Genomic DNA, 57,671 nt, shown 5'->3' on the forward strand with positions numbered 1-57,671 from the left:
CATCCGAAATACTCGGAAAAACAATTGAATGTCTTTCTTTTCTCTTCGCTGCAGTGTTTCTTTATTCTATTTCATCCGGACTGTTTTAGCAATTCCGCGATATTCGCGAAATTCGGCTGAAACAATCGGATGAGCCCGCCACAAAGCATCGGATGAAATCCGCTGCTGTGTTTTTGGGCTGTTGCCGGATCCGGGAGTCTTGCCTGCAGACCATGTCCGCCATGCACTCACCGGAGCAACTCACTAAACTTTACACAGAGTTCCCGGTCCTTGCAAACCGCGGGAGTGTGACCTCCTGCACCCTGCCGGGCCGGCTCCTGTGCAAAGCCTGTGCGCCGTCAAAACCAGCGATTAATAGTCTGCGCCAGGAGCTTCTCAGCCGGCAAGTTCGGCGGCGGTTGTCCTGCTCACAGCGGCGAATTCCCCCGCAGATACTGCAGCTGCGCGGCCACCGACAGTTCCGCCGCGCCCCGAACATTTGCCGGCACGTCCGAGTACACCAGGTCCGCCACGGTGGAAACAGCAGCGTCAGCGCCGGCTTCGGCCAGTGCGGAGCGAATCTGCTCCAAACGCTCCTGCCGGTGGTCCCGGTAGGTCAGAACCACGGTGCTGAGGTCCGAAAGCACCGGGCCGTGTGCCGGAAGCACGGTGGCGTGCCCCAGCTGGGACAGCCGTTCCAGACTGGCCAGGTAGTCCCCCAGCGTTCCGTCTGGAAAGTCCAGCACAGTGGTGCCGCGCCCCAGGATGGTGTCTCCGGTCAGCACCGATCCGCCCGGGCCGTCGGCCGGAAGATGGAAGCAGACCGAATCAGAGGTGTGGCCCGGCGTGGCCACCACCGTGATGTCCACTCCCCCGGCCCGCAGCTGCTCGCCGTCGGCCAGAGGTTTTCCGTCCACACAGTAGGCCGGATCCAAGGCTCGGACCGGCGCACCGGTCATTTCGGCAAACCGCACGCTGGCTTCGGTGTGGTCGGAATGCCGGTGCGTGATGAGGATCAGCTCAACGCTGCCGGCAGACGCCAGCAATGCCAGATGCCCCTCATCCAGCGGCCCCGGGTCCACCACCACCACGTGATCGGATCCTTCAGCGGCAATGACATAGCTGTTGGTCCCCTCCAAGCTCATGGGGCCGGGGTTCGGCGCCAGGGCAAAGCGGGTCAGCGGACTGCTGCGGATCAGGGTGGTGGCGGACATCGGGTTCCTTTGTTAAGCCAGTGTTAGGCCAGGCGGGTCAGCCAGCCGTGGGTATCTTCCACGGTGCCGGTCTGGACGCCCAGAAGCTGTTCGCGGATGGACATGGTGACCGGTCCGGCAACGGCGTCGGCCGATCCGATGGTCTCGGTTTCGGTCTTGAGCTCGCCCACCGGGGTGATGACGGCTGCTGTACCGCAGGCGAAGACCTCGGTGATGTCGCCGGAGGCCACACCGTCGCGCCATTCGTCCAGGGTGATCTTGCGTTCCTGAACATTCAGGCCGCGGTCACGGCCCAGCTGCAGCACGGACGAGCGGGTGATGCCGTGCAGGATGGTTCCGGACAGGGAAGGAGTGACCAGCGTGCCGTCCTTGAAGACGAAGAAGACGTTCATGCCGCCGAGTTCTTCCACGGCATTGTCATTGAACTCGTCCAGGAAGAGCACCTGCTTGCAGCCGTGCGCCTCGCCTTCCATCTGGGCGATCAGGGACGCGGCATAGTTGCCGCCGCACTTGGCTTCACCGGTGCCGCCGCGGCCTGCGCGGGCGTACTTGGTGGACAGCCAGATGGAAACGGGCTTCAGTTCGCCGCCAAAGTAGTTACCGGCCGGCGATGCGATGACGCGGTAGGAGACCTCACGGGCCGGGCGCACCCCCAGGAACGCTTCGGTGGCGATCATGAACGGGCGCAGGTACAGGGCTGCGCCGTCGCCCTCGGGGATCCAGTCCGCATCCACGGAAACCAGCCGGCGCAGCGATTCCAGGAACAGCTCCGGGGGCAGTTCCGGCAGGGCGAGCCGGCGGGCGGAGAGGTTCAGGCGGGCCGCATTGGCTTCCGGCCGGAAGCTCCAGACGGAGCCGTCCGCATGCCGGTAGGCCTTGAGGCCCTCGAAGATTTCCTGGCCGTAGTGCAGCACCGAGGCGGCGGGGTCCATGGCGATGGGGCCGTACGGTTCAATCCGGGCGTTCTGCCACACGCCGGTGCCGGTTTCATCCACCTTGTAGTCAATGACGGCGGTGTGATCCGTGAAGTAGTCGCCGAATCCGGGGTTGGCCAAGATGGCCGCACGCTCCTCGGCCGGCAACGGGCGGGTAGAGAGCTGCTGGGAGAATTCCAGAGCGCTGACAGACATTTTTCCTCCACGGTGGGCGACGCGGGCCGCCCGACGAAACGGTTATTGGTACTTCCCGAGCTTATGACACCGCTGCGGCAATCGCATTGCCAACATCCGCCGTCGTCCGCGGTTCTCCGGAACGTGCGACGACGTCGTCCTCCACTGCGCGTTCCACGCGCCCCGCTTCCGCTTCCAGGCCAAGGTGGCGCAGCAGCAGGGCCGCGGAGAGAATCGCGGCCGTGGGGTCGGCTTTCTGCTGGCCGGCAATGTCGGGGGCGGAACCGTGCACCGGCTCAAACATGGAGGGGAAGGTGCCGTCCATGTTGATGTTGCCGGACGCCGCCAACCCAATCCCGCCGGTCACCGCAGCGGCCAGATCCGTAATGATGTCGCCAAAGAGGTTGTCCGTGACAATCACGTCAAAGCGTGACGGATCCGTCACCAGGAAAATGGTGGCCGCGTCCACGTGCAGGTAGTCGTGGCTGACCTCGGGGAACTCGACGGCGACGCGCTCCACCGTCCGCTTCCACAGCCGGCCGGCGTAAACCAGCACGTTGTGCTTGTGCACCAGGGTGAGCTTTTTGCGCGGCCGGTCATTGGCGCGGCGGAAGGCATCCCGGACCACGCGCTCCACCCCGAAGGCCGTGTTCAGGGAAACCTCGGTGGCCACCTCCTGCGGGGTGCCCTCGCGGAGCACTCCCCCGTTGCCGGTGTACGGACCTTCGGTGCCCTCCCGGACCACAATAAAGTCAATGTTTCCCGGGTTGGCCAGCGGGCTGCCGACGCCGGGATAAAGCCGGGACGGGCGAAGGTTCACAAAGTGGTCCAGGCTAAACCGCAGCTTTAACAGCATTTCCCGTTCGATCAGGCCGGAGGGAATGCTCGTGTCCCCCGGAGCTGCCCCGACGGCGCCGAACAGGATGGCGTCGTGGCCCTTGAGTGCCTCCAGTGTGTGATCCGGCAGGGTTTCGCCGGTGCCCAGCCAGTGCTCGGCGCCGAGTGGATATTCCGTCAGCTCGAACTTCACGGGACTTTCCGAGCTCACCGCCAGGAGCACCTTGACGGCTTCGGCGGTGACTTCGGGGCCAATGCCGTCACCGGGGATGACGGCCAGGGACACGGTGGAGGACTGTTCGCTCATTCGGCCATTCTAGGAAGGCAGTCCACATCCCGGGCAAACTGTCCCACATGCTGGACTAGACTTCTTCGGCTCCGCCCGGATACACGAGCGTGAGGTGGCTTGGCGCCCCGGCGTCCGGTTCGCGGCCGTCTACCCGGAACAGCTGCCCCATGTGCGGCTGCCCCTTTGAGCACTCCGCCTCCACCAGCGCCAGCGGACTCCATCCGCTGCCGGTGTCGCGGATAATCCGGATACTCTTCCACCGCCCATACGCAGCACCGGTCAGCAAATCCTCCAACAGGGTGCGCGGCTGCACCGAGCGCCAGGAACCGGTCCAATCGATCCCCAGTTTGTTCAGCTCCTCTGGACCGGCCTCATTTGGCCCGCGCAGCAGGATCCCGGCCTGCGCCAGCACCGCAGCCGCTGCTTCGTCAGCTGCTTCCGCAACCACCAGTGCCGGACGCACCGACTGATTCCTCAGCTCCCGGGCCACTTCCGGGGTGAGTCGCTCCAGATGGAGGGCTGCACGGGCAGGCTGTGGAGCAGCTACGGGAAGACCCACGGTCCGGAAAAGCACCGCCAGCGAGTGTCCGGACAGATGGGCACGGTAGACGGTTCGCATCTGGTCCCAGGCGGCAGTTTTACGAGAAACCTCGTCAGACATCCAGCGGGCAAGATGATCCCGGTAGGACAACTCGTCAGCGGAAACGGGAAAAACACCTCCGAGCGAGCTGCCAATCCCCGCCCCGTCCGCGCTGTACACCACGGTTCCGCTGGCCGCGATTTCCACCACCCGGCGCGAAAACATGGTTTCGGACCATGGGGCGGAGTTGAAGTTCAGGTGCACCGGAAATGCTTTGTAAGCGTCAAGGGTTTGCGTATAGGTCAAGCCGCCGCGGATCCGTTCCCGGAGTTCCTCCGGGTAAGCCTTGCGGGCCTCGGGATCGTTGTTGTGCCGGTCGAAGATCACCGGCCCATAGGGCTGGCTCGCCGCGAACAGCCGAAGCATCTGCCGGGACCGTTCAGGAAACCGGCTGCCGTAGTAGGTGCCGGCGTAGGCCACAGCCTTTTCCGGCGTGCCTGCTCCCGGCAGCGGGTTATGCAGGACGGGGTCCGCAAAAAATGCCAGCGAAGAATGTGTGAGGCCCTTTGCCCGCGGATTCTGCTGATAGTGCGGCAGAGATCCGTTATCCGTGGTCAGCACATGGTCAAACAGTCCGGCAACCCGGCGGAACCGGCGGTAATGGATGGGGTCTTCCTTGTTCCAAAAGACGGTGGGAATGCCGCGCGAACGGCAGGCCGCCACCAGCGCAGCAAGGTTTTCGTATCCTTTTTGGTCCGTGTAGTAGTCGGAGACTTCCCAGGCTCCGTTGTTTCCCAGCCACGCCGACTCCACGATGAGGGCATCCCACCGCTCGGTTTCCAGCTCCTGCTGCCAGCCCCCGGGTGTGACGGCGGTGGTCCGCAGAGAGTTTTCCAGCAGCCGGCCGGTGAACTCATCACTAACGACGCCGATCTGCAGTTCCTGCAGTGAACGCAACGGCGCAGTGCTGCGGCCGGGCAGAAGTTCCAACGTCACAGGATTCGCCTCGGCACCCTCATCCCCCACGGCGGAATCGGCAAGCTCCGGGACCGGTTCAAACGCAACGGGGATACCCAGTCTCCGCCCGGCCACCAGGACCGCCAAGCGGGTGGCTTTCCCGCCGTCGGCCAGCAGCACCGATGGACGGCGTAGCCGCGCCTCGCGCACAATCGCATCAGCGGCACGGTCCAGGAAATGATGCGGATTAGGCGCACGGATATCGGCGTCGGGACTGTAGACGTGGACTAGCCCGGCGGGATCGTGGGTGCGGATCCTCCGGGGATAACCAAAGGGACGGCCGGTGTCCCAGGGATAACCCGGGCGGAAAAGCACGACGACGTCTCGGCCAAGGTCCGCTGTCCTCCTGGCCGCGGTGAGACGGTCCTCCGAGTCTGCAACCACCAGGACCCGGTTGAGTTCGCGGGTGTAGGCCGGCGAAAGGGTGCGGGGCGGAACGGGGTAGCTGGCGGCAGACGCACCGTCGGGTTCCGGCATGGGCGGCGGAACCGTCGTGGACAACGGAGCAGGCGTCGAGTCCTGCCGGCCGGCAGGATTGGACCCGGCGGCTGCGACGCCAAGTTTCCGGGCCAGCGCACGGGCAACCCGGGTCACAGATGCCGGGCCGCCCGCAACAGTTTTCCGCCTAAGAGCGGCGTTTTCTTCGCGAAAAGCCTTCAGGGAACCACGGGCCTGCGCCAGTTCACGGTGTAGGTCATTTTTGGCCGTGAGCATTTCCTCGTAGTCGCGCTGATATGCGGCGGCCTGCTGCTCAGCCCAAGTGAGGCGTGAGGCCAGATAGGAGATTTCATTCTGAGCGTCGTCGGGCGCGGGGAGCGAAGGATCGGCTTGTTCGTCGCGGTGTGGCATCTATTCCTCCTCCAGTTCCAGCACGGACTCGAAGATGCGTGCGCAGTTCTCTGCGTCGCGGTGTGCAAATGTTCCCGCAGCCCGCTCGGCATACACGGAACTTGTGTGGAATCCATTCCGTTCCAGGGCCTCGAGGTTTTTCAGGAGCTCATCGACGCTGCCCGCCACGGGGCCAAAGCCGTCGCGGTGATAATCAAAGTAGCCGGGGCGGGCCGGGTGGTCGCCGCGCAGGAAGGTTGCTGCATCGAACTGGAAGTAGAGCACGTTGCGGTCGATGTACGCGGCGTCAAAGGCGGTGGAGGAATAGTCCGTGACAAACGCGGCCGATTCCAAAACCAGGTCATGCAGGCTGACACCGGGCCGGGGATACAGCTCCACGTGCTCGGGCAGGGCGTCGCCGGTGAGTTCCGCCGCCAGCGATGGATGGACAAAGAAGGCCAGCCGGAAGCCGGTGCGGCGCAGGAGGGCGAGTAGCCGGGGATCGGAGATGAAGGCCATCCACTGCCGATAGAACGCGCTCTCGCGCAGAATGGCGCGCCGCTCCGCCGCAGTGGCTGCCCGGTCCATGTCCTCGGCCACGTTCATGCGCCAAGTGGGCATGACCGTGATGGTGGTGGGGGCCGATCCCTGCCGCGCCAGCTGTTCCGCCCGCTGGTGCAGGGCGTCGAAGCGGGCCAGTCCGGTCAGCCGCACTTCGCGTTCGGTCACGGTGTAGACGCTGCCGTCCGCGGTCAGTGACGCATATTCGGCCGGAGTGCTGGTGATGAAACGGTCAAGGCGTTTGTCATTGAGCCACCGGGAGAGGTCATTCCAGATCACTCCGTGCTGCAGGAACACAAACCGGCCGGAGCCGCCGCCAAACCGCTTGCGGTCAATCGGAAAGTAGGACGGTAATGCCGTGTCGGAGGAGATCCGGTACTTTGCGTTCAGCGCCAGGAGCACCAGTTCGTCGCTGCCCCAGGGCACGAGCCGGAAGCCCTCGTCCTGCAGCCGGGACCAGTCCGGTGAATCGCTCTTGAGCACAAACCAGGCGTTGATGTCCGGCTGGTGGCAGGCGAGGTACCGGTAGAAGTGCTCGCCGTTGTCGAAACCGTGGTCCGGGCGGTCCATCACCAGCCAGGCGTCCTGATACCGGGCGCGGACTTCGGGAGTTGCGGCGCGCAGCTTCAGTTGTTCGTCCGCGGCAGCCTGCCCTTCCTCCGGGGGCGCGACGGGCGTGATGCCGAAGCGGCCGAGCTCCGGCGTCGAACCCGCCGCCGTTCCTGCGCCCGGATGGAAGGCTCGGCGCACCCGGGACTGAACCCGACGGCGGAGCCCTGCGGCGGGAATGAGGCGGGCCGCCCGCAGTGCGGTACGTTCCGGCAGCGCACTGTCCAGGCGCAGATCCGCTGACGTGTCCTTGGGCAGGTAGCGTGCCTGCGGAGGTCCCGGCCGGGACCGGATTTCGAGCGTGCTGCCGCCCAGGTCGCAGCTGGGCTCTTCGGCAGCGAGAAGATGGACCAGCCGCTGCCAGGCGAACACTTCGCCAAAGAATTCATGGGCAATCCGCTTGGAGGTGGCCGGAGTCAGCGGGGATCCGGCCGGGTCGAGGTACTGCTCGGCGGGCGCATCTCCGCGGTAGAAGTACGCATACCGGCGCACGCTGCTCTGCGGGGAGGGCGAGTCGACGTACCAGACGGCGGGGGCGTTCCCCTTGAAGCGCAGGGCCACCGCGGTGCGGATGTCGATGCTGACCGGCACCAGCGCAAAGTCCAGGATCGCCTCAACATCAATGAAGGCCAGGATGCGCTGCAGCTGCGCCAGGAAGTCCCGCCGCTGGGTTGCAGTAAGTGCGGCAATGGGGTGCCGCATGGCCCGGTCGGCCAGAAAATACCACATGATGTCGTACAGCACCGTGTTCTGAGCCCACCGCGGGACGGCGCCATGCTCGTCTGCGAGCGCGTGCAGCAGGGCCAGATAGCCGAAAGTAAGCACGGAAGTGTAGCGGTGGTCCGAGGCCCAGCCCGACTGGGCCAGCGACGTGCCCGCGGCGCGCTGCCGGTAGTAGTACCGGGCGTCGGGAACCAGTCCGATGGTCGGCCGGGGGCAGCTGTTCAGGTAGCGGACCACCAGATGGGCGTCCTCAAAGGTGGGACGGATCCGCTCGTCGAACCGCAGCCCGGCCGTGTCCAGCACTGCCTTGCGCAGGAACACGGTACCCGCGCTCAGGTGCACGTAGTGGGGTTCGCGATTCAGGTCCACTATGCGCTCGCCGGAGGAGAACTTCCAGGCCAGAGCGTGAGTATCCTGCACCTCGCCCGTGTCTTCAAAAAACTGGATCAGCCGCCCGGTTACCGCTGCCGCCCGGTCATGGCGGTCCCGGCGGATAAACTGCGCGACCCGTTCCAGATACCCGGGGTCCAGCACATCGTCGGGGTCGCAGAACGTGATCCAGGGGTTGTGGGCAAGGTCCAGTCCGCGGTTCCGGGCTGCACCGGGGCCGCCGTTGGCGCCGGTCAGGATCCGGATCTGCTGCGGATATTTGCGCTGCCAGGCTTCCATCCGCGCCAGGGAAGCGTCGGTGGAGCCGTCATCGACGAGGATGATGTCCAGCCGGGCAAACGGATAGCGCTGCTGCTCCAGGGATTCCAGAAAGGCATCCAGGTACGCCTCGGCGTTGTACACGGCGGACACGATGGAGAACAGCGTCTGCCCCTTTCCTCCCGGTCCGCTCATGCCCGGCCCGCTTCCAGCAGGTTCGTCCAGCGCGGGAGCACTGCTGCCGCGTCGTAGGTTTTGGCCAGGACCAGCGCCGCGGCACTTTCCCGTGCCAGGGCCTGCGGATTCGTTGCGGTGGCATGGATGAAGCCGGCTGCGGCGGCGGGGTCTTGGAACACCCAGCGGGCATCGAAGATGTCTGCCGCTCCAGGCCGGTCCAGCAGCACCGGCACAGCGCCCGACGCCGCACCCTCCAGGGGTGCCACATGGAACGTTTCGCGGTGGCTGGGTGAAAGACAGAACCCGATGCGCCGGAACCAGGACGCCATGTCCGGTCCGAACTGTTCGAAGGCCACGCGGGAGCGCAGCCTCGGAGCGGCCTGCAGGCGGGCGAAGAACTCCCGGTAGGCTTCCTGCTCGCCCACGCGGCCGTTCCAGAACCAGTCGTATTCCCAGGGGTAGCGGCTGCGGATGTGCAGCGAGTACCGGTCATCGTGTTCCAGCAGGGCTTCCAGAATGTCCAGTGCACGGTCCGGGCGCTTGAACCAGGGAACCATTCCTGCCAGGCCGAGCCGGAATTCGGCGCCGCTTTCCTTGGGCCGGAGGAAATCCTTGGCGTCCACCATGTTGGGAATGACGAGCGTCTTCTCGCGGGGCCATCCGGTGACGGCCAGGACCTGTTCGCGGAAGAACTCCGAGACCAGGACCACCGTGTCCACGGCGTCCATCTTGATGTCCTGCAGCCAGTCCCCCCGGATTTCAAAGCCGTGCAGGCGGATGATCAGCTGCTGATCCGGACGCACCTGCTGCGAGTACCAGACGGCGTTGCCGCCGGCCCATTCGCAGATGACAGTGTCCGCGTCCGCGAGCGCCCGCTGGGACGCAGCCTCGTCGTGGGCGTGCAGGGAAGTCCACTGGTCAATGCTGAGCGCGTACCCCGGATGTCCCTGCAGATGGTTCGCCAGCTCACCGGTGAATTTCAGGTCATGACCGGCAAGCAGTACCCGGCGGGCACCAGCACCCGGCGTAACCGGCGTAACCGAAGCTGTTGCCGGGCCGGCGTCGTCGAACACGGCAGCCCCGGCTATGCGCACCTTCCCGGCGCTGGCGGGCACAAAGGCTTCCAGCAGGCTTCGCTCATCTTCATCTGCGGCGAGCAGGAAGCGCGACCCCTGTGCAATCTCCCCCAGCTTGGTGCGCACCCCCGGGAAGGGCAGCTTGTCCTCACCGGGAGCATCGTCAACAAACGGCACAAGCCTGCCGGCAAACGCCTCATCCGAAGCCAGCGCATAGGCGAGCGAAAAGCCGTGGCAGATGACGGCGTCGTACTCCTGGGCGGAGTGCTTGGCGCGGGCCGCCGCGATCAGGGCAGCGCGCGTGCCACCGGGAACGTCTGCGGCGCGTAGTACCTCCGCCGCGGGAAAGGACGTGAGAATCCGGGCGAGGACCGGCGGCGTTTCGGAGTGCGCGGGAAGCAGTTGTTCGGAAAGGACGAGGATCCGTTCACCGGACATGTGAAGCCTCCGCCGTGGACCAGTGCTGGAGTTCAGCGAGCAAGCCGGAGCCGGCCGTCCCTTCCGGGTTCAGGTCTTCGCCCGCCAGCGGCAGAACATTGCGGCAGAGCTTTCGAAGTGTGGAAGTGTAGAACCGGTCCGGCTCGCCGGAATCCAGGAGAACGGTGGCGATGTGCAGGCCCTGGCATTGGCGAATCAGCTCGGCAAGCTCGCGGAAAAGAATGCTGCCGGCTCCCGTTTCCGCGTGCGCCCACAACCCGGTGTCCAGTGACCGGCGGTCGATGACCAGCATCCGCGGAGCACCCCGGCGGACCTGCACGGTTGCGGCCCCCGGCAGCAGCTGCGCCACCGGCCCATGGGCCTGCAACAGCTGGCTGAGTTTCGGTCCGACGATGGTGAGGATGGCCGGTCGGGAATCGGAGGACTCTGCCGGCCGTTCCAGGATCAACTCGCCCAAATAATCCCGGGGGTCTTCGGCACCGCCGCCGTTCACTGCCGCCGCGCGTCCTACGGCGGGCGCGGGCGCCGGTGGCGCCGCAGAGACAGGCATGGAGATGGGAACCTTGTTTCCGCGGAGCTTTGCCGCCAGTCCCGAGAGCTGACCCCGCAAACCAACTCTGCCGTGCTGCACCAATACCGTCCTTGCCTGCGCTGATAGTCCGTGCTCATCCTAGCCGACCCCCTCTGCCTCCCTAAGATCACCCTCTGGCATGAGGACCCGGCAGCCGCGCAGGCCCTAGAGTTGTTGTCCATGCTCGTGCACCGCCGAATCCAAGCCTGGCTGCAGGCAAATCCCTTCAAGGTAGACGCCACCCTCATGCTCTTCGGTGTCCTGATCTTTGTGCTTTCAGCGGCGGCTCTCGGCGGCCCTCATCCGGTCTTTGACGTTGTGCTCTCCCTGGGCATTGTGGTGCCGCTGGCCTGGCGCCGGACCCGGCCGGTGCTGTCCGGGTCCATCACCGCCTTCTTTTACCTGGTGCAGGTGGTCTTCAGCGGTTTCCCCCTGCCCGCGGACCTGCTGGCGCTGGCCACCGTTTTTGCACTGGCCGCCTATGCCCCGCGCTGGGCAAGCCTGGGCGGACTGGCTCTGGCCCTGGGCGGCGGGGTGCTGTTCGTCATCCGCTACTTCGGTTTCCCGTACGCAGGCTCCTCCTCCGTTGAACTGGCCATGTACGCCTTCAGCCTCATTGCCTTTGAAGCCGTGATCCTGGTGGCCTGGACCTTCGGCGATCTGGCCCGCACCCGCAGATTGGCCATCCAGGCGCTGGAGGACAGGGCCCGGCGGCTGGAAACCGAGCGCCAGCAGGAGCGCGATCTGGCCGCCGCTGACGAGCGGACCCACATCGCCCGGGAAATGCACGATATTGTGGCCCATTCCCTCTCCGTCATCATCACCCAGGCCGACGGCGCCCGGTACGCGAGCGCCCAGGATCCCCAGATCGCGGCCAAGACCCTGGCCACCATCGCGGAAACCGGCCGCGGCTCGCTGCGGGAAATGCGGCGCCTGCTTGGGGTGCTCCGCGGAGATGAGCTGGCCTCCACCCGGCCGCTGCCGTCCCTGGCCGATGTCTGTTCTCTGGTGGACGCGGTCAAGCGCGCCGGAGTGGAGGTGACGGTGACCGAAACCGGCACCATGCGCCGCCAGCTTCCCGCCGGAGCGGAGCTGACCGCCTACCGCGTCATTCAGGAAGCCCTGACCAATGTCCTCAAGCACGCCGGACCAAGCGCGCGGGCCGGCGTCGAACTTCAGTGGACGCCCCGCGGGCTGGAGATCAATGTGCACGACGACGGCCGCGGCGCCGGTGCGGACAGCCCGCCGCCCGCTCCCCCGGTGGCCGGTTCCGGCCAGGGCATCAACGGCATGACCGAGCGGGTGGCCCTCTACGATGGAAGACTGGTTGCCGCTCCCGCCGTCGGCGGAGGATTCCGCGTGACCGCATTCATCCCCTATACGGAGGCCTGAGCATGACCGGCACCCCCGCCACCCCGTCCGGCACCGAAGCCCCCGGCTCCTCCGGGTCCGCCCCCATCCGGGTAGCCCTGGTGGATGACCAGCAGCTGGTCCGCGGCGGCTTCAAGATGCTGATCAACTCGCAGCCCGACCTGACCGTGGTGGCCGAGGCCGGCAACGGCGACGAAGCCGTGCGGGTGCTCTCCTCCGTGCGCGCCGACGTCGTGCTCATGGACGTGCGCATGCCCGGGATGGACGGCATCGAGGCAACGTCACGGATTTTGGAGCGCGCCGCCGCGCAGCCCAAGGGTTCCAGCGACGCTGACCTGAAGGTGGTGGTGCTGACCACCTTTGACCTGGACGAGTACGCCCTGTCCGCGATCCGAGCCGGTGCCAGCGGTTTCCTGCTCAAGGACGCCCCGCCGGAGGAGCTGCTCGAGGCGATCCGCACCGTGTACCGCGGGGACGCAGTGATTGCGCCGTCGACCACCCGCCGACTGCTGGACCATGTGGCACCCCTGCTGCGCGAGCCCACCGCAGAGGTGAGCCGGCACGCCGCCGACGTTGACCGCCTCACGCCCCGCGAGCGCGAAGTGTTCGGGCTGATCGCGCAGGGACTGTCCAATCCCGAAATCGCGGGCCGCCTCTTCCTCTCCGACGCGACCGTGAAAACGCATGTGGGCCACATCCTGGCCAAGCTGGGCGCCCGGGACCGGGTGCAGGCTGTTGTCATCGCTTACGAAACCGGTATTGTCGCCCCATAATTCCACCACCCATCCGGAGGTGATCCGTGGCCGGTGAAGCAGATGCCCGCTCCCTGTGCCTGGCCCTGCCCGGTGTCACCGAGCGGCTCAGCTGGAAACAACCAGCTTGGTTTGCCCGGACGCTGATGGCCCGGATCTGGGCGGACGGCGTCCTCACGGTGAAGACCACGGAGCGGGACGGCCTGGCGGGGACGGCACCGGAGACGTTCTTCTGGACACCGCACCATGAGCGTTCACCCCTGCTGGTCCTGGTGCGGCTGGACCAGGTGGACCGCACTGAGCTGGAGGAACTGCTCCTGGAGTCCTACCGGCTGGCCGGCCCGCTTCCACCCACGGTATGAGAAGACACGTCCGGATCCCCGCCCCTCCTCCGATGCCCCGGCATCCCTGGGCCACATAGCTTAGGGGTATGACAACCCTTACTGAGCACTCATCCGTGCCCGGCGGCACCACGGCCGCCGCTGCCGCCTCCGCCCTGAACAAGACCTACGGCTCCGGGGACACCGCCGTCCACGCCCTGCAGAACGTGGACGTCACGTTCGAAGCAGGCACCTTCACCGCCATCATGGGCCCCTCCGGCTCCGGCAAATCCACTCTCATGCACTGCCTCGCCGGCCTGGACACCGCCGACTCCGGCCGGATCTGGATCGGAAACACCGAGATCACGGCGCTCAAGGACGCCGAGCTCACCCGGCTTCGCCGGGACAGCGTGGGCTTTGTCTTCCAGTCCTTCAACCTGGTGCCCACCCTCACCGCCGAACAGAACATCACCCTCCCTGTTGCCCTGGCCAACGGCAAGGTGGACCGGCAGTGGCTGGAAGAAATCACCGAAACCCTGGGCCTCACCGGCCGGCTCAAACACCGCCCGCATGAGCTCTCCGGCGGCCAGCAGCAGCGCGTGGCCGTGGCCCGTGCCCTGCTGACCCGCCCCCACGTGGTCTTCGGCGACGAGCCCACCGGCAACCTGGACTCCAAGTCCGGAGCAGAGGTGCTGTCCCTGCTGCGCCGGTCCACCCGGGAAATGGGCCAGAGCATCATCATGGTCACCCACGACCCGGTGGCCGCTTCCTACGCGGACCGTGTGGTGCTGATGAACGACGGCGCCCTGGTGGGCGAGTTGTCCAAGCCCACCCCGGAAACCGTGCTGGCTGCCCTGACCAAACTGGGGGCCTGAGCATGCTGCAGGTAGCGCTGGCGCAGGTGCGCCTGAACGCCCGCCGCTTCATTGCGGTATCACTGGCGGTGCTTATTGCCGTTGGGTTCCTCACCTCCACCCTGATCATCAATTCCTCCTCCAAGGCTTCCCTGACGCAGAGCGTGGGCCAGGGCTACAGGAACGCGGACCTGGTGGTCACCGCCCAAACGTCCTACACCGAGCCCCCTACCGTGATCAGCCAGCAGATGGCCGACGTTGTCCGGAACACTGACGGGATTGCCGGAACGTACGCGGTCATTTCGTCCTACGTGACCTTCGGGGAAGGGAAAAACACCTCCTTCGCCGAGTTGAGCAACACCGCGGAAGACCCCGCACTGTTTCCGGTCGACGTCGTGCAGGGCTCCCTGCCCACCTCAGACGGCGAAGTCGCCGTGGACCAGGACACCGCAGACCGTCTGGGACTCTCCCTGGGGTCTGTGCTCTCACTTACCCCAGGCGGGGAACAGGACGCTGCGGCGACCGAGCTCACCGCGAGCGCCATCGTGTCCACCTCCCGTGACCCCATGAAGATGGGCACACCGCAGCTCTACGCCTCCGCCAAAACAGTGGGACAGTTCGCCGGTGCCGAGCAGGGGTTCCGCAGTGTCCAGGCAAGCCTGGAACCCGGCGCCAATCTGGAGGCCGTCCAGGCTGCCCTGGGGCAGGCCATGAACGACGCCGGATTCGCCGGCCTGGCAGTGCGCACCGTGGCGGAACAGACCGAGGAAACAGTCTCCATGTTCACCGGCGGCGAGGACCAGCTGACAATCATCCTGCTGGCCTTCGCAGCCGTGGCTCTCCTGGTCTGTGCCCTGGTGGTTTCCAATACGTTCTCGGTGCTGGTGGCCCAGCGGACCAGGGAGCTGGCGTTGCTGCGCTGCATCGGAGCCGCCCGCTCGCAGATCCGCCGCTCGGTCATTGTGGAAGCGCTCCTGGTGGGCGTGGTTGCGTCCGTTGCCGGTGTGCTGGTGGCGGTGGCTCTGGTGGGTGCGATCGTGGCCTACCTGCAAACCATTCCGGAGAGCGGCTTCGCTACACTTTCCGTCTCTCCGCTCTCCGTCTTTGTTGGCCTGGGCGTCGGCGTGCTGATGACCGTGCTGGCCGCGCTGGTGCCGGCTCGCGCCGCCACGGCGGTGGCACCCCTGGCCGCCCTGCGGCCGGCGGACGATGTGCGTGCCGGCTCGCGCCGCGGCAAGGTCCGATTGGTCAGCGGACTGGTACTGCTGGCGGCGGGCGCTGCACTGCTGGCGGCCGGTGCGCTCCGGTCCGACCTGCTCCTGGCGCTCCCCGGCGGCATGCTCAGTTTTGTGGGCGTGCTGATGTGCGCCACCCTCTTTGTTCCTTCCCTGGTCCGTGCCGTCGGATCCCTTGCGGCTCCTCTCGGGGTGCCGGGCAAGCTGGCGGCAGTCAATGCCGTGCGCAATCCGCAGCGAACCTCGGCGACGTCGTCGGCCCTGCTGATCGGCGTAACACTGGTGGCCATGATGATGACCGGCGCAGCAACCGCCAGGGACTCCCTGAGCGGGCTCCTGTCCCAGGAGTTTCCGGTGGACGTTGCCATCAGCGGCAGCCTGGCGGACGGTTCCTCCTTTAGCGAGGGCGACACCGCTACAGCCCTTGCGGTTCCCGGCGTGACCGAGGCGGCCCTGCTGCCGGTGGCCGGCACCGCCGACATCGACGGCTGGCCGACCGAGGTCTATGCACTGGATCCCGCCGATACCTCAGTACTGCAGGACACCACCGTGGACATCGCACCGGGGAGCATCCTCATGCCACAGGGAACCATGGAAAAGACCGTCACGGTCAACGGAGCCAAGGGCAACCTGGAATTGGATGTCGTGCTGAGCGAAAGCTCCTCCATGAATCCGCTCATCACCAGCGCAACCGCTGATTCCCTGGGCGGCGCGCCGGAAATCACCAATCCCGACGTCTATCTGTCCGGACCGCAGCTGTGGCTCGCTGTGGAGGAGGGTCTGAGCACCAACGAGCTGATGGACCTGCGCGCGGATCTTGCCGAGGCGATGGGTGTGGAGGACTACATGATCTCCGGGGCGGCCATTGAACGGGCGGCCTTTGAACAGGTCATCAACGTGCTGCTGATGGTGGTGACCGGACTGCTGGGCGTGGCTGTGGTGATTGCCCTGGTGGGTGTGGCCAACACACTCTCGCTCTCCGTGCTCGAACGCACGCGGGAATCATCGCTTCTGCGGGCGCTCGGCCTGACCCGGGGGCAGCTGCGCGGAATGCTGGCGCTGGAAGCGGTGCTGATCGCCGGTGTTGCTGCCCTATTCGGTACGGTGCTCGGTGCGCTGTACGGGTGGCTCGGCGCGCAATCCGCCCTCGGCGCCTTCAGCCCCGTGGCGGCGTCCATCCCGTGGGGACAGCTCGGCCTGGTCCTGGCCGTGGCACTGCTGGCCGGCCTGGCTGCCTCGGTGCTGCCGGCCCGCCGCGCGGCCCGGCTCTCCCCTGTGGCAGGACTCGCGGCGGACTAACCTCTCGGACCATGGGACCGCGCAGGGGCACCTTCCGGCGCCGTATCCGTGCACAGGTTCCCAGTCTCTGGGGCTGGTGAGGCTCTTGGGGCCTCACCAGCCCCAGCAGGCAACACAGAGTGGGAACCCGTGTCAGGAGCAGCCGGCGGATTGGCCAATTGGGCCCGGTTGCTCGCGGCTGATACACGGATCTGACAGGATAATCAGCAAACTGATCAGCACGAGTTGAAGGAGTACGTCATGTCTGCTGCCGGAGCCGGTTGGAAACCCAAGCACGAATCCTTGTCCGCTTACCTGGACGACCATCTGCTGGGCGCGGAAACCGGTGTGCGGCTTTTCGGAGCAGCCCGCCGCACCTGGGCCGGTTCCCAGTACGAGCAGTCCTTCCTCGACTTGGAGAAGGAGATTTCCGGGGAACGCGATGAGCTGGAGCAGCTGATCCTCACCTTGGGCTACCGTCGGAGCCCGTTCAAGCAGGCTTTGGCCATGGCGGGTGCGGCGGCCGGTCGGCTGGGGCCGCTCAACCCGTTGAGCACCGGCGGCGGAACTTCAGGACAGTTTGAGCTGGAGACGCTGCAAGCCATTGTCCGAGCCAAGGAATGCCTGTGGCGGACCCTGCTGGCGCTGGCCCCGCATGACTACCGGTTCAATGTGCCCCGGTTGAAAGAAGTCCTGGAGATGGCCGGCAGGCAGCAGGACACCCTGGCCCGCATCATGGAAGAGACGGCTCCGGCACGTTTCCTCACCGGCCCGCTCCCGGCAAGATCCTGACCCCCACCCACCCTTTCGCCGAACTAACAGAAGATGCTCCTCTGAAGCTTCAGAGGAGCATCTTCTGTTAGTTCGCGGGCCCGACGGTGGGTCAGCGGGCGGGTCAGCCGGCGGGTCGGCCCGACGGCGGGAGGAGACCCCCTAGTCGGCGGGTTCCTCGTACCGGGGGAAGATCGGCGCCGGAGCCGGCAGCGGAGTGCCGGGCACCAGCGGGGTGCCGATCGCGCTGAACCGGCGGGCGGCGTCGTCGAACTGGCCCAGAACCGTGAGCAGCTTGGCCGCACTGTCCGGCATGACCGGCTGAATCAGGATGGCTACGATACGCAGCACTTCCAGGGTCACGTACAGCACGGTGTTCATGCGCTCGACGTCGGTCTTCCGCAGCACCCAGGGTGCCTGCTCGGCGAAGTACGCATTGGTGTCACCGAGGACCTTCCACGTCGCTTCAAGCGCGCCGTGGAAGTCCTGGACGTCGTAGGCCTTGCGGGAAATCTCCAGCAGCTCCCCCGCCGCGGCCAGGAGAGCCTTGTCCTCTTCGGTGAACTCGCCGGGCTGCGGGACAGCAGCCCCGCAGTTCTTGGCCACCATGGACAGGGACCGCTGGGCCAGGTTGCCCAGGTTATTGGCCAGGTCCGAGTTCATCCGGCCCACCACGGCCTCATGGCTGTAGGAGCCGTCGCCGCCGAAGGGCACCTCGCGCAACAGGAAGAACCGTACGGAATCCAGGCCGTACTGGTCCGCCCATTCCTTGGGCGCCACCACGTTGCCCAGGGACTTGGACATCTTCACGCCCTTGTTGTGCAGGAAGCCGTGGATCATCACGCGCTTGGGCAGCTCCAGCTTTGCGGACATCAGGAATGCCGGCCAGAAAATGGCGTGGAAGCGGGAGATGTCCTTGCCGATCACGTGGACATCGGCGGGCCAGTACTTCTTGAAGGCCTCGGACTCGGTATCGGGGAAGCCGACGCCGGTGAGGTAGTTGGTCAGCGCGTCCACCCAGACGTACATCACGTGCTCCGGGTTGCCCGGAACCGGCACGCCCCAGTCGAAGGTTGTGCGGGAAATGGAGAGGTCCTCAAGGCCGCCCTTGACGAAGCTGATGACCTCGTTGAATTTGGACTGCGGCGCGGCGAAGGTCGGCTGGGACTCGTAGAGCGCCAGCAGCTTGTCCTGGTAGGCGGAGAGGCGGAAGAAGTAGCTTTCCTCCTCGGTCCAGGTCACTTCGGTGTCGGTTTCCTTGGAGTACCGGATGCCGTCTTCGCGGACCTCGGTTTCGTCGTCGGAGTAGTACGCCTCGTCCCGGACCGAGTACCAGCCGGCGTACTTGGAGAGGTAAATGTCCCCGTTGGCTTCCATCCGCTTCCAGATGGCCTGCGCTGCGGCGTAGTGGTCCCTGTCCGTGGTCCGGATAAAGCGGTCATGGGAAATGTTCAGGTCCCGGCTCATCTGCGCGAAGGCCGCGGAGTTCCGGTCCGCCAGCTCCTTGGTGGTGATGCCTTCCTTGTCCGCGGACTGCTGCATCTTCAGGCCGTGCTCATCGGTGCCGGTCATGAAGAAGACGTCGTAACCGTCCAGCCGCTTGAAGCGCGCCATGGCGTCGGTGGCAATGGCCTCGTAGGCGTGGCCGATGTGGGGCACGCCGTTGGGATAGGAGATGGCCGTGGTGATGTAGAACGGGGTCTGGGAATCGGAAGAAGTCACATAAGAAAATTACCCTGTTTGGCCCGCGGTTGTCGCTTCGCGTCCATCAGGGCCGTGCCCGCCAGGCGGAGGTGCGCCTTTGTGCACGTGTGAGGTATTCGGCCGTGTCGAACCGGGAAAGGTACCCCAGGCCCAGCAGCACCGCGGTGGGGACTGCCGCCACGATGTACACCAGGAGGGCCGCCGCGGCACCCAGATCCGGAGACCAGCCCGGTCCATCGCCCACGAGCCCGAACAATGCTGAGCCGCATACCAGAACCGACAAGATGATTTCCACTAGCGTCCGCGTCCTGTGCCGCCGGTAGCTGGTGTTGAGTAGGAGAAGAAGCTGGAGCAGCGGTAGGCCCAGAAATATCTGGACCGGGAACCCCGCGAATGCCAGGAAAAACAAAATGAGGGCAGCAACATAGCCGATACCTGCGGCCACAGGAGCAGCTACGGCATACAGAAGGATATGGAGCACACCCTTCGGGAGCCCGCCGCGCACTCCGTACAGCGCAGTCCCCAGCGCCCAGGCCGGCAATAAAGCTGTGAGGATCCCGGCATAGATACCGGGCTCGGTGAATATGAGGAGGATCGTCACCAGAAGCACCGCAAACGCATAAACGCCGGCACGGAGCATCAGTGCTGAAGGACGGACCGGAACAAATACCGCAAGTCCCACCAGCGCGGCAGCAGCTGCATAGATCAATGCGGCACCCGGCTCAACCCATCCGATCACGCGCCCGTCAGCTGACGCCGAAACCATGGCAAACATGCTCAGCCATACGAGCAGCAATGCCGGGGCGAACCAGCTGAGTTCCAGCGGCGTTGCCCCGTCGTCACAGTCGGCCGGTTTCCCGGGCTCATGTTCCGCAGCGTGGTCCATGTGCATCCCCCCACCCCGGTCCGGCTGGAGGCTCTGCCCGGGCCCTTGATGTCCTCTTGTGGGCTCAGTCTAACCGGGGCTCAGGACAACCGGGGCGCAGGACCCATCAGCGCAAACAGGTGAAGCGCAATGCCCTATGCCCGGGGTCCGGAACCGGCGTCCAGTACTCCCGTCAGGACCGGGCCCGTCGCCGCGAGCCCGGCCCGCACCAGCACCACCCCGGCCGCAATCGATGCCGCCAGGAAGAGCATGGACACCGGGGCGAAGAGCACCGCGGCTCCGGTGAGGGGAAAGATCAGCAGGGCGGGCACTGCCGTAGATACAACGCTGACCAGTAGCAGGGGCTGCATCACGGCGGAGATGCGGGCGGCGTCGATGACCTCGCGCGGCATGCCCATCCGGTCCAAGCTGCGGTAGAGCTCCGCCCGGTCCAGCACCGTGGCGGCCTGGTTGATGCCGGCTGAGCAGGCGACCATCAGGAATCCGGCGATAACGGTGATCAGTACCCCCGTCATGACATCCCCGGGCAGGAAATCCTCGGGCCCCTCTGTCTGCACGCCCTGCAGCAGGGCGGCCCCGGCACCGGCAACGACGGCGGTGAAGCACACCATCGACAGCGCGCTGACCTGACGCCACGCCGCTTTCGGCGCATCCAGCACGATCCGCGCGGCAAGCAGCGCCTGCGGAGTTGCTGCCCGGCGCAGCCGACGGCGGGCGGAGACCGCCACCAGCCACGGCCCCACCAGGTTCAGGACCGCCAGCCCGGCGGCAAAGGCACCGAAAAGGACGGCCAGGGCCACCGCCGCCACAGCGATGGGCGTCATCAGGGCCAGGACACAGCCGGCGATGATGAGTACCGCGGCAATAGCCCGGCTCCCCCGCACCTTTTGCGGGACGTCACGGGTGCGGACTCCCAGCGGCGAAATGACCACCCGGCGCAGGCCGACGGCGGAGCTGACCGCGGCCAGGGCGAGAACCGCCAGTACGGTCGCGGCAACGGCTACCGGGTGCAGCCAATAGGCCGCCCCCAGCGGTGCTCCGCGGAAATGGATCAACTGAACAAACGGCGCCAGCACCAGATACCCGGCCGCGCCGGCCAGCGCGCCGGCGAGCGCCTGAGCGGTGGCCTCCACAACCGTCACCTGGCGGACTGTCTTGGCCGAGGCACCGAGCAATCGCAGTGTTGAGAGGTGCTCGTCACGGCGGCGGGCGGAGAGCCTCGCAGCCGAACCACCCAGGGTAATCAGGGGAAGCACCAGCAGGACAAGCGCAAAACAGGCGAGCAGCAGATACAGATCTCCTTCCTCATCCCCCCATTGCAGAAAGGACAGGGCACCGGCAAGGACCGTCAGCAGCAGCGTGGTCACCACGGCAAAGGACGCCGCAGGCAGCAGGGCAGCAGCACGCCCGGCGGTACCGGGGCGGTTCAGAAGCCAGGCGATACGCAGCGGAACGGCCAGCTGAGAGGAACTCACCGTGCCGACGACGGCGGAGGAGACGCCGGCGCTCATCGGAGCGTTCCTGCGGCGCCGGTGGGCTGGGCCGTGTCGGCCACAATGACGCCGTCCGCCAGGGTTATCACCCGGCCGCACCAGTCGGCGACGGCGGAATCATGGGTGACAACCACCAAAGACCGCCCGGTGTCTTCCACAGTGCCTAGCAGCAGGCGCATCACGTCAGCCGACGTCCGGGAGTCGAGCGCGCCGGTGGGTTCGTCGGCGAACAGCACCCGGGCGCCGGTGACCTGTGCCCGGGCGATGGCCACGCGCTGCGCCTGCCCTCCGGAAAGCTCACCGATCCGCCGCCCCTCCATGCCGGCTAGTCCCAGAGTAGCCAGCGCCCCCGCCGCCGCCTGCTCGGCCTGCAGGCGGCCCGTGCCGCCGAGCATCAGGGCGAGGGCCACGTTCTCCCCTGCGGTGAGCTCGGGAATCAGCAGTCCCTGCTGAAATACGAACCCGAAGTCCCGCCGGCGCAGGACCGAGCGGGCATCGTCGTTCAGCGAGGTGACCTCGATCGGTGCGCCGGCGCTGCCGAACAGCCGGACGCTGCCGCCGTCGGGCTGCACAATGCCGGCCAGGCAGTGCAGCAGGGTGGTCTTTCCGGAACCTGAGGCACCCATCACCGCCACGGCCTCGCCGGGCCGGACGGTGAGGCTGACGCCGGCCAGGGCGGGGGTGCCGTTATAGGTCTTGACGAGGTTATCCGCTTCCAGCAGGGGCATATTGGGCATGGGTGCAGTCATGCCTCCATAATTCCGCGGCGCTGGTGTCCGGGGCCTCGGAGCCCGGCATGAACTCCGCGGAGGGTGCCTCCTACCCTGGGCGGACACAGCCGCACCCAAATAAGCAGCACCCCAATAAGCAGGGACCGGCCCCGCCGAAGCCGGACCGGTCCCTTGAGCTGCGCTCGGGGTGATTAGCCCTGCAGGTCAACCTCGCGGACCACGGTGGCGCCGATTTCGGTGCGCAGCGTTTCCAGCACTTCCTGCGGCACCGAAGAATCGACGGTCAGCAGGGACAGCGCCTGGCCGCCCTCGGTGTTGCGGGCCACCTGCATGCCGGCGATGTTGATGTCCTTCTCCCCCAGGATCCGGCCCAGGGCGCCGATGACGCCGGGGCGGTCGGCGTAGATCAGCACCAGCAGGTGCTCGCTGATGGGGATCTCCAGGTCGTAGCCGTTGACGCCCACGAGCTTTTCGATCTGCTTGGGCCCGGTCAGGGTGCCGGCAACCTCCAGCTGCGTGCCGTCCGAGAGCGCACCGCGGATGGTCAGCACGTTGCGGTAGTCATCCACCTCGGAGGTCTTGAGCAGGCGCACCTCAATGCCGCGCTGCTCGGCCAGGACCGGGGCGTTCACGTAGGAGACCTGCTCGGAGACGATGTCCGTGAAGATGCCCTTGAGCGCGGCCAGTTCCAGCGCCTTGACGTCCAGGGCGGCAATTTCGCCGGCTACCTCAATGTCGATGGCGGTGACAGAGTCTGAGGAGAGCGCCGTGAAGATGCGGCCCAGCTTTTCGATCAGCGGAATGCCCGGCCGGACATCCTCGGCGATCACGCCGCCGGCAACGTTCACGGCGTCGGGCACCAGTTCGCCGGCCAGCGCCAGGCGGACGGACTTGGCCACCGAAACGCCGGCCTTCTCCTGGGCTTCCTCGGTGGAGGCGCCCAGGTGCGGGGTGACAATGACGTTGTCCAGTGACTGGAACGGCAGGTCGGTGGAGGGCTCCTTCACGAAGACGTCCACGCCGGCGCCGGCAATCTTGCCCTCTGTCAGCGCGGTGTAGAGCGCATCTTCATCCACCAGTCCGCCGCGTGCCACATTCACCACGTACGCGGTGTCCTTCATCTTCTCGAAGGCCTCGGCGCCGAGCATGCCCAGTGTTTCGGGGGTCTTGGGCATGTGGATGGTGACAAAGTCGGCCTGCTCCAGGAGCTCGTCCAGGGTCACCAGCTTCACGTTCAGCTGGGCGGCGCGGGCCGGGGTGATGTACGGGTCATAGGCGAGGATTTCGGTGCCGAAGCCCTGCAGGCGGGCGGCCACCAGCGCGCCGATGCGGCCCAGGCCGATGATGCCGATCTTCTTTTCGAACAGCTCAATGCCGGAGTACTTGGAGCGCTTCCACTCCCCGCCCTTGAGCGCAGCACTGGCCTGCGGAATGTGGCGGGCCAGGGACAGGATGTGCCCCACGGTCAGCTCCGCGGCGGAGATGATGTTCGACGTCGGGGCGTTGACCACCATGACACCGGCCTGCGTGGCGGCTTTGATGTCCACGTTGTCCAGGCCCACGCCGGCGCGGGCAATGACCTTGAGCTTCGGAGCAGCCGCAATGGCTTCGGCATCCACCTGCGTGGCGGAGCGCACCAGGATGGCATCCACATCGGCAATGGCGGAGAGCAGCTGTGCCCGGTCCGCTCCGTTGGTGGAACGGATCTCAAAATCGGGGCCCAGCGCCTCGACTGTGGCCGGGGAAAGTTCTTCCGCAATAAGTACGACGGGCTTGGTGGCTGTCACCGGTGACCTCTTTAGCTGTGGTGGATTCTGGTGGGGATCTTGGTGAAGCGTTTTTCTGCGCAAAGAGGCCGAACCCGTTGAACCGGGTCCGGCCTCTTTACCGAAACGGCTTGCTCCTTGGAGTTTAGCGTTTCGCTGTTGGGCACACTCAATCGTGTTCCCTGTATTACCGGCAGGTTACCGGCTTCCCGCAATCACAGGACGTAACTAGCGGGAGACGGAGCCCTCGGTGTAGTCGTCGTCGGACTTGATCCAGGAGAACAGCTTGCGCAGTTCGCGGCCCGTGGACTCGATCGGGTGGTCTTCGCCCTTTTTGCGCAGTTCCTTGAACTCCGGAGCACCGGCGTCCTGGTCGTCGATGAAGCGCTTGGCGAAGGCACCGTTCTGGATGTCCGCGAGGACAGCCTTCATGTTTTCCTTGACCTCGGGCGTGATGACGCGCGGGCCGGAGACGTAGTCGCCGTACTCGGCGGTGTCCGAAACACTCCAGCGCTGCTTGGCGATGCCGCCCTCAACCATCAGGTCAACAATCAGCTTGAGCTCGTGCAGCACCTCGAAGTACGCGACCTCCGGCTTGTAGCCGGCTTCGGTCAGGGTTTCGAAACCGTACTGGATCAGCTGCGAAGCGCCGCCGCAGAGCACGGCCTGCTCGCCGAAGAGGTCCGTCTCAGTCTCTTCGGTGAAGGTGGTTTCGATGACGCCGGCACGGGTGCCGCCAATGGCCTTGGCGTAGGACAGTGCCAGTTCCTTGGCCTTGCCGGACGGGTTCTGCTCGACGGCGATCAGGTCGGGAACGCCGCGGCCTGCTTCAAATTCGCGGCGCACAATGTGGCCCGGACCCTTGGGGGCAACCAGGGCAACGTCGACGTCGGCCGGCGGCTGGATGTAGCCGTAGCGGATGTTGAAGCCGTGGCCAAAGAACAGGGCGTCGCCGGCCTGCAGGTTCGGTGCAATCTCCTCGGCGTACACGAAGCGCTGGACCTGGTCCGGGGTCAGCACCATGATCAGGTCGGCTTCGGCAACGGCGTCGGCCACGTTCAGGACGCGCAGGCCTTCGGCTTCGGCCTTGGCGCGGGACTTCGAACCTTCCTTGAGGCCAACGCGGACGTCGACGCCGGAATCACGCAGGCTGAGGGCGTGGGCGTGGCCCTGGCTTCCGTAGCCGATCACCGCGACGGTGCGTCCCTGGATGATGGACAGGTCGGCGTCGTCGTCGTAATACATGTCAGTCACAGTGTTTCTCCTACTGAAGTTTCTTGGATAAAGGTTTGGTGCGGAACGGGCGTTGGAAGCCTAGGCGCTGCGCAGGGCGCGGTCGCCCATGGACTTGGCGCCGCGGCCGATGGCCAGCGTTCCGGATTGGACTATTTCGCGGATGCCAAAGGGTTCAAGCACTGCAAGGAGTGCGTTGAGCTTTTCGGCGGTGCCTGTGGCTTCAACAATCAGCGAGTCGATGGACACGTCAACCACTGAAGAGCGGAACAGCTCGGCTGCCTGGGTTACCTGCAGCCGGGTTGCGGCATCCGCGCGAACCTTGACCAAGATGTGGTCGCGTTGCACGGAAGACTCGGGAACCAGCTCAACAATCTTGATGACATTGACGAGCTTGTTCAGTTGTTTGGTGACCTGCTCCAGCAGATCGCCTTCGGCCTCGACCACCACGGTGATGCGGGAGAGTCCCGGCACCTCCGAGGGGCCAACGGCCAAAGAATTGATGTTGAATGCCCGGCGGGCAAACAGGGACGCAACCCGGGTCAGGACACCGGGAACGTCTTCAACCAGTACGGAAAGGGTGTGGCGTGCCATGGCCCTAGTCCTCCTCTTCCCAGGTGGGTGTCATGTTGCGGGCAATCTGGATCAGGTCATTGGAGACGCCGGTGGGAACCATCGGCCAGACCATGGAGTCGCGGCTGACCACAAAGTCGATCACCACGGGCCGGTCATTGATGGCCAGCGCCTGGCGGATGGTGTCATCAATGTCCTCTTCCCGTTCGCAGCGCAGCCCAACGCAGCCGTAGGCATCGGCGAGCTTCACGAAGTCCGGGATATGGACGGTGTCATGACCGGTATTCAGGTCGGTATTGGAGTAGCGGGACTCGTAGAACAGGGTCTGCCACTGCCGCACCATGCCCAGGGAGGAGTTGTTGATGATCGCCACTTTGATCGGGATCTTGTTGATCACACAGGTGGCCAGTTCCTGGTTGGTCATCTGGAAGCAGCCGTCGCCGTCGATCGACCAGACCACGCGGTCCGGGTTGCCGACCTTGGCGCCCATGGCTGCCGGCACCGAATAGCCCATGGTGCCGAGTCCGCCGGAATTCAGCCAGGCCCGGGGCCGCTCGTATTTGATGAACTGCGCGGCCCACATCTGGTGCTGGCCCACGCCCGCCACGTAGACACCCTCGGGTCCGGTGAGCGCACCGATGCGCTCAATGACCTTCTGCGGAGCAATGTGGCCGTCGTCGGGTTCGCTGTAGCCCATGGGGTAGGTCTCGCGCAGCCGGTCGATAATTTCCCACCACGGGGAAATATCGGGGCGTTCGACGGCGAATGAGGCACGGACGGCGTCGGAGAGTTCGGGCATGATCTCCTTGACCGAACCGACAATCGGGACGTCAGCCGGGCGGTTCTTGGAGATCTCGGCGGGGTCGATGTCCGCGTGGATCACCTTGGCGCCGGGAGCGAAGGACGAGAGGACACCGGTGACGCGGTCATCAAAGCGCGCACCAAGGGTGATGAGCAGGTCCGACTGCTGCAGGGCGGTGACCGCCGAGACCGAGCCGTGCATACCGGGCATACCGGCGTGCTGGCGGTGCGAATCGGGGAAGACGCCGCGGGCCTGCAGGGTGGTGACCACGGGCGCACCCACCAGTTCGGCCAGCTCCAGGAGTTCCGCCGAGGCATCGGCCTTCAACACGCCGCCGCCCACGTAGAACACCGGGCGGTGCGAGGCCGCGATCAGGCGGGCGGCTTCGCGCACCTGCTTGGAATGCCCGCGGACCACTGTCCGGTAACCGGGCAGGTCAATCTTGGGCGGCCAGGAGAACAGCGTCTTGGCCTGCTGGGCGTCCTTGGAGATGTCCACCAGCACCGGTCCGGGACGTCCCGTGGTGGCGATGTGGAAGGCTTCGGCCAGGACCCGGGGAATGTCATCAGCGTTGGTGACCAGGTAGGAGTGCTTGGTGATGGGCATGGTGATGCCCACGATGTCCGCTTCCTGAAACGCGTCAGTGCCGATGAAGGCGCTGGAGACCTGGCCGGTGATGGCCACCATGGGAACCGAGTCCATGTGGGCGTCGGCGATCGCGGTGACCAGGTTGGTGGCTCCGGGACCGGAGGTGGCGATGCAGACCCCGGCGCGGCCGGTGACCATGGCGTAGCCTTCTGCGGCATGTCCGGCACCCTGTTCGTGGCGGACCAGGATGTGCCGGAGTTTGGTGGAGTCCATGAGCGGGTCATACGTCGGAAGGATCGCGCCGCCCGGGAGGCCGAAGATGTCTTCAACGCCCAGCTCTTCCAGCGCCCGGACGATGGCCTTGGAACCGGTCATCTCGGTGGGAGGAACAATGTGGTTGGGGCCCTGAACGCGATTGTCTGCGGCTTCGGACGGCACTGAAACGGAGGACGCAACATCACGTGTCTTTGCCATGGCTGCCTTGGAAGCCGCGGCGGCTTTGTTGGCCATCAGCGACGGGCTGATTGGCGATCCCTTACTCATAAAGACTTCCTTACGGATACTGATTCATGTGATCTGTGCGGCGGCCGTCCGGACGGTTAGCCCGGGGCGGCTTTTGTGCTTTGTCTGAAGCCAATAAAAAAACCCCTCGTGCCGGGTGGCTCCGTAGGGGTTCGCGCGTGACGTTCTTGCAAGCTCGGCGGTTAGGCCACGCGCTTGATAAGGACGACGGGTACGATCTGCATACCGTTCAGTCTTCCCGCACCCTGTGACACTGTCAACTGCAACGTTCCCTGTCTCACTATATGGACACTCCGTCCAGCCAGTGGACGCGAGGTCTCCTTTGTCTCTGATCGAGTGCCGTGATGATGCCGGAATCCCCCGTCGAGTGACGCAGAGATGCCGCACAGACCGCCGGAAAACCGCATCGTTCCTACACTCGACCGGTGGAACGCAGCGCGGGGCGCTCAGGCGCCCCGCGCTTCATACGGGGTTTTCAGCCGCAGTAGGCACCGGTGGAGGCCGAGTTCACCAGCTTGGCGTACTTGCCCAGCACGCCGGTGCTGAACTTGGCCGGCAGCGGCTTCCAGCCGACCTTCCGTGCTTCGAGTTCCGCCGGGTCCACCAGCAGGTCAAAGCTGCGGGCCGCAATATCCACGCGGATCCGGTCGCCGTCCTTCACGAAGGCGATGGGACCGCCGTCGACCGCTTCCGGAGCCACGTGGCCGATGCACAGGCCGGTGGTGCCGCCGGAGAACCGGCCGTCGGTGAGCAGCAGCACGTCCTTGCCCAGACCGGCGCCCTTAATGGCGCCGGTGATGGCGAGCATCTCGCGCATGCCCGGGCCGCCCTTGGGGCCTTCATAGCGGATGACGACGACGTCGCCGGCGTGGATCGCTCCGGCGTCGAGCGCGTCCAGGGCGCCCTGCTCACGCTCGAAGACGCGGGCGGTGCCCTCGAAGACGTCGGCGTCGAAGCCGGCGCTCTTCACCACGGCACCCTCGGGAGCCATGGAACCGTGCAGGATGGTGATGCCGCCGGTCTTATGGATGGGGTTGTCCATGGCGCGCAACACCTTGCCGTCCGGATCCGGCGGGTTGATGGCGGCGAGGTTCTCGGCCACGGTCTTGCCGGTGACGGTGAGGCAGTCGCCGTGGATCAGGCCGGCGTCGAGCAGTGCCTTCATGATGACCGGCACGCCGCCGATCTTGTCCACGTCGAACATCACGTAGCGGCCGAAGGGCTTCAGATCACCCAGATGCGGGATCTTGTCGCCGATGCGGTTGAAGTCTTCCAGTGTGAGGTCCACTTCGGCCTCGCGGGCAATGGCCAGCAGGTGCAGGACGGCGTTGGTGGAGCCGCCGAAGGCCATGGTGACGGCGATGGCGTTTTCGAAGGCCTTCTTGGTCATGATGTCGCGGGCGGTGATGCCCTTGCACAGCAGGTTGACTACGGCTTCGCCGGACTTGCGGGCAAAGTCGTCGCGGCGGCGGTCTGCCGAAGGCGGCGCGGCCGAGCCGGGCAGGGACATGCCCAGGGCCTCGCCGATGCAGGCCATGGTGTTGGCGGTGTACATGCCGCCGCAGGCACCTTCACCCGGGCAGATGGCCCGTTCGATGGTGTCCAGGTCCTTGAGGCTCATCTTGCCGGCGGCGCACGCACCCACGGCTTCGAAGGCGTCAATGAGGGTGACTTCGCGCTCGGTGCCGTCCTCCATCTTGGCAAAACCGGGCATGATCGACCCGGCGTAGAGGAACACGCTGGACAGGTCCAGGCGTGCGGCAGCCATCAGCATGCCGGGAAGGGACTTGTCGCAGCCTGCCAGGAGGATCGACCCGTCCAGGCGCTCGGCCATCATCACGGTTTCCACCGAGTCGGCTATGACTTCGCGCGAAACGAGGGAGAAATGCATGCCCTCATGGCCCATGGAAATGCCGTCGGAGACGGAGATGGTGCCGAACTGCATGGGGAAGCCGCCGCCGGCGTGGACGCCTTCCTTGGCGCCCTGGGCCAGACGGTTCAGCGACAGGTTGCAGGGGGTGATTTCGTTCCAGGAACTGGCGACGCCAATCTGCGGCTTGGCGAAATCGTCGTCGCCCATGCCCACGGCGCGGAACATGCCCCGGGCCGGGGCCGCATGGATCCCGTCGGTGACTACTCGGCTTCGGGGTTTGATGTCAGGGGTATTCTCCACACTCATGTTCCGATCTTAGGACCTTCCCTCCCCTCCCCCGGGGCATGTGACGGCCGCGCGCCCCTGTTGTTACGGCGAGTGAAGGGCATGTGACAAGTACATGTCCAAACAGGTGTTGCCGCGCGGGCTTCCACCGATCGGGGCCGGTGTTCATAGACTGGGAAGATGACTTCGGCACCAGAATTCCGCAAACAGCCCTCCAGCGATGACATCAAGGCTGTGCTCCGGCATGTGTTCGAATCGCAGATTCCCAACTACGGCGACTACAACCTGGTCTGCGCCGGACCCGGCGGGGACGGGGCCGATACCTACTACGTGGTGGGTTACCGGTGGCGCCCGGCTGAGCTGGTGTTCGCCCCCTTCCACCCCGGGACGCTGGCCGGCCTGGAGGCGCCCACAGCCGTGAATTCAACCAATCTTTCACACACTGAGGAAGTGCAGCCCGGCGACTTCGAGGTGGGCACAAACACCGGCCGCATCTTCCGTTTCCAGGTGCTGGGAACTGCTCCGCTACCGGAAACCGGCGAGGGCAGCCGGATCATCGACCAGGCCGCCGACCTGGAGGACTTCAGCTCGTTCGCTGATCACTTCCTGACGCTGGCTTAACGCGCGCTACGACGGCGGGACCCCGTCGTCGTCGTTCCCTTAGGCCCAGGGGCCGCGGCGCACCAGGTTCTCGGGTTCCTCGCCGCGGGCCAGCCTGCCCACCTGCTCCTTCAGCAGCTTCCTGATCCGCGGCACGAAGGCCTCGGTGTTTCCCCCGACGTGCGGGGTGATGATCGCATGGGGCGCCCGCCACAGCGGATGGTCCGCCGGGAGGGGCTCGGGGTCAACGACGTCAAGCGCCGCGTACAACCGGCCGGAGAGCACTTCCGCGGTGAGCGCTTCGGTGTCCACGACCGGGCCGCGGGCCACGTTCACCACCAGGGCGCCGTCCGGCAGTGCAGCCAGGACCTCCCTGCCGATGAGGTGCCGCGTCTGCTTATTCAGCGGGGTGATGACCACCAGCACCTCAGCAGTGCCTGCGAGCTCCGCCAGCTCGTCGGTTCCGTGGACCGCACCGTATTCATCGGTGCGAGCCCTGCTGCCGACCCGGGTCAGCTCGACCTCAAACGGCTCAAGCCGCCGCGCGATCGCCGCACCGATTCCGCCCACCCCCACCATCAGCACCTTCCGGTCGGCCAGCCCGGGGTAACGCCGGCTGCGCCACGATCCGCTCTGCGCGTTGCGCACGGCGTCGTCCACTCCGCGCAGGCTGGCCAGCATCAGCGTCAGTGCCAGCTCGGCAGTTCCGGCGGCATGGACGCCCGCTGCGCTGACGACGGCGACGTCCGGACCGGCCAGCTCCAGCAGGCCGTCGTACCCAGTGGTTTGCGACTGGATCATCTTCAGCGCGGGCACCCGCTCCAGAGCCTGCCGCCAGTTCCCGCTGGAGGCATACGGCAGGACGACGGCGTCTATCTCACCGTATTCCAGCCCCTTGGGTTCGCCGGCCAAATCCCAAACACCGGCGCGGATCCCCTCCGGCAGCGGACTAAGCGCGGCCAGGAGATCGTCGGTGGGTACGGTAACGGTCCGGACGGGACGAAAAAGCTCAGTCATGACGGACAGCCTAGCCCGGAGCCGCTGCGCGTCGGCGCCTCTGGACACCGGCTGGGCACCGGCCGTAACGTCGAAGACCGGTCCAGTGTTGTCCCCGCCTGCCGGTTGCGGGCCCATCGGAAGGGCAGTTGTGAAACGTTCGTCCCTACTTGTTTGTGCGGCAGTCGCCTCCGTAGCCGCCCTCGGCGCCGCGGCAGAACTGCTGCGCAGGCTCGGGCGGAACGGAGTTGTGGAACAAGCCGCCAAGGGCCCCGCGGCAAGAGTCAGCTCCACGTACGGCGATACCGGCGAACTTCCGCTGGTTTCCGCAGTGCCCTCGGCTTCGGCAACATCGGCCAGCGCGCTTCCGGGATGGCGTCAGAGCCTGCCGGTCACGCCTGTCCCCCAGGATGCCGTTACGGCCACCTCAGCGGAGGCTGTCCCTGATGAGGTTGAGCCGACTCCAGGGTCCACTGAAACCACAAGCGATACGGGGTTGCCGTCGCGGACCTGGATGGTGGATAACAGTGCAGATTGGGATGGAAGCCCGCTCGAGCTTGTGGTTCCGCCGGGTACCGGCTCGCACCGGAAGCCAGGTCCCGGCGCCCCGGACCCGTGATGTAGGCACCGATTTTTCTTTTTCGGAGAAGTACTGGTAATGTTTCATGTCGTTGCGAAGGGCAAATCACGCGGAAAGCGCGGCTTGTTCGACAAAACAAAACTGCACCTCTAGCTCAATTGGCAGAGCATCTGACTCTTAATCAGAGGGTTCCGGGTTCAAGTCCCGGGGGGTGCACAAATAAAAACCCCGATTCATCGGCATCACGCGGATGAATCGGGGTTTTTTTGTTTTTTAGTTCTCCGCCCGCCCCAAGGATGCCGCCGGCTTGCAGATGACGCCGGCCCGATTCAGGCAGAAAGTAGGCGCCGGAGGGCTGTCAGCGGAACACCGGCACCCTCTATGACCTGCATCTCACCTCCGCATTTTAGGTCCACTTCGTTCGCGGTAGAGACAAAAGGCTGGTAGTGTTGCTTGTCGTTGCGGATGACAAATCGCCGGTTTAGCCGGCGCTGAGACAACGCAGCAGATGCACCTCTAGCTCAATTGGCAGAGCATCTGACTCTTAATCAGAGGGTTCCGGGTTCAAGTCCCGGGGGGTGCACAAATCAAGGAAAGCGGCTCAGCCCGGTGAAGACCGGCAGGGCCGCTCTTTCGCTGTCCCGGAGCTTTCTGTTGTTCCGAAGATTTGTTTTGCCGGATCCGGTGCCGGAGCTTGCCGGCGGCAACGGCCCCGTCGCTACAGGAAGCGGTGGAACACAGAAGGCACGCCCTCCTATGGGACGCGCCTTCCGGGTGCTTCTTGAAGGACCCTCAGGCCCGGTCTGCGGACAAAGCCTCAGGCGGTTTTCGAAGCTTTCGCCCGTTCCCCGTCTGCGGTTTCCTGGCCATCGGCGGCTTCGGCCGACGTGTCCGGCTGCGCCGCAGCGACGGCTGCGATTTCCTCCGGAGCGACAACCGGAATCGGCAGCCCCGGAACGTCCACCGCAAGCTGCCAGCGCGGGTTTCCGAGCTCCCTAATGACATTGCGCAGCTGGGCGCGCAATTCTTCGGACATCAGCTCGCCGCCGTCGACAAGCGTGCGCTCAATATCCTGCGCCTCACGCAGAGCTTCAACACCCTGCGGCGTGATGGACACCATGTGGCTGCGGCGGTCTAAGTCATTGCGAACACGGACAACGTGCCCGTGCGCTTCGAGCCGAGAGAGGGTCTTCCCCATCGTTTGCGCCTGGACGCGGACAATCTGCGCCAGATGCGCCTGTGTCATGGGCCCTTGGGAATCCAGGACTCCCAATGCGATCACTCCTGCGTGGGTCACACCAATCCGGACAAGCCTCTCATTCCAGGCGTGTTCGACCAGGCGTGCCGCTGTTGACAATAGGCGACCGGTGGGCCAGTGCTCCATATCGGGCATAAAACGGAACTCTTCCTTTCGGGGTGAGGATTCGATGGCCGATCGGATAACCTACAAATCCACCACGTACTAGGATAGCCAACAAGGCCGTGCGCTGTCGCGCTGTAACGCTGCCGGAGCCGCCATTGATACCAAGGAGAGACCTATGCCCCGCCTGTCCCCCGGAGAAACAGCCCCGGACTTCACCCTCCCGGCAACAGACTCAGCATCAGTCTCGCTTTCGGACTTCCGCGGCCGCAGCACCATCGTGTACTTCTACCCTGCAGCTGCAACTCCCGGGTGCACCAAGGAAGCCTGCGACTTCCGTGACAACCTCAACAGCCTCCAGGACGCCGGGTACGCCGTCGTCGGTGTCTCCCCCGATCCGGTAACCAAACTGGAGAAATTCGCCGAAGCGGAACATCTCAACTTTCCGCTTCTCTCCGACCCTGACCATGCCGTGGCCGGGGCTTACGGGGCCTGGGGCGAGAAGAAAAACTACGGCAAGACCTATGAAGGCCTGATCCGTTCCACCGTAGTAGTGGATCCCGAAGGTAAAGTGTCCCTGGCGCAGTACAACGTCAAGGCAACCGGCCACGTAGCCAAATTGTCCCGCGATCTCGGACTCGCCTAAACCTCGGGTACACTGGAGGCTGGTTTTACGGCTTTCCGCAATAATTGGGTCAGCAGCGTAAATCCCGGGCGCGAGTGGCGGAATTGGTAGACGCGCTGGATTTAGGTTCCAGTGTCTTCGGACGTGTGGGTTCAAGTCCCTCCTCGCGCACCCTTGTGATGAGTCGAGACATCGTTCACGGATGAGTCGCGACATAGGTAACACCCCGGTCTTCGGACCGGGGTGTTTTCTTTTGCCCTTTATGCATGCGTCCTGCCCGGGATATGCCCTGCGCGGCCCGCGGCCCTGTGACCTGGCTCAAAACTTTTTCAGCCTTGCACCCATCCGGTTCCGGAGCCGGGCCGAAGACCTTCTGAGACCTCGCACCAAGAGGTGTTCATACCAACCAGGAGGTCCCGCCGCGCGGGGCCCTCGCCAGAAGGAGAAAAACAATGGCTTTCAAGACCCGCCGGAACATGTCCATCCTCGGAATCGCCGCTGTTTCCATGCTGGGCATGGCCGCCTGCAGCACCGACTCCTCCGACACCTCCTCCGATAGCTCGTCCTCGGGAATGTCCTCAGAATCCAGCATGTCCCCCTCGGCCTCGGAGTCCATGAGCCCGGACGCCAGCGAATCCATGAGCGCTGACCCGGCTGCCAACCTGGTGGGCGGCAGCTGCGCCGACTATGCCGCTGCTGTTCCTGAAGGAGCGGGCTCCATCGAGGGAATGTCCCTTGATCCGGTAGCCACGGCTGCCTCGAACAATCCCATGCTGACCACGCTGACTGCTGCGGTTTCCGGCGAGTTGAACCCTGATGTGAACCTCGTTGACACGCTTAATGGCTCCGAGTTCACGGTTTTCGCTCCCACTGATGACGCGTTTGCCAAGCTGGATCCGGCCACCATCGAGACCCTGAAGACCGATCCGGACCTGCTCTCCAGCATCCTGACCTACCATGTGGTCCCCGGACAGGTGACTCCCGATGAGCTTCAGGGCATGTACACCACCGTCAACGGTGCCGATGTTGAGGTCACCGGTTCCGGCGACAGCCTCATGGTCAACGACTCAGCCGTAGTCTGCGGCGGCGTCCAGACCAAGAACGCCACCGTCTACCTGCTGGATACGGTGCTGATGCCCCCGATGTAATTCCATCCTCCGGTTCAGGCCGGCAGGCCGCGCCGACCTTCGCGGCCGACAATAAAAGGCGGGCGCCCCTCACGGGGCGCCCGTTTTTTTGCGTAACCAAATTGTGACCCCGCCGGGAGTCCAAATACCGCCGGATTCACAGTCACCCACTTAGGCTCTGATCCATACGTTTGTGTCACACGACACACTCCAGACATCACGCACCGCACACGGCACCCGCCACACGCACGGGTATCTCTCGCCCCAGAGGAGTAAGACCATGTCATATGCCGGCCGAACTACGAGCGGATCGCGCCCTAAACGGCGCGCCGCGGCCATCACCACAGGGATAGCCCTCAGTGCCCTGATTCTCTCGGGCTGCGCCCAGAGCGAGCGCGAAGAGGGAACGGGCGACGCCGGGGCGTCGTCGGACGTTGATGGAACCTTTGTCTTCGCAGCGTCGTCGGATCCCAAGTCGCTGGACCCCGCTTTCGCGTCCGACGGCGAATCCTTCCGTGTCAGCCGCCAGATTTTTGAGGGCCTGGTTGGCGTGGAACCCGGAACGGCTGACCCGGCTCCGCTGCTGGCCAAGTCATGGGAAACCTCCGAAGACGGCATGACCTACACCTTCGCCCTCGAAGAAGGCGTCAAGTTCCACGACGGAACCGATTTCAACGCCGAGGCCGTCTGCGCAAACTTTGACCGCTGGTACAACTTCTCCGGCATCCAGCAGGCGGAAAGCCAGGCCTACTATTACGGTTCGCTCTTCAAGGGCTTCTCCGATTCCCCGGAAACCGCCACCTACAAGTCCTGTGAGGCGCCTTCGGACGCCGAAGCAGTGATCACGCTGAACAAGCCGTTCGCCGGCTTTATCGCAGCCCTGTCGCTGCCCGCGTTCTCCATGCAGAGCCCGGACGCCATGGAGGAATTCGGTGCCAACAATTCCTCCGGCACGGAGGAAGCTCCTGAACTGACCGAGTATGCCAAGGCACATCCCACGGGCACCGGCCCGTACGCGTTCGACAAATGGGATGTGGGCAACCAGCTGACCCTCGGCCTGAACGATGACTACTGGGGCGACGACGAAGCCCAGGTCACGGACATCATTTTCCGCGTCATCGACGACCCCCAGGCCCGCCGCCAGGCACTGGAATCCGGTGACATCGACGGCTACGACCTCGTGGCTCCGGCCGATACCAAGTCGCTCGCCGACGCCGGTTTCAACGTGATTCCCCGCGACCCGTTCACCATCCTGTACCTGGGCATGAACCAGCAGGTACCGGAACTGGCTGATCTCAAGGTCCGTCAGGCCATCTCCTACGCCATTGACAAGGAGGCACTGGTGGCCCAGACCCTCCCCGATGGCACCAAGGTGGCCACCCAGTTCATCCCTGACGTGGTCAACGGGTACAACGAAGACGTCACCGCGTACGACTACGATCCGGAGAAGGCCAAGGCCCTGCTGGCCGAAGCCGGTTACCCGGACGGCTTCACGGTGGACTTCAACTACCCCACCGGCGTCTCCCGCCCGTACATGCCCACCCCGGAGCAGGTCTTCACCAACCTCACCGCACAGCTGGGCGAAGTAGGCATCAAGGTCAACCCGCAGCCGAACAAGTGGTCCCCGGACTACCTCGACCGGGTCCAGGCAAGTGACGACCACGGCCTGCACCTGCTGGGCTGGACCGGCGACTACAACGACACTGACAACTTTGTGGGCGTGTTCTTCGGCCAGGAAAAGCCGGAATTCGGCTTCAACAACCCGGAAATCTTCAAGTCTCTGGAAGATGCACGCCAGGTCTCCAAGCTCGAAGAGCAGACCCCGCTCTACGAGCAGATCAACGAAGACATCGCCGAGTTTGTGCCGGCGGTCCCGCTGGCCCACCCGGCGCCGTCGCTCGCGTTTGCGCAGCGGGTTCAGTCCTACCCGGCCAGCCCCGTGAATGACGAAGTGTTCAACCAGATCAAGCTCTCCAAGTAACGCAGCGAAGGCCGGGGACCCCAGTGGTCCCCGGCCTTCTGTGCCTCTTTCCACCCCCAGATCCAGATCCTCCAGCTCCCAGCAGCTGGGAAAGGACGCTCGTGTTACGAGTCATCGGCAAACGCCTTCTGATGCTGATCCCCACACTGATAGGGCTGTCAATCCTGCTCTTCCTGTGGGTCCGCAACCTGCCCGGCGGTCCCGCCACCGCCCTGCTTGGCGACAAGGCAACCCCCGAGGCCATAGCCAACATCAACCGGGCCTACGGTTTTGACCGTCCCCTTATTGAGCAGTACTTCACATATGTGGGCAAGCTCCTCCAGGGCGACTTCGGCACGTCCACCGTCACCGGACGCCCGGTACTTGAGGAATTCGGGACCCGCTTCCCGGCCACCCTGGAACTTGCCTTCGTGGCACTGGTTTTCGCCATCGGCATCGGCATCCCCCTCGGATATCTTGCGGCCCGGCATTACGGCCGATTCTGGGACCACTCCTCCGTGGTCCTCTCATTGGTTGGCATCACCGTTCCGGTCTTCTTCCTGGCTTTCATCCTCAAATGGATGTTTGCCATCCAGCTGAACTGGTTCCCCACCGACGGGCGTCAGGATCCGAGGATAGACGCCACCCACGTCACCGACTTTTATGTGCTGGACGGGCTGCTGACCCGGGAATGGGATGCGTCCTGGGATGCGATTATGCACCTGGTCCTGCCTGCCATTGCCCTGGGTACCATTCCGCTGGCGATCATTGTGCGCATTACCCGGGCTTCTGTCCTGGAGGTTCAGGGCGCCGACTATGTCCGGACTGCCCGGGCCAAGGGCCTGATGGAAAAGACGATCCGCAGCCGGTTTGTCCTGCGCAATGCCATGCTGCCGGTTGCCACCACCATTGGACTCCAGACCGGGCTGCTGATTTCCGGGGCGGTGCTCACCGAAACGGTGTTCGCCTTCAGCGGCATCGGCAGGTTCCTGCGGGACGCGATCTTCAGCCTCGATTATCCGGTCCTGCAAGGCTTCATCATCTTCATTGCCCTGGCATATTCACTGATCAACCTGCTGGTGGATGTGTCCTACGGCTTCATCGATCCAAGGGTGCGTGTCCAATGAGTACAACTCTGCCCCCCGCAGCGGGAGGATCCGTCCTTCCGGACGGTGCGCCCACCGCCAAGCCTGTCACCGGAAGCGGCATGTGGCAGGACGCCTTCCGCCGGCTGCGCCGCAACCCGGCGGCTGTCACCGGTGCCGTCATCGTTGGGTTGTTCATCCTAGTGGCCATTTTCGCCCCGCTGCTTGCTCCCTACGGCGGCGATGACCTGCCCGGCCGCACGGAAATCACCCCCACCAATATCCCGGGACCGGGCGAGATTGAGGGCTATCCCCTGGGCTTGGACCGCTTCGGCGGAGATGTGCTGTCCAAGCTCATCTGGGGTGCCCGCGCGTCACTGATCATCGGCATCGTTTCCACGGCCATGGGCCTGTTGGGCGGCATGCTGTTAGGCGTCATCGCCGGCGGACTCGGCGGCTGGGTGGACAGCGTCATCATGCGTTTTGTGGACATCCTGCTCTCGGTCCCCAACCTGCTGCTGGCCGTCAGCATTGCCGCCGTCCTGGGCCAGAGCTCCACCGCGATCATGATCGCCATCGGAGTTTCCCAGGTGCCGATCTTTGCCCGGCTGCTGCGCTCTTCCATGATTTCCCAGCGCAGCGCGGACTACATCCTTTCCGCGCAGTCCCTGGGACTAAGCAGGCGCACCATCACCATGAGCCATCTGCTGCCCAACAGCATGGGCCCGGTGATTGTGCAGGCAACCCTGACCCTGGCCACGGCGGTCATCGACGCCGCTGCGCTGTCCTTCCTCGGACTCGGCGGGGGGCTGCCACAGACCGCGGAGTGGGGCCGGATGCTCACCTACGCCCAGGCGGAGCTGGCGGTGGCACCGCAGCTGGCTTTCCTGCCCGGCATCTGCATCGCGGTCACCGCACTCGGGTTCACGCTCTTTGGCGAGTCCCTGCGCGAAGCCCTGGATCCCAAGTCACGGAAAAAGTAACCGGCTCCGCAACGTCAAAAGAGAAGTGCCGCCCGGTTCATCAACGGCGGGCGCCACTTCTCTTTACCTTGTTAACAGGCGAGCTCAGCTTCGTTAAGAGGCCAGCTCAGCCTCGTCGATATTCAGTTCGTTGCCCGGAATCGAGGCCAGCAGTTTCCGGGTGTACGGGTGGCGCGGGTTGGAGAAGACCTCCTCCGACGTGGCCGCCTCCACCAGCTCGCCGTCCTTCATCACGCACACGTAGTCCGAGATCAGCCGCACCACGGCAAGGTCATGCGAGATGAAGAGGTAGCTCAGTCCCAGTTCGGCCTGCAGATCCCCCAGGAGCTTCAGAATCTGGGCCTGAACTAGCACATCAAGGGCGGACACCGGCTCGTCGCAGACAATCAGTTCCGGCTTCAGTGCCAGCGCCCGTGCAATGGCGACGCGCTGGCGCTGCCCGCCGGAAAGCTCAGCGGGATACCGCCCCAGCATCGACTGCGGCAGCGCCACCTGGTCCATCAGCTCCCGCACCCGGGCCGAGCGCTCACTCTTTGAGCCGCGCTTGTAGGTTTTCAACGGTTCATCCAAGATCCGCTGGATGGTGAACATGGGGTCCAGGGATGAATACGGGTCCTGGAAGATCGGCTGCACGCGCTGCCGGAAGTCCCGAAGTTTGGCCTTCTCGAGGGAGCCGACGTCCACCCCGTCAAAGGTCATGGTTCCGCTGGTGGGCTCCACCAGTTTGAGCAGCATCCTTGCCGTGGTGGTCTTACCGGAGCCGGATTCGCCGACGATGGCCACGGTCCGGCCGCGGGGAATGTCCAGCGTGACGTTCCGGGCAGCATAGAAGTCCTCGGAACGGCCGCGGATCTTGTAGACCTTAGTCAGGTCCCGGATCTCCACAATGTTGTCCGGCGCTGCGGCATTTTCCGGCGCTGCGGCCCCCGACACGGCGGTATCGGCTGCCCCGGCATCCTGTACCGGTGACCCGGCTGCGTCAGTCGCGGAGCCGTCGTCGTGCACTGCAGTCGCGGCCGTGTGATCCGCATAATTCTCCTCCGCCAGCTTCAGACGCTGCGCCGCCGGCACGGTGAAGGCGCCCGGGCTCAGGCGAACCGCCGCAACGCTGGGAGCAGCGGCGATCAGCGACTGAGTGTAGGGGTGCTGGGGATCCTCCAGCAGCTGCCGGGCCGGCCCGGCTTCCACCACGATGCCCCGGTGCATCACTACCAGCTCGGAGGCGCGTTCGGCTGCCAGCCCAAGGTCGTGCGTAATGAGCAGCACCGAGGTTCCCAGTTCCTCGGTCATTGTCCCGATCTGGTCCAGGATGGTGCGCTGCACTGTCACATCCAGCGCCGATGTGGGTTCATCGGCGATCAGCAGCCGCGGCCGGCAGGCCAGACCAATGGCGATCAGCGCACGCTGGCGCATGCCGCCGGAAAACTCGTGTGGATACTGCTTGGCGCGCTCCGCTGCGTCCGGCAGGCCGGCGGCGGTGAGCACCTCGATGACTTTGCGGTCCACATCCTTGGACGTGGCCATGCCGTGGACCAGCAGCGTTTCCGCGACCTGGGTGCCGATCTTCGTGACCGGGTTCAGGTTGGACATGGGATCCTGCGGCACCAGGCCGATGGAACGTCCACGGATGGCACGCATCTTTGACTCGGGCAAACCCACGAGTTCGGTGCTGTCAAAGCGGATGCTGCCTGCGGCAACAGCTCCGTTGCCCGGCAGCAGACCGATCACGGCCATGGCAGTAGTGGACTTACCGGAACCCGACTCGCCCACAATGGCCAGCGTTCCCCCGCGCGGCAAAGTAAAGGACGCGTTTTTAACCGCCTGAACTTCTCCGTGGGTGGTGCGGAAATTAACCGCGAGATCGGTCACCTCAAGCAGCGGTGAATCAAGGTTGATTTCAGTCATTGCCCTATCCTGCCCTACTTGAACCGCCTCTGTGAGCCGTGTCTCACCGGCCTGTGCCACTTTTAAATCATTTAGACTGGCAATCCACGGAAATTATCAAGACAGAACCAGGCGTACCAGGAATGGAGCGTCCCCGGAGGAGAACAACAGCTGTGACAGATTCCGGCATGGGCCGCCGCTCCTTCCTTCGGGCCGGTGCCTTGCTTGGCGCTTTGACCCTCGTCGGGTGCACCGCCACGCCCCCCGACGGCAACGCCACTGCTTCGGCCTCGGTCAGCGCGTCCGCGTCATCCTCAGCTCCGAACGCCACCTTCACCTTCGCCACTGCCGCCCGCCCGTCGGGTTTGGACCCGGCGCTGGCCACTGACACCGAAAGCCACCGGGTCACCCGCCAGATCATGGAGGGGCTCATTGGCGTGGATCCCCTGACTTCTGCTCCCACTGCCCTGCTGGCCGAAAGCTGGACCGAGTCGGAGGACGGGCGCACCTACACGTTCTCGCTGCGCAAGAACATCACTTTCCATGACGGGGAACCGTTCAACGCCGACGCCGTCTGCGCCAATTTTGACCGCTGGTACAACCTTCCGGTTTCAGCCCGCGGGTCGGACAACCTTGCCTACAAGGCCGTCTTCAACGCGTACTCGGACAGCCCGGAGCTTGCCGTCTACAAATCCTGCACTGCGGTTGATGAGTACACTGTCCGGGTCGAATTGGCTACGCGCCTGACCGGATTCATTCCGGCGCTGGCTTCGCCGGAATTTGCCCTGTCCTCACCCAAGGCCATGAACCAGTTCCGAGCTGATGCCCTCAGCATGGAAAAGGACGGCCAAAAAATCTCCGACTATGCCCTGCATCCGGTGGGCACCGGCCCGTTCATGCTGGAGTCCTGGGTGGATGACGAAGTGCGGCTGACCGCGAATCCGGACTATTGGGGTGAGCGCGGACAGATTTCCACCGTGGTGTTCTCCACGATGACCAGCCCCGAAAGCCGTCTCCGTGCCCTCAAAAGCGGCCAGGTGGACGGCTATGACCTCGTAACCGTTGCGGATGTTGACGATCTGGCCCGCAACGGCCTGCAGATCCTGCAGAGGGACCCGTACTCTGTGCTGTACCTGGGCATCAACCAGGCCTTCCCCGGAATGGATGACCTCAAGATGCGCCAGGCTATTGCCCACGCCATCGACAAAGGGGCGCTTCTGGACGGGCTCTTCCTCAACGGCTCCAAACAGGCCAACCAGTTTGTGCCGGAGAAACTCGGCGTTACCTCCGGCTCCGTCACCGGTTACGGCTACGATCCGGAGCAGGCTGTCGAGCTGCTCAAGGAAGCAGGGTACAACGGCGCTGAGCTTCCCTTCTACTATCCGCGCCACGTCACCCGTGCCTACCTGCCCACGCCTGAACGGGTCTATGCCGAGCTCAGCCGCCAGCTAACCGCGGTGGGCCTGAACATCAAGCCGGTTCCGGTGGAGTGGTCCGATGATTACCTGCACAGCGTGCAGACCAGCGGCGACCGCGCATTGCATTTGCTGGGCATCAGCGGCACTTACAACGACCCGGACAACTTTGTCGGCACTCTCTTTGGCAGCTACACCGAAGAGCTCGCCTACGATGACACCCAGCTGCTCAGCAAGATCGACCGTGCCCGCACGCTGCAGTCCGGACCCGAACACACCGAGGCCTACACAGCGATCGCCGACCGCATTTCCACCCGCATACCGGCGGTTCCGCTGGCCTTCCCCATCTCCGCACTGGCACTTTCACCGCGGGTTGCCGCTTACCCCACCTCGCCGCTGCTCAACGAGGTCTTTAACCGAATTGAGCTCAGGGACGAGTAGCAAGTCCGCGCCAACGCCGCTTTACCGGTTCCAAGTGATTTTAGTAAGGGCGCTGGGAGCGATACGCTTCTAGGGCTAGCGCCCTCGCGACTGGAGATATGAAGTTGACTGCTAATAGCCCGGCGGATAAGTCCGCAACAAAGACCGATGTACTGCTGATCGGCGGCGGCATCATGAGCGCGACCCTCGGGGCGTTCCTGAAGCAGCTTCAGCCCGATTGGGATATTTCCCTGTTTGAGCGCCTCGACCGCGCCGGACTGGAAAGCTCAGACCCCTGGAATAACGCTGGAACCGGCCACGCCGCGCTGTGCGAACTGAACTACAGCCCTGCTGCAGCCGACGGTTCCGTTAACCCGGCCAAGGCCGTGGGCATCAACGAGCAGTTCCAGGTGTCGCGCCAGTTCTGGTCCCATATGGTCTCATCCGGCCACATCTCCAACAGCTTCATCAACCCGCTTCCGCACATGAGCTTTGTCTGGGGTGACGCTCACTCCGATTACCTGCGCCGCCGCTACGAGTCGCTGAGCGCGCAGCCGCTGTTCAAGTCGATGGAATTCTCCGAAGACCACTCCACGCTGGCCGAATGGACCCCTCTGATCATGGAGGGCCGCGATCCCGCGCAGCGCGTCGCCGGCTCCCGTGTGGTAGGCGGCACCGACGTCGACTTCGGCGCCCTGACCCGCGAGCTCACCGGCTACCTGGGCAGCAACGGCGTGGAAATGAACTTTGGCCACGAGGTCAGCAACGTTTCCCGCTCCTCCGGCGGCGGCTGGGATGTCAAGGTCAAGAACCGTGCCAGTGGAGCGACCCGCACCGTTTCCGCCCGCTTTGTCTTCATTGGCGGCGGCGGCGGAGCCCTGCACCTGCTGCAGGCTTCCGGCATCCCCGAGGGCAAGGGCTTCGGCGGGTTCCCCGTCTCAGGTCAGTTCCTGCGCTCCACGGATGAGTCGATCATCTCCCGCCACAATGCCAAGGTGTACGGTCAGGCCTCCGTGGGAGCGCCGCCCATGTCCGTTCCCCACCTGGACACCCGCTTTGTTGACGGCAAGCGTTCACTGCTGTTCGGCCCATATGGTGGTTTCTCACCCAAGTTCCTGAAGACCGGATCCTTCCTGGACCTGCCGGGTTCGGTGCGCCCGGGGAACCTGGTGCCGATGCTGGCCGTCGCCAAGGACAACATGTCTTTGGTGAAGTACCTGGTCACCGAGGTCATGAAGACCCGCGAGGGCAAGACCGAAGCGCTGAAGGAATTCATGCCCCAGGCGGTGACTGAAGGCTGGGAGCTCATTACCGCCGGCCAGCGCGTGCAGGTCATCAAGAAGGACCCGAAGAAGGGCGGCGTGCTGCAGTTCGGCACCGAACTGATCACCGCCGCGGACGGCTCCATCGGCGCCCTGCTGGGTGCTTCTCCGGGTGCTTCCACCGCCACCCCGATTATGATCAGCCTGCTCAAGCGTTCCTTCCCGCGCGAGTTCGGCGGCTGGGAGCCCAAGATCAAGGACATGATCCCGGGTTACGGCGTCAAGCTCAACGAAAACGAGTCCCTGCTGGAAGAACTCACCCGCGACACTGACCGTGTCCTGGGCCTGAACTAATCCCCAGGCGCACCTCACCGCGCAAAAGTTTTTACCCGTTGGACCGGGCTGACCCATCCGGTCGGCCCGGTCCAACGAACGTTAAGTGCCGGGACTGAGTTTTGCTCCGGAAATGTTTCGCCGATCTACGTCAGTTCAGCCCTTCCGAAGGCAGGCTCATGGACCGTTTGGCCAAGTTTTCCCTCTCCAACCGGGCGCTCATCGCCCTGATTACGGTGTTCATTGCCGTCTTCGGGGTGATCTCCATGGGATCGCTGAAGCAGGAGCTCATTCCGTCGCTGGAGTTTCCGCAGATCACCGTAATCACGGCCCTGCCCGGCGCCTCCCCGGAAGTGGTGGACAAACAGATCAGTGAGCCGCTCGAGGGCGCGCTGACAGCGGTTGAAGGACTGGAAGATTCCTCCGCCACCTCACGAGCCTCCATCTCCACCATCAGCCTGACCTTCGCCTACGGAACCGATCTGGACCGTGCCCGCGGCCAGGTGGACCGTGCCATTTCCAATGCCCGGCAGCTGCTGCCCGACGACGCGAATCCGCAGTCCCTGGCCGGCAGCATCAGCGACTTCCCGATTGTGTACCTGGCCGTGTCCTCGGATCAGCCGCTGGCCGAGCTGAACGCCGACCTGCAGCGGCTCACCGTTCCGCGGCTGCAAAAAATCGAAGGGGTCCGAACCGCTGAAGTCACCGGCGGATCCACCCGCAGCATTTCCATCCTGCCCGACGAGGCAGCCCTCGCCGCGCTGGGCGTCACGCCGTCGGCCATTTCCTCGGCACTGGAAAACAGCGGCGCCCTGGTACCGGCCGGCACCGTCACTGAAGACACCCGCACCCTGCCCATCCAGATCGGCAGCCCGCTGGACAGCGTGGAGAAGGTCTCCGCGCTGCCGGTTGAGTCCACCCGCAGCACCGGCACCAACGCCGCAGCGGATCCGGTGACCATTGGCGACGTCGCCTCGGTGGAGATCGTTGAAGACGAGAACACCTCGATTACCCGCACCAACGGAGAACCCACGCTGGCGGTGTCCATCACCAAGACTCCGGCCGGTGACACGGTGGGCATCTCGCATCAGGTCACGGACCTGCTGCCGGCGCTGGAAGCCGAACTGGGCGACGGCGCCACGTTCACCGTAGTCTTTGACCAGGCGCCGTTCATTGAGGAATCCATCTCCAACCTGACCACCGAGGGCATCCTCGGCCTGGGCTTTGCCGTCCTGGTGATCCTGGTGTTCCTGCTCTCGGTCCGCTCCACCCTGGTCACCGCGGTTTCCATTCCGCTGTCCCTGCTGGTGACCTTTATTGGGCTCCTGGCCTTTGGCTACTCGCTGAACATCCTGACCCTGGGCGCACTTACCATCGCCATTGGCCGGGTGGTGGATGACTCGATTGTGGTGATCGAGAACATCAAACGGCATCTGGGCTACGGCACGGACAAACGCACGGCCATCCTGACCGCCGTGCGCGAAGTGGCTGGTGCCATCACCGCCTCCACTCTGACCACCGTGGCCGTGTTTGCCCCGATCGCCTTTGTGGGAGGCCTGGCCGGCGAACTTTTCCGTCCGTTCGCCATCACCACTTCCCTGGCGCTGCTGGCTTCGCTGCTGGTCTCCCTGACGATTGTGCCGGTGCTGGCGTACTGGTTCCTGAAATCGGGCCGGCCGGTCGCAGATCCTGCAGCCTACCGCGCCGAAGCGGAAGCCAAAGAGTCCAGAACCTTCCTGCAGCGCGGGTATGTGCCGATCCTGCGCACCACCCAGCGGCATCCGGTGTTCACCGTGGTGGCCGGCCTCATTGTCCTGGCCGGAACAGCGGCGATGACCCCGTTGCTGCAGACCAACCTCCTGGGCGACACCGGGCAGAACACCTTCAGCGTGCGCCAGGAGATGCCTCCGGGCACCTCGCTGGAAACCACGTCTGCGGCGGCAGCGGACGTGGAGGAGGTGCTGCGCAACACCGACGGTGTCAAGGATGTCCAGGTCACCATGGGCACCTCCAGTTCCGGCTTTGCCGCCTTTGCCTCCGGCGGATCCGCTGTGGCCTCCTACACGGTGATCACCGAGCCGGGCGTTGACCAGGTGGCGCTGCGGGAGACCGTCAGCAGCGAGCTGGATTCATTGGACGACGACGCCGGGAACCTCACTCTGGGCAGCACCGGCGGCGGTTTCGGCACCTCCAACACGGTGGACATCAGCCTGTCCGCCGGGGATCCCAATGAACTCCAGCCGGCCTCCGAGCAGGTGTTGGAGGCGATGTCCTCGCTGCCAGCCGCCGGCGAAGTCACCAGCAACCTGTCCTCCTCCTCGCCCGTGGTCCAGGTCTCGATTGACCGTGCCAAGGCGGTGGCGGCCGGGCTGAACGAACAGCAGATTGCCGGCCTGGTGGCCTCCACGCTCAGCCCGCTGCCCGCCGGAACAATCCGCATCGGCACCGATGACTTCCCCGTGCTTATTGGTGAAGGAACCCAGATCAGCAGCGTCGAGCAGCTCAGCCAGGTTCCCGTCCCGGCCGGCTCCGGCACCGTACCGCTAAGCTCGCTGGCCACGGTTGAGGAAGTGGATGTGCCGACGTCGATCTCCTCCTCCGGAGGTGAACGCACCGCCGTCGTCTCCGTATCCCCGGCCGGAGAGAACCTGGGCGCGGCCATTACTGAGGTCCAGAACGAGCTGGCAACACTGGACCTGCCGGCCAGCGTGACCGCCACGCTCTCCGGCGCAGCCACCCAGCAGAACGAGTCCTTTACCCAGCTGGGGCTTGCCCTGCTGGCGGCGATCGCCATTGTCTACGTGATCATGGTGGCCACCTTCAAGTCCCTCATCCAGCCCCTGATCCTGCTGGTATCCGTACCCTTTGCGGCCACCGGCGCCATCCTGCTGCTGCTGATTACCGGGGTTCCGCTGGGGCTGCCGTCCCTTGTGGGCATGCTGATGCTGGTGGGCATTGTGGTCACCAACGCCATTGTGCTGGTGGACCTGATCAACCAGTACCGGCGGCCGCACAACGGGCAGCCAGGCATGAACGTTGCGGACGCCATCACCCGCGGTGCCCGGCAGCGACTGCGGCCCATCCTGATGACGGCGCTGGCTACTGTCTTTGCCCTCACCCCCATGGCGCTGGGAGTAACCGGCGAGGGCGGGTTCATTTCCCGGCCGCTGGCGATCGTCGTAATCGGCGGCCTGGTTTCCTCCACCGTGCTGACCCTGATCCTGGTGCCGGTCCTGTACCGGCTGGTGGAAGGCTCCCGGGAGAAGCGGGCAAACCGGCACCGCCACTCCGCGAATCACGCCGCCGAGGTCCGGGAGGCTCGGGCCTGAGCACCTGGGCAGTAGAACCATCCGGGCCAGAATCCCGGCATGTTCCGGCACCCAGGCGCCCGGGCCAGCCGCTAGGGTAGGACGACTGTCTACATCTCCCAGGGGAACCATGAGAAAAACCGTCGCCGTCCCTGCCATCGCCCTGCTGTTCGTCACCGGCTGCGGCGCCGCAGCCGCGGATCCCGGAAGCCTGCCAGCCTCCGATCCGACCACTGCCCAGCCTGCCGCAGAAACAGCGGCACGGAACTCCGAAGAGCAGACCTGCTCCAAGCTGCTCGAGACCAACGGTGAAGGCCCCCTCTATCAAGCCATCTATCTGCTCAAGATCGGTGACGGGACGAGCCTCTTCGAGGGAAGCGCCGAGACCGCCAGCACCCTCAATGACGAACTCCAGGGCATAGCCCGGGACGCCCCGCAGGACATGGAGACTGCACTGGTGGAGCTGGCCTCCCCCATGGAGAGCACCATCCAGCTGACTGATCACCCCGGCTCTCCCTGGGACGTCAACATCGAGACCTGGAAAAACTCCGTCGCGGAGCTCCTGACCCGCTGCGCGCCCTATGAGTCCGGCACGGGCAACCCGGCATCCTCCGCGACCCCTGCCCCTGTCACCGCGGACGGAGCCGGCGCCGCCCATCCCGGTTACCCCTTGGTGGTGGAGGCCGCATCTCTGGACTACCGCGTAGCAGCCTGGTTCACCGGCAGGCTCGCTGGCGACCAGGTGGTTGCTCTGGCACCGGGACTCTACGCGCCCTACGACCCCGCCGTCCCCGATCTGCAGTCCTACTTCACCGCTGACCGGGCGGTCGGGGACGGCACCATGAAGCGGATCGTCTTCCCCGGCTCGGGCGGCGCCGCCACGTGGTCGGGAGTGCATCCCGGAGGTCAGGAACCACAGTAGGGGTCTCCTGCCGCCGGGAATGATTCACTGAGACCCGTCGTTGTCGCACTATGTAGATGCAAATGCATATACTTGTAGCTGCACCAGCGACATCGGAGGACACCATGCAGATCGGCGTATTCAGCGTCAGCGACATCACCCGCGATCCCGTTACCGGACGGATCCCCACCGAGGGCGAACGGATCAAGGCCGCCGTCGCCATCGCCAAGAAGGTCGAAGAAATCGGCATGGATGTGTACGCCACCGGCGAGCACCACAATCCGCCGTTCTACGCCTCCTCCCCCACCACGCTGCTGGGCTACATCGCCGCGCAGACCGAGCGGATCATTCTCTCCACGGCCACCACGCTGATCACCACCAATGACCCGGTGAAGATCGCCGAAGATTTCGCCATGCTTCAGCATCTTTCCGACGGCCGCGTGGACCTGGTTCTGGGCCGCGGCAACACCGCCCCCGTCTATCCCTGGTTCGGCAAGAACATGCAGGACTCGGTGGAGCTGACGGTGGAAAACTACAACCTGCTGCGCCAGCTCTGGGACAAGGACACGGTGAACTGGGAGGGTAAGTTCCGCACTCCGCTGCGCAATTTCACGGCCACCCCGCGCCCGCTCGACGGCGTTGCCCCCTTTGTATGGCACGGCTCCATCCGCACGCCCCAGGTGGCGGAAATCGCCGCCTACTTTGGTGACGGTTTCTTCGCCAACAACATCTTCTGGCCGAAGGAGCACTACATGGCGCTCATCAGCCTCTACCGCGAACGCTACGAGCACTACGGCCACGGCCGGGCCGACCAGGCCATCGTGGGCCTGGGCGGACAGTTCTTCATGCGCAAAAACTCCCAGGACGCCGTCAACGAGTTCCGGCCCTACTTCGATAACGCTCCCGTCTACGGCCACGGACCCACCATGGAAGACTTCACCGCGCAGACCCCGCTCACCGTCGGCAGCCCGCAGGAAGTCATCGAGAAGACGCTTTCCTTCCAGGAATACTTCGGCGACTACCAGCGCCAGCTGTTCCTGATCGACCATGCCGGCCTACCTCTAAAGACCGTCCTGGAGCAGCTGGACCTGTTTGGCGAGTACGTGCTGCCGGAACTTCGCCGCGAGTTTGACTCCCGCCGCCCGGCTGACGTCCCCGAGGGCCCTACTCATGCCGCACGGGTAGCTGCAGCTCAGATTTCGTCACGTTCATCTGCCGTCCCTTCTCTTCAGTAGGCTAAAGGTATGTCCCTGGATACCAGCAGCACCCCCGTTCGACAGGCAGCCGAGGCCTGGGAGTCCCTCTTCCGGACCCAGGTGGGGGTGATGCGCCGACTGCAGCGGGATCCGGCGTTCAAGGAACTGTCCATGCGGGAGTACGATGTCCTGTTCAATCTCACCCGCTGCCCCACCGGCTGGATCCGCCTGAACGAGCTCAATGAGCACCTGCTGATCAGCCAGCCAAGCCTCAGCCGCATGGTGGAGCGGATGGAAGCCAAGGGACTGGTTCAGCGCCGGCCCGCACAGCACGACCAGCGGGGCGTGGAACTCTCCCTCACCGAGGAGGGGCTTGCGCTGCAGCGGCGGCTGGGCCGGGCGCATGTGCGCGGCATTTACGACCTGCTCTCACCGGCGCTCACCGAGGCCGAACTGGCAGAACTGAAATCGCTGACCGACAAGGTGCTTGCCAGTCTGGCCGCCAGCGAGAGCTAAGGCCTCACCGCAGCCCTTCTACCCGAACGACGGCGGGAGCCACGTGGACGATTTCAGCACCGACGCCATCCCGGACCTGTCCGGGACCACCGCCGTCGTCACCGGCGCCAACAGCGGACTGGGCCTGCAGAGCGCCCTCGTCCTCGCCGCGAAAGGCGCCCGGGTGGAACTCGCCTGCCGGGATCGGCAGCGCGGCGCGGCCGCCCGGGAACGGATCCGCACCGAAACCGGCAACGACAACGTTCATCTGCGGCAGCTGGATCTTGCCTCGCTGGCGTCCATCCGGCGGTTCGCCGCGGAGCAGGAAAAACCGGTGGACCTGCTGATCAACAACGCCGGAGTCATGGCGACTCCGCACCGCACCACAGCCGACGGCTTTGAACTCCAGTTCGGAGTCAACCATTTGGGACACTTTGCCCTGACCGGACTGTTGCTGCCGGCGCTGCGGCAGGCTCCGGCTCCGCGCGTCGTCACCGTGTCCAGCCTGGCCCACCGCGGCGGACGGATCGATTTTGAGGACCTGGCTGCTCAACGCAGCTACAGGCCGTGGAACCGGTATAACCAAAGCAAGCTGGCCAATCTGCTGTTCACTTTTGAGTTTCAGCGCCGGCTTACGGCACACGGAGAGAAGATACTGGCCGTGGCGGCCCATCCCGGGTTTGCCAACACCAACCTCACCGCCGGAATGAACCATCCGGCCACCCTGGACGTCCTGGGTGCCTTCTTCCGCCTGCTGGGCCAAAGCGGAGCATCCGGAGCATTGCCCACGCTTTATGCCGCCACCGCACTCGAGGTCCGGGGCGGAGAATTTTACGGACCGGGCGGTCCGGGCCAGCTCCGCGGCAGGCCGGCGCTCGTAACCCCTGCCCCACAGGCGTCGGATCCCGAAACCGCCCGCCGTCTCTGGGACATCAGCACCGAGCTCACCGGGGTCCGGTTCGCCGGGCTCGATTAGCTGCACCGAGTAACTGCACCGAGAGAACTAGCCCTTTGCGCCCGGTCGTCCGTCCGGCGGAACGGAAACTCCGGGATCCGCCGCCGTGAGCGGTGGATCCGCGAACGCCAGCCGCGGCACCAAGAGCAACAGGGCGGCGGCAATGAAACCGGTCACCGAGCACACACTCCAAACCACCAGGTAGCCCGAGAGCGGTGCAGCAGTTCCCGCGGCCTGGACCCCGTCCGCCACGGCATCCGTTGCAGCACTAAGCAATGCAATGCCGAAGATAGCTGAGGCAAAGGACCCGCCAATGGTCTTGGTGGTGTTCGTCAGTCCGGTTGCCATCCCGGTGCGGTTGCGCGGCGCTGCGGCGGCCGCTGCGGAGGGCAGCGCCGCCACCAGCGCCCCCGAGCCCAGGCCGGCCACGATCATGTTGGTCAGGGTCTGGGCCAGCGTGTTGTGGAAGGGCAGGAACAACAGGTAGCCGAAACCCACCAGCGCCGCTGCTCCGCACAGGGTCAGCCGCGGAGTGAGGTACCGGGACACCATCGGGAACAACAGCGCTCCCACCAGCACGGACAGGACATAGGAGCCGATGATGATCGAGACGTCCCCCGCATCCAGGCCCAGCCCATAGCCGTGCACCTGCCGGTCCGTGCGGGCGAAGGTGGACATGGGGGCCTGCGCGCCGAGCACCGAGATGCCGAACAGCCCGGCGGTGAGCTGCACCGGCCACATGGCCGAATCCCGCAGCATGCGGAAGTCCACCAGCGGATCCGTCCGGCCCAGTTCCCAGCGGATAAACGGCACAAAGGCCGCCACCCCTGCCAGCAGGACACCCCAGACCCACCAGGTGCCCGGACCGTTGATGCGCAGGAAGCTCAGGCCGGAGGTGATGAGCAGCAGCCCGAAGGCCAGCAGCAGGAATCCCCTGCCGTCCAGGATGCCGCCTGCCCGCTCGGTGGTGTCCGGAACACCAAACTGCACGGCGACAATGCACAGCGTTACGGCCACCGCCGGGATCATCAGCGTCAGCTGCAGGCGGCCGGCGAAGACCTCAACAAGGGCGCCCGCGGCCAGCGCACCGGCGATGACGCCGAACTGCAGGGCACCCACCAGCAGCCCTGCGGCCTTGCGGGTCAGGGCAGCTCCGCCGGGAGCGGTGGAGGCGCGGCTGAAAATGAGTGCGATTTCCAGCGGCAGCCAGACCACGTAGAAGCCCTGAAGTGACCATGCAGCCAGGAAGGTCCAGAAGTCCGGCGCGAAGGCGACGCCCCAGGACGCCGCCGCGGTTAGCACGGTGGAAACCAGCAGGATCCGTTTGTGCCCGTAGATGTCGCCCAGTTTGGCCAGCACGGGAACGGCGAGCGCGCTGAGCATCAGCTGGGCGGCCTCGAACCAGTTGACGTCGCCGTCGTTGATCCCCAGGTTCCGTGCAATGTCGGTGAGGATGGGCGTGTAGTAGCCCTGCAGGATCCCGGAGGTGATTTCCACCAGCGCAAGGAAAAGCACCACGGGTCCCAGCGAGCGCAGGCTGCGGCGCCCGACCTCGGCGGCCGGCTTCACTGCCCCGCTCCCAAGCCGCGCAGCAGGCGGGCGTAGAAGAGAATTCCCTCGCCGAAGGTTTCGATGCCCAGACACTCGTTGTCCGCGTGGATGTTCGCCCGGTCCTGCCGGCCCATCCGGAACGGAGCGAAGCGGTACACGGCGTCGCAGATTCCGGTGAAGCGGCGCGAGTCGGTGCCGCCGAGCATGATGTACGGAGCGGTCACGGCATCCGGGAACACCGCGGTGATACTCCGCTCCAGCAGGGTGAACTGGGCGTTGTCCGTGGCCGAGATTGGTGACGGTTCGTTGCCTTCCACCACGCGCAGCGAGACGGAAGGATCATTGATGATCCGCTCCAGCTTCTTCACCGTGCCGGCGACGCTCTCACCGACCGCAACTCTGATGTTGGCGTTGGCCGTGGCCCGGGACGCGATGACGTTGGAGGCCTTGCTGCCCTGCAGCTGTGTGATGGCCACGGTGGTGCGGGTCAGGGCGCCGGGCTCGCCGCCCATCCGCGCCAGCATCTTCGTCAGCGGACGCCGGAAGATCCGCAGGTTGCCGAAGACCAGGCGTGCCGGAAAACGGGCCGAGGAGGCCAGGCGTCCGATCATCTCCACGGTGGGGTCCGGCAGTACGGCGGGCAGCGGGTTGGCGTCCAGTCGGGTGACGGCCCGGGCGAGCCTGGCGGTGGCTCCGCGGCGGTTCGGGGTTGAGGCGTGTCCGCCGGCGTCCTCGGTGGACAGTTCCACGTCCAGGATGCCCTTTTCCGACACTCCCACCACCGCCACCGGCCGGTCTACGAAGGGAAAGGCCTGCGTGGCCACGGCGCCGCCTTCATCAAGGACCAGCCAGGGGCGGATCCCACGGCTTTCCAGCAGGGCGGCGGCGGCCTCGGCGGTGTCGCCGGCGGTTTCCTCGTTGTTCCCGAACGACAGGTAGACGTCCCGTGCCGGAACAAAGTCCTCCGCCAGCAGCTGTTCCGCCGCTTCCAGGATTGCGGTGAGTGATCCCTTGTCATCCAGGGTTCCCCTCCCCCAAATCCGACCGTCCGCAATCGCACCGGAGAAGGGCGGGTGCGTCCATGACGCCGGGTCCTCCACCGGCACCACGTCATAGTGTGCCATCAGGACCAGCGGGGCTGGAACCGTCGCGCCGTCCTCGTTCCCGGCGTCGTCCTGCGCCTGCGAGCCCTGCCAGCGGTACAGCAGGCCGAAGCCATTCACCCGTTCCAGTGACAGCCGCCGGTGGACCAGCGGAAACAGTTCGGGCAGGGCATCAATGAAACCGTCGAACTCTTCGATGCGGACCTGACCCGGGTCCCGGGAGGAGACGGTTTGATAGCTGATCAGCCGGGAAAGTTTGGGTGCCGCTGTGGTGCCGACCGCCAGCGCCTGGCCGGGCCCGGTTTCGCGCGCGCGGGCTGCTGAAGATGTGAGATGCATGCCCAGAGTGTAGCGGGCATCACAGGACGCGCGTTCGAGGTAGCCTTGCGTCTGCCGTATGCCGCAGCCGTCGTCGCGCTTTAGGAGGAAAAATGACCAGTTCCACCGTCCTTGTCCGCCCCCCGGTCGAAGGCGATGCGCCCCGGTTGGCCGATACCCATATTTCCGCGTGGCGGGCCGCCTACCGGGGAGTGATGTCCGACGAATATCTGGACGGGCTGGATCTTCAGGCATACGGCAGAGGCTGGCGGCGGAACATTCTTGAGCCCGGGCCTGGAATCTTCCACCTGGTGGCGCAATCAGGCGGTGAGGTTGCCGGGTTCTGTATTTTTGGGCCGGCCGAACGCACTGCCGGTTCGGGTTCGGACACCACCCCGGAAACAGGTTCGGCAACAGGTCAGCTGTATGCGATCAATGTGCATCCGGACTTTTGGGCGCAGGGTGTCGGTTCGGCCCTGTTTGCCGCTGCGGAAGACAAGCTCACGTCGCTGGGATACAGCAGGGCCTTCCTGTGGGTCGAAGCAACCAATAGAAGGGCCATTGATTTTTACACCAAACGGGGCTGGCTGGACGACGGCGGAACCCTGCAGGACACCCGGTTTGATCCACCCGTGTCAGAGCGCCGCCACAGCCGGAACCTGTGACTCGTCGCGGTCCACGGCGTGCAGAACGGCTGCCCCTCCCGGAGTCTCAGTGCCGGTGCTAAGTTCGCCGTAGGTCGTGGTGCGCTTCGCGGAGAGGCAGAGTTGACGGAGAGGCAGAGTTGGCAAAGTTCAGCAGGCCGCCGGCAGAACCGTCGGCACCCAACGCCGGGGCCAAGGCAGCGCTGAGGACGTGGCTGCTCTTCGGGCTGCAGGACAGCAAGGGCACCCACCTTGGCCCGGGCGCGGTGAGCCACCCCCGGCTGAAAAAACACTCTTGGTGGCAGGTCATGTGCCTAACCGGCGTGGACTACTTCTCCACTTTGGGCTACCAGCCGGCTATCGCGGCCCTGGCCGCCGGAGTGATTTCCCCGCTCGCCACGCTGGTGCTCGTGGCCGTCACGCTGCTCGGCGCATTGCCGGTCTACCGCCGGGTAGCCGGTGAGAGCTCCCACGGTGAAGGGTCCATCGCCATGCTGGAGCGGCTGCTGCCGCGCTGGGGCGGGAAACTTTTTGTCCTGGTGCTGCTGGGATTCGCCGCCACGGACTTCATGATCACCATGACTCTGTCCGCCGCGGACGCCACCGCGCATGCCATCCAGAACCCCCTGGCCCCCGGATGGCTGCAGGGGCAGAACGTCCTCGTCACTCTGTTCCTGCTGGCGCTGCTCGCCGCGGTGTTTCTGCGCGGCTTCACGGAAGCCATCGGCGTCGCCGTCGCCCTCGTGGCCGTGTATCTGGCCCTGAACGTCGTGGTGGTGGCTGTGACCCTGGTCGAGGTCTTCACCCACCCCCTTGCCGTCGGGAACTGGTGGGAAGCCCTGTCCACCTCGCACGGGAACCCGTTCATGGTGGCTGGGATCGCCCTGCTCGTCTTTCCCAAACTGGCGCTGGGCCTGTCCGGCTTCGAGACCGGGGTTGCCGTCATGCCCCAGATCAAGGGCTACCCCACCGACACCGAGGACAACCCCGTCGGCCGGATCAAGGGCGCCCGGAGGTTGCTGACCACCGCCGCCGTGATCATGAGTTCGTTCCTGATCACCACCAGCTTCATCACCGTGGTGCTGATTCCGGAGCAGGAGTTCCAACCCGGAGGCCAGGCCAACGGCCGTGCCCTGGCCTTCCTGGCGCATGAATACCTCGGTGCGGGCTTCGGCTCCGTTTATGACATCAGTACCATCGCCATCCTCTGGTTCGCCGGCGCATCGGCCATGGCCGGGCTGCTGAACCTGGTGCCCAGGTATCTCCCCCGCTACGGCATGGCCCCGGGCTGGGCCAAAGCCGTCCGGCCCCTGGTGCTGGTGTTCACCCTTGTAGGGTTCCTGATCACCTTCCTCTTTGACGCCGACGTCGATGCCCAGGGCGGTGCCTACGCCACCGGCGTGCTGGTCCTGATGACCTCCGCCTCCGTGGCGGTGACCCTCTCCGCTCGGCGGTCGAAGCAGCGCAAACGCACCGTGGGCTTCGGGATCATCGCCGTCGTGTTCATTTACACCACGATCGCGAACGTCTTCGAACGCCCCGAAGGCATCCGGATTGCTGCCGTCTTCATTGCCGGCATCATCGCGATCTCCCTGCTGTCCCGGATCCGGCGCTCCTTTGAATTGCACGCCACGGATGTCCATTTGGACGAGCAAGCCCTGGAGTTCGTGTCCGATGTTCAGGACGGGCGCCTGGGCATCATTTCCCACGAACCCCTGCGGCTCACTCCGGAGGCCTACCGGGAGAAGCTCGCCTCCGCAATCGAGGTCAGCCACCTGCCCGTGAACCAGCGGGCCCTCTTCCTGGAGGTGACCGTCGACGATTCCTCCGACTTCGAAACGGCACTGGAAATACGCGGCGTTATCAGGCACGGCTACCGGATCCTGGAAGTCCACGGCCCGGTGGTGCCCAATACGATCGCCGCGGTGCTCCTGCACATCCGCGATGTCACGGGCCTGATGCCGCACATCTACTTCCGCTGGACCGAGGGCAATCCTGTCACCAACCTCCTGCGGTTCCTGTTCCTGGGCGAAGGCGAGATTGCCCCCGTTACCCGCGAGGTGCTGCGCGAAGCCGAACCCGATGTCAGCCGGCGCCCCTGGGTCCACGTCGGCTGATATAGCCGGTCAGCCGCCCGGCCGCACCACTGCAAGCCCTCCCACCGCGGCCACGGCAGCGGCCACGGCATGGGCGGCCCGGTCAACCTCGTCCTCCCGGAGAGCGGAGGTGAACGTGAACCGAACGGCGGTCTGCGCCGTTTCCCGGTCCACCCCCATCGCCGTGAGCACTGCCGAGGGCTCATCGGACCCGGCGGCACACGCCGAGCCGCTGGAACACAGCACCCCGGACCGTTCCAGTTCCAGCAGCACCGCCTCACCGGAGGTGCCCGGAAAACAGAACGAGGCGTGCCCGGGCAGCCGCTCGGTCCGGTGCCCGGTCAGCAGGGCGCCCGGAACCTCGCCCAGCACGGTGTCGATCAGCCGGTTCCGCAGCGCTTCGGCGTGCCGGGCAGCGTCGTCGCGCTCTGCGGCAGCCAGCGCCAGGGCGGTGGCCATGCCCACCGCACCGGCCACGTTCTCCGTCCCGGAGCGCCGGCCGCGTTCCTGCCCGCCACCGTGCATTACCGGCTCCAGCGCAGGCGCGCCGCGCAGGTACAGCACCCCGATTCCCTTGGGCGTGCCCAGCTTGTGCCCGGACAGGCTCAGTGCGTCCACCCCCAGCAGGCTGACATCCAGGTTCAGCCAGCCGCCGGCCTGCACTGCGTCGATATGAAACGGCACGCCGGCTGCACGGCAGGCGGCGGCAATCTCCTGAACGGGCTGCACGGTTCCCACCTCATTGTTGGCGTGCATCACCGAGCACAACACAGTTTCCGGG

The 57,671-nt window shown here is 65.1% G+C and carries 44 protein-coding genes and 3 tRNA genes (1 of these 47 running past the window's edge); 25 read left to right on the forward strand and 22 right to left on the reverse strand.

Translation table 11 applies throughout. The features are described from left to right. Positions 1 to 407: 407 nt before the first annotated feature. From ABIB35_RS13650 to ABIB35_RS13680, 7 genes are all read right to left on the reverse strand, one after another. Complete coding sequence (locus ABIB35_RS13650; protein ID WP_354182249.1) at positions 408 to 1,193, reverse strand: MBL fold metallo-hydrolase; 786 nt, start codon at positions 1,191 to 1,193, stop codon at positions 408 to 410. Positions 1,194 to 1,216: 23 nt separating this feature from the next. After that, positions 1,217 to 2,323, reverse strand: coding sequence for a branched-chain amino acid aminotransferase (locus ABIB35_RS13655; protein ID WP_354182251.1), 1,107 nt, complete (start codon positions 2,321 to 2,323; stop codon positions 1,217 to 1,219). 61 nt (positions 2,324 to 2,384) lie between these two features. Next, the gene (locus ABIB35_RS13660; protein ID WP_354182253.1) at positions 2,385 to 3,446 is read right to left on the reverse strand and encodes a 3-isopropylmalate dehydrogenase; all 1,062 of its coding nucleotides are present in this window, start codon (positions 3,444 to 3,446) and stop codon (positions 2,385 to 2,387) included. 55 nt (positions 3,447 to 3,501) lie between these two features. Further along, the gene (locus ABIB35_RS13665) at positions 3,502 to 5,874 is read right to left on the reverse strand and encodes a CgeB family protein (RefSeq protein ID WP_354182254.1); all 2,373 of its coding nucleotides are present in this window, start codon (positions 5,872 to 5,874) and stop codon (positions 3,502 to 3,504) included. Then, positions 5,875 to 8,589, reverse strand: a complete 2,715-nt coding sequence (locus ABIB35_RS13670) for a bifunctional glycosyltransferase/CDP-glycerol:glycerophosphate glycerophosphotransferase (RefSeq protein ID WP_354182256.1) — start codon at positions 8,587 to 8,589, stop codon at positions 5,875 to 5,877. Next, positions 8,586 to 10,085, reverse strand: coding sequence for a glycosyltransferase family 4 protein (locus ABIB35_RS13675; protein ID WP_354182258.1), 1,500 nt, complete (start codon positions 10,083 to 10,085; stop codon positions 8,586 to 8,588). The genes ABIB35_RS13670 and ABIB35_RS13675 overlap by 4 nt, the downstream gene beginning before the upstream one ends. Further along, entirely contained in the window at positions 10,075 to 10,635 is a 561-nt protein-coding gene (locus ABIB35_RS13680) for a hypothetical protein (protein ID WP_354182260.1), read from the reverse strand. The genes ABIB35_RS13675 and ABIB35_RS13680 overlap by 11 nt, the downstream gene beginning before the upstream one ends. Positions 10,636 to 10,836: 201 nt before the next feature. On the opposite strand from ABIB35_RS13680, the gene ABIB35_RS13685 reads away from it, so the two are divergent. The 6 genes from ABIB35_RS13685 (at position 10,837) to ABIB35_RS13710 (ending at position 17,258) form a co-directional block, all read left to right on the forward strand. Continuing rightward, a complete protein-coding gene (locus tag ABIB35_RS13685) occupies positions 10,837 to 12,048 on the forward strand; it encodes a sensor histidine kinase (RefSeq protein WP_354182262.1) in 1,212 nt (403 codons plus the stop codon). 2 nt (positions 12,049 to 12,050) lie between these two features. Beyond that, on the forward strand, positions 12,051 to 12,800 hold the full coding sequence (locus tag ABIB35_RS13690) for a response regulator (protein WP_354182264.1): 750 nt from the start codon (positions 12,051 to 12,053) through the stop codon (positions 12,798 to 12,800). 26 nt (positions 12,801 to 12,826) lie between these two features. After that, positions 12,827 to 13,141, forward strand: coding sequence for an MmcQ/YjbR family DNA-binding protein (locus ABIB35_RS13695; RefSeq protein ID WP_354182265.1), 315 nt, complete (start codon positions 12,827 to 12,829; stop codon positions 13,139 to 13,141). A 68-nt stretch (positions 13,142 to 13,209) separates the two neighbouring features. Then, positions 13,210 to 13,974 (forward strand): ABC transporter ATP-binding protein, encoded by a 765-nt coding sequence (locus ABIB35_RS13700; RefSeq protein ID WP_354182267.1) that lies wholly within the window; start codon positions 13,210 to 13,212, stop codon positions 13,972 to 13,974. A gap of 2 nt (positions 13,975 to 13,976) precedes the next feature. Beyond that, positions 13,977 to 16,487: an FtsX-like permease family protein gene (locus ABIB35_RS13705; RefSeq protein ID WP_354182269.1), complete on the forward strand. Its 2,511-nt coding sequence runs from the start codon at positions 13,977 to 13,979 to the stop codon at positions 16,485 to 16,487. A gap of 240 nt (positions 16,488 to 16,727) precedes the next feature. Further along, positions 16,728 to 17,258 (forward strand): hypothetical protein, encoded by a 531-nt coding sequence (locus ABIB35_RS13710; protein ID WP_354182271.1) that lies wholly within the window; start codon positions 16,728 to 16,730, stop codon positions 17,256 to 17,258. A 141-nt stretch (positions 17,259 to 17,399) separates the two neighbouring features. Here the strand turns inward: ABIB35_RS13710 and metG are convergent, their stop codons facing one another. The 9 genes from metG to ilvD all read right to left on the reverse strand — a co-directional run bounded on the left by metG (position 17,400) and on the right by ilvD (position 29,714). Then, on the reverse strand, positions 17,400 to 18,959 hold the full coding sequence (gene metG, locus ABIB35_RS13715) for a methionine--tRNA ligase (RefSeq protein WP_354182273.1): 1,560 nt from the start codon (positions 18,957 to 18,959) through the stop codon (positions 17,400 to 17,402). 46 nt (positions 18,960 to 19,005) lie between these two features. Then, positions 19,006 to 19,827: a hypothetical protein gene (locus ABIB35_RS13720; protein WP_354182274.1), complete on the reverse strand. Its 822-nt coding sequence runs from the start codon at positions 19,825 to 19,827 to the stop codon at positions 19,006 to 19,008. A 134-nt stretch (positions 19,828 to 19,961) separates the two neighbouring features. Continuing rightward, a complete protein-coding gene (locus ABIB35_RS13725; RefSeq protein ID WP_354182276.1) occupies positions 19,962 to 21,338 on the reverse strand; it encodes an FtsX-like permease family protein in 1,377 nt (458 codons plus the stop codon). Further along, positions 21,335 to 22,069, reverse strand: coding sequence for an ABC transporter ATP-binding protein (locus ABIB35_RS13730; RefSeq protein WP_354182278.1), 735 nt, complete (start codon positions 22,067 to 22,069; stop codon positions 21,335 to 21,337). Before ABIB35_RS13730 ends, ABIB35_RS13725 begins: the two co-directional genes overlap by 4 nt. A gap of 173 nt (positions 22,070 to 22,242) precedes the next feature. Continuing rightward, positions 22,243 to 23,838 carry a phosphoglycerate dehydrogenase gene (gene serA / locus ABIB35_RS13735; protein ID WP_354182280.1) on the reverse strand — a complete coding sequence of 532 codons (1,596 nt, stop codon included), beginning with the start codon at positions 23,836 to 23,838 and terminating at the stop codon, positions 22,243 to 22,245. Between the two features lie 207 nt (positions 23,839 to 24,045). After that, entirely contained in the window at positions 24,046 to 25,071 is a 1,026-nt protein-coding gene (ilvC, locus tag ABIB35_RS13740; protein WP_354182282.1) for a ketol-acid reductoisomerase, read from the reverse strand. Between the two features lie 60 nt (positions 25,072 to 25,131). Continuing rightward, on the reverse strand, positions 25,132 to 25,644 hold the full coding sequence (gene ilvN, locus ABIB35_RS13745) for an acetolactate synthase small subunit (RefSeq protein ID WP_354182283.1): 513 nt from the start codon (positions 25,642 to 25,644) through the stop codon (positions 25,132 to 25,134). Positions 25,645 to 25,648: 4 nt separating this feature from the next. After that, positions 25,649 to 27,556, reverse strand: coding sequence for an acetolactate synthase large subunit (locus ABIB35_RS13750; protein WP_354182285.1), 1,908 nt, complete (start codon positions 27,554 to 27,556; stop codon positions 25,649 to 25,651). A 454-nt stretch (positions 27,557 to 28,010) separates the two neighbouring features. Further along, complete coding sequence (gene ilvD, locus ABIB35_RS13755; protein ID WP_354182287.1) at positions 28,011 to 29,714, reverse strand: dihydroxy-acid dehydratase; 1,704 nt, start codon at positions 29,712 to 29,714, stop codon at positions 28,011 to 28,013. A 159-nt stretch (positions 29,715 to 29,873) separates the two neighbouring features. On the opposite strand from ilvD, the gene ABIB35_RS13760 reads away from it, so the two are divergent. Next, a complete protein-coding gene (locus ABIB35_RS13760; RefSeq protein WP_354182288.1) occupies positions 29,874 to 30,314 on the forward strand; it encodes a hypothetical protein in 441 nt (146 codons plus the stop codon). Between the two features lie 39 nt (positions 30,315 to 30,353). Here ABIB35_RS13760 and ABIB35_RS13765 read toward each other — a convergent pair whose 3' ends face one another. Then, positions 30,354 to 31,310 (reverse strand): 2-hydroxyacid dehydrogenase, encoded by a 957-nt coding sequence (locus tag ABIB35_RS13765; RefSeq protein WP_354182290.1) that lies wholly within the window; start codon positions 31,308 to 31,310, stop codon positions 30,354 to 30,356. Positions 31,311 to 31,440: 130 nt separating this feature from the next. Between ABIB35_RS13765 and ABIB35_RS13770 the strand changes: the two genes are divergently transcribed. The 3 genes from ABIB35_RS13770 to ABIB35_RS13780 all read left to right on the forward strand — a co-directional run bounded on the left by ABIB35_RS13770 (position 31,441) and on the right by ABIB35_RS13780 (position 32,452). Continuing rightward, on the forward strand, positions 31,441 to 31,908 hold the full coding sequence (locus ABIB35_RS13770; protein ID WP_354182291.1) for a hypothetical protein: 468 nt from the start codon (positions 31,441 to 31,443) through the stop codon (positions 31,906 to 31,908). Between the two features lie 104 nt (positions 31,909 to 32,012). Continuing rightward, positions 32,013 to 32,085 (forward strand) — tRNA-Lys (locus ABIB35_RS13775). A gap of 294 nt (positions 32,086 to 32,379) precedes the next feature. Beyond that, positions 32,380 to 32,452 (forward strand) — tRNA-Lys (locus ABIB35_RS13780). Positions 32,453 to 32,686: 234 nt separating this feature from the next. On the opposite strand, the gene ABIB35_RS13785 is transcribed toward ABIB35_RS13780, so the two are convergent. Then, positions 32,687 to 33,262 (reverse strand): MarR family winged helix-turn-helix transcriptional regulator, encoded by a 576-nt coding sequence (locus ABIB35_RS13785; protein ID WP_354182292.1) that lies wholly within the window; start codon positions 33,260 to 33,262, stop codon positions 32,687 to 32,689. Positions 33,263 to 33,407: 145 nt separating this feature from the next. Between ABIB35_RS13785 and bcp the strand changes: the two genes are divergently transcribed. The 6 genes from bcp (at position 33,408) to ABIB35_RS13815 (ending at position 39,009) form a co-directional block, all read left to right on the forward strand. Next, positions 33,408 to 33,875: a thioredoxin-dependent thiol peroxidase gene (gene bcp, locus ABIB35_RS13790; protein WP_354182294.1), complete on the forward strand. Its 468-nt coding sequence runs from the start codon at positions 33,408 to 33,410 to the stop codon at positions 33,873 to 33,875. A 68-nt stretch (positions 33,876 to 33,943) separates the two neighbouring features. Next, positions 33,944 to 34,025, forward strand: a tRNA-Leu gene (locus ABIB35_RS13795). 281 nt (positions 34,026 to 34,306) lie between these two features. Then, on the forward strand, positions 34,307 to 35,002 hold the full coding sequence (locus ABIB35_RS13800) for a fasciclin domain-containing protein (protein ID WP_354182296.1): 696 nt from the start codon (positions 34,307 to 34,309) through the stop codon (positions 35,000 to 35,002). Positions 35,003 to 35,261: 259 nt separating this feature from the next. Continuing rightward, positions 35,262 to 36,962, forward strand: a complete 1,701-nt coding sequence (locus tag ABIB35_RS13805; protein WP_354182298.1) for an ABC transporter substrate-binding protein — start codon at positions 35,262 to 35,264, stop codon at positions 36,960 to 36,962. A 101-nt stretch (positions 36,963 to 37,063) separates the two neighbouring features. Further along, on the forward strand, positions 37,064 to 38,068 hold the full coding sequence (locus tag ABIB35_RS13810) for an ABC transporter permease (RefSeq protein ID WP_354182299.1): 1,005 nt from the start codon (positions 37,064 to 37,066) through the stop codon (positions 38,066 to 38,068). Next, positions 38,065 to 39,009: an ABC transporter permease gene (locus ABIB35_RS13815; RefSeq protein WP_354182300.1), complete on the forward strand. Its 945-nt coding sequence runs from the start codon at positions 38,065 to 38,067 to the stop codon at positions 39,007 to 39,009. Before ABIB35_RS13810 ends, ABIB35_RS13815 begins: the two co-directional genes overlap by 4 nt. A gap of 93 nt (positions 39,010 to 39,102) precedes the next feature. Here ABIB35_RS13815 and ABIB35_RS13820 read toward each other — a convergent pair whose 3' ends face one another. Then, positions 39,103 to 40,914 (reverse strand): dipeptide ABC transporter ATP-binding protein, encoded by a 1,812-nt coding sequence (locus ABIB35_RS13820; RefSeq protein ID WP_354182301.1) that lies wholly within the window; start codon positions 40,912 to 40,914, stop codon positions 39,103 to 39,105. 152 nt (positions 40,915 to 41,066) lie between these two features. On the opposite strand from ABIB35_RS13820, the gene ABIB35_RS13825 reads away from it, so the two are divergent. From ABIB35_RS13825 to ABIB35_RS13855, 7 genes are all read left to right on the forward strand, one after another. Next, on the forward strand, positions 41,067 to 42,749 hold the full coding sequence (locus ABIB35_RS13825) for an ABC transporter substrate-binding protein (RefSeq protein WP_354182303.1): 1,683 nt from the start codon (positions 41,067 to 41,069) through the stop codon (positions 42,747 to 42,749). Between the two features lie 98 nt (positions 42,750 to 42,847). Beyond that, positions 42,848 to 44,344 (forward strand): malate:quinone oxidoreductase, encoded by a 1,497-nt coding sequence (locus tag ABIB35_RS13830; RefSeq protein ID WP_354182304.1) that lies wholly within the window; start codon positions 42,848 to 42,850, stop codon positions 44,342 to 44,344. A gap of 158 nt (positions 44,345 to 44,502) precedes the next feature. Next, entirely contained in the window at positions 44,503 to 47,652 is a 3,150-nt protein-coding gene (locus ABIB35_RS13835; RefSeq protein ID WP_354182305.1) for an efflux RND transporter permease subunit, read from the forward strand. 109 nt (positions 47,653 to 47,761) lie between these two features. After that, entirely contained in the window at positions 47,762 to 48,553 is a 792-nt protein-coding gene (locus tag ABIB35_RS13840) for a hypothetical protein (protein ID WP_354182306.1), read from the forward strand. A 104-nt stretch (positions 48,554 to 48,657) separates the two neighbouring features. Next, positions 48,658 to 49,767 (forward strand): LLM class flavin-dependent oxidoreductase, encoded by a 1,110-nt coding sequence (locus ABIB35_RS13845; RefSeq protein WP_354182308.1) that lies wholly within the window; start codon positions 48,658 to 48,660, stop codon positions 49,765 to 49,767. Positions 49,768 to 49,776: 9 nt separating this feature from the next. Then, positions 49,777 to 50,244: a MarR family winged helix-turn-helix transcriptional regulator gene (locus tag ABIB35_RS13850; protein WP_354182310.1), complete on the forward strand. Its 468-nt coding sequence runs from the start codon at positions 49,777 to 49,779 to the stop codon at positions 50,242 to 50,244. A gap of 43 nt (positions 50,245 to 50,287) precedes the next feature. Then, a complete protein-coding gene (locus ABIB35_RS13855) occupies positions 50,288 to 51,199 on the forward strand; it encodes an oxidoreductase (RefSeq protein ID WP_354182312.1) in 912 nt (303 codons plus the stop codon). 27 nt (positions 51,200 to 51,226) lie between these two features. On the opposite strand, the gene ABIB35_RS13860 is transcribed toward ABIB35_RS13855, so the two are convergent. Beyond that, positions 51,227 to 52,747 (reverse strand): MFS transporter, encoded by a 1,521-nt coding sequence (locus tag ABIB35_RS13860; RefSeq protein ID WP_354182314.1) that lies wholly within the window; start codon positions 52,745 to 52,747, stop codon positions 51,227 to 51,229. Further along, complete coding sequence (locus ABIB35_RS13865; protein ID WP_354182315.1) at positions 52,744 to 54,171, reverse strand: M20/M25/M40 family metallo-hydrolase; 1,428 nt, start codon at positions 54,169 to 54,171, stop codon at positions 52,744 to 52,746. Before ABIB35_RS13865 ends, ABIB35_RS13860 begins: the two co-directional genes overlap by 4 nt. A gap of 92 nt (positions 54,172 to 54,263) precedes the next feature. Between ABIB35_RS13865 and ABIB35_RS13870 the strand changes: the two genes are divergently transcribed. Both ABIB35_RS13870 and ABIB35_RS13875 read left to right on the forward strand, forming a co-directional pair. After that, positions 54,264 to 54,815, forward strand: coding sequence for a GNAT family N-acetyltransferase (locus ABIB35_RS13870; protein WP_354182316.1), 552 nt, complete (start codon positions 54,264 to 54,266; stop codon positions 54,813 to 54,815). A 119-nt stretch (positions 54,816 to 54,934) separates the two neighbouring features. Beyond that, complete coding sequence (locus ABIB35_RS13875; RefSeq protein ID WP_354182317.1) at positions 54,935 to 56,911, forward strand: APC family permease; 1,977 nt, start codon at positions 54,935 to 54,937, stop codon at positions 56,909 to 56,911. Between the two features lie 9 nt (positions 56,912 to 56,920). Here ABIB35_RS13875 and ABIB35_RS13880 read toward each other — a convergent pair whose 3' ends face one another. Next, positions 56,921 to 57,671, reverse strand: the 3' portion of a protein-coding gene (locus ABIB35_RS13880) for a cysteine desulfurase family protein (RefSeq protein WP_354182318.1). It continues 473 nt past the right edge of the window; the window shows 751 of its 1,224 coding nt (coding positions 474-1,224); its start codon lies beyond the right edge, outside the window — the gene reads right to left on this strand; it ends in the stop codon at positions 56,921 to 56,923.

The organism is Arthrobacter sp. UYP6 (assembly GCF_040547315.1).
Taxonomy (GTDB): domain Bacteria; phylum Actinomycetota; class Actinomycetes; order Actinomycetales; family Micrococcaceae; genus Arthrobacter_B.

Bases quoted from the DNA above. Each gene is read 5' to 3' on its own strand.
- ilvD (WP_354182287.1), bottom strand. From the start codon at position 29,714: ATGAGTGTGGAGAATACCCCTGACATCAAACCCCGAAGCCGAGTAGTC.
- ABIB35_RS13785 (WP_354182292.1), bottom strand. From the start codon at position 33,262: ATGCCCGATATGGAGCACTGGCCCACCGGTCGCCTATTGTCAACAGCG.
- ABIB35_RS13675 (WP_354182258.1), bottom strand. From the start codon at position 10,085: ATGTCCGGTGAACGGATCCTCGTCCTTTCCGAACAACTGCTTCCCGCG.
- bcp (WP_354182294.1), top strand. From the start codon at position 33,408: ATGCCCCGCCTGTCCCCCGGAGAAACAGCCCCGGACTTCACCCTCCCG.
- ABIB35_RS13665 (WP_354182254.1), bottom strand. From the start codon at position 5,874: ATGCCACACCGCGACGAACAAGCCGATCCTTCGCTCCCCGCGCCCGAC.
- ABIB35_RS13830 (WP_354182304.1), top strand. From the start codon at position 42,848: ATGAAGTTGACTGCTAATAGCCCGGCGGATAAGTCCGCAACAAAGACC.
- ABIB35_RS13845 (WP_354182308.1), top strand. From the start codon at position 48,658: ATGCAGATCGGCGTATTCAGCGTCAGCGACATCACCCGCGATCCCGTT.
- ABIB35_RS13840 (WP_354182306.1), top strand. From the start codon at position 47,762: ATGAGAAAAACCGTCGCCGTCCCTGCCATCGCCCTGCTGTTCGTCACC.
- ABIB35_RS13700 (WP_354182267.1), top strand. From the start codon at position 13,210: ATGACAACCCTTACTGAGCACTCATCCGTGCCCGGCGGCACCACGGCC.
- ABIB35_RS13850 (WP_354182310.1), top strand. From the start codon at position 49,777: ATGTCCCTGGATACCAGCAGCACCCCCGTTCGACAGGCAGCCGAGGCC.
- ABIB35_RS13765 (WP_354182290.1), bottom strand. From the start codon at position 31,310: ATGACTGAGCTTTTTCGTCCCGTCCGGACCGTTACCGTACCCACCGAC.
- ABIB35_RS13705 (WP_354182269.1), top strand. From the start codon at position 13,977: ATGCTGCAGGTAGCGCTGGCGCAGGTGCGCCTGAACGCCCGCCGCTTC.
- ABIB35_RS13865 (WP_354182315.1), bottom strand. From the start codon at position 54,171: ATGCATCTCACATCTTCAGCAGCCCGCGCGCGCGAAACCGGGCCCGGC.
- ABIB35_RS13820 (WP_354182301.1), bottom strand. From the start codon at position 40,914: ATGACTGAAATCAACCTTGATTCACCGCTGCTTGAGGTGACCGATCTC.
- ABIB35_RS13690 (WP_354182264.1), top strand. From the start codon at position 12,051: ATGACCGGCACCCCCGCCACCCCGTCCGGCACCGAAGCCCCCGGCTCC.
- ABIB35_RS13670 (WP_354182256.1), bottom strand. From the start codon at position 8,589: ATGAGCGGACCGGGAGGAAAGGGGCAGACGCTGTTCTCCATCGTGTCC.
- ABIB35_RS13805 (WP_354182298.1), top strand. From the start codon at position 35,262: ATGTCATATGCCGGCCGAACTACGAGCGGATCGCGCCCTAAACGGCGC.
- ABIB35_RS13710 (WP_354182271.1), top strand. From the start codon at position 16,728: ATGTCTGCTGCCGGAGCCGGTTGGAAACCCAAGCACGAATCCTTGTCC.
- ABIB35_RS13650 (WP_354182249.1), bottom strand. From the start codon at position 1,193: ATGTCCGCCACCACCCTGATCCGCAGCAGTCCGCTGACCCGCTTTGCC.
- ABIB35_RS13835 (WP_354182305.1), top strand. From the start codon at position 44,503: ATGGACCGTTTGGCCAAGTTTTCCCTCTCCAACCGGGCGCTCATCGCC.
- ABIB35_RS13655 (WP_354182251.1), bottom strand. From the start codon at position 2,323: ATGTCTGTCAGCGCTCTGGAATTCTCCCAGCAGCTCTCTACCCGCCCG.
- ABIB35_RS13685 (WP_354182262.1), top strand. From the start codon at position 10,837: ATGCTCGTGCACCGCCGAATCCAAGCCTGGCTGCAGGCAAATCCCTTC.
- ABIB35_RS13720 (WP_354182274.1), bottom strand. From the start codon at position 19,827: ATGGACCACGCTGCGGAACATGAGCCCGGGAAACCGGCCGACTGTGAC.
- ABIB35_RS13680 (WP_354182260.1), bottom strand. From the start codon at position 10,635: ATGCCTGTCTCTGCGGCGCCACCGGCGCCCGCGCCCGCCGTAGGACGC.
- ilvN (WP_354182283.1), bottom strand. From the start codon at position 25,644: ATGGCACGCCACACCCTTTCCGTACTGGTTGAAGACGTTCCCGGTGTC.
- ABIB35_RS13815 (WP_354182300.1), top strand. From the start codon at position 38,065: ATGAGTACAACTCTGCCCCCCGCAGCGGGAGGATCCGTCCTTCCGGAC.
- ABIB35_RS13750 (WP_354182285.1), bottom strand. From the start codon at position 27,556: ATGAGTAAGGGATCGCCAATCAGCCCGTCGCTGATGGCCAACAAAGCC.
- ABIB35_RS13760 (WP_354182288.1), top strand. From the start codon at position 29,874: ATGACTTCGGCACCAGAATTCCGCAAACAGCCCTCCAGCGATGACATC.
- ABIB35_RS13870 (WP_354182316.1), top strand. From the start codon at position 54,264: ATGACCAGTTCCACCGTCCTTGTCCGCCCCCCGGTCGAAGGCGATGCG.
- ABIB35_RS13800 (WP_354182296.1), top strand. From the start codon at position 34,307: ATGGCTTTCAAGACCCGCCGGAACATGTCCATCCTCGGAATCGCCGCT.
- ABIB35_RS13730 (WP_354182278.1), bottom strand. From the start codon at position 22,069: ATGACTGCACCCATGCCCAATATGCCCCTGCTGGAAGCGGATAACCTC.
- ABIB35_RS13725 (WP_354182276.1), bottom strand. From the start codon at position 21,338: ATGAGCGCCGGCGTCTCCTCCGCCGTCGTCGGCACGGTGAGTTCCTCT.
- ABIB35_RS13660 (WP_354182253.1), bottom strand. From the start codon at position 3,446: ATGAGCGAACAGTCCTCCACCGTGTCCCTGGCCGTCATCCCCGGTGAC.